Here is a 54,900-nt window from a genome sequence, read left to right on the forward strand (position 1 = left end):
ATAGGGAGTTATTCCGGCCTGACAAGAGGAAATTTAAAATAATTTTCCGACCGCGCATTTTTTCAGCAAAACAACTGTGAATGTGCCATAAAACAAGCAATTTGCTGTTTTTGCAACCGTAATCACACTTCCTGGTGGCATACTAAGGAGGAATAAAAAGAAAAAGGAAGATAAGTAATGCCTTTAAGCGCACAACAGTTAGCTGCACAGAAAAACCTTTCGTATGTTCTGGCTGAGAAGCTGGCGCAACGGATCTTAAAAGGTGAATATAAACCCGGCACCATTCTGCCTGGTGAAATTGAGCTGGGCGAGCAATTTGGAGTGAGTCGTACAGCGGTACGCGAAGCGGTCAAGACGTTAACAGCAAAAGGGATGGTTTTACCGCGCCCACGAATTGGTACCCGGGTCATGCCACAATCGAACTGGAATTTTCTTGATCAGGAATTGCTTACCTGGTGGATGACAGAAGAGAACTTTCATCAGGTCATCGATCACTTTCTGGTTATGCGTATCTGTCTGGAACCGCAAGCCTGCCTACTGGCAGCGACGGTAGGTAACGCAGAACAGAAAGCGCGGCTCAATACATTAATGGCCGAAATGGCGGCATTAAAAGAGAACTTTCGCCGGGAACGCTGGATTGAGGTCGATATGGCCTGGCATGAGCATATTTATGAAATGAGCGCCAATCCGTTTTTGACCTCATTCGCCTCGCTATTCCATTCGGTTTATCACACTTACTTCACATCAATAACCAGCGACACAGTGATAAAGCTGGATCTGCACCAGGCGATTGTCGATGCGATTATCCAAAGCGATGGCAACGCGGCATTTAAAGCTTGTCAAGCACTGCTACGCTCACCTGATAAGTGATAACCAGATAACAGGACATTGAGTGAGCGATAAAAAGAAGCGCAGTATGGCAGGTTTGCCGTGGATCGCAGCGATGGTCTTCTTTGATGTAGGCACTTGATGCCACTATTCTGAATACTGTCTTACCCGCAATCGCTCATAGCCTTAATCGTTCTCCTCTCGCGATGCAATCAGCCATCATCAGTTATACGCTGACGGTGGCGATATGCAGCAATGTTCATGCTTTTGAAAACAACCGATGGTAATAATCTGATCAAAAGACAGCGTAAATCTAAGCCGAACCGCGTTCCATCAGAATCGGAGTAAGTTGTAATCGTTGTTGCTGAAGGGTCGGCTGGGTTATTCGATGGATGAGTACATCAATCGCCAACTCCCCCAGTTCATCTTTCGGTTGATGGATAGTGGTGAGCGGTGGCGTCATAAAGCTTGCCAGTTCGATATCGTCATAGCCAATCACAGCCATATCCTGCGGAACCTGTAACTCTGCCTGATATAGCGCCTGGTAAACGCCAACTGCCATCGCGTCATTTCCGGTAAAGATGGCCTGAGGACGCAGCGGATGTGATAACAGTTGGCGCATGGCGTCAAACCCGCCGTTAAATTCAAAATCACCCGTGACTTCATAGCCATCAGGAATGTTGAGCCCCGCACGTTTCATCGCCGCCCGATAACCTTCCAACCGCAGGCGCGCCGGTGTTTTATCCAGCGGGCCAGTAATACAGGCGATACGAGTATGACCTTTGTCGATCAGATACTGCGTCGCTAAGTCTCCTCCCAGCAACGAGTTATCCTGAATGAGATCGCTGTCGCCATCAAACGGCGCCCAGTCCATCATCACTGTAGGCACTGTTGGATAACGTTGCATGATTTCACGCGAAGGCTGATGTGTTTCGGTGCACAGTAACAGCAAGCCATCAACGCGTTTTTGCATCAGCGTTTCCAGATTGCGATTCATCCGCTGCTCATCGCCTTCGGTATTGCAAAGAACAAGACTATAACCGCGCTCGAAGCAGCTGCGTTCAACGCCACGCACCAGTTCAGAATAGAAAGGATTGGTACTGGCAGTGATCAACATGCCAATAGTATGAGTTTGATTGAGCTTGAGGCTACGCGCCAGAGCTGATGGCGCGTAATTAAGTTCTTTAATCGCCGCTTCAACTTTGGCGGTAATCGCTTCACTGACGAAGCGATCTTTATTGATAACATGAGAAACTGTTGAGGTAGAAACGCCCGCCAGGCGGGCAACATCTTTCATTGTAGCCAAGCGTCACCTCTGCCTGTCTAAAAATACGTCGATCTCTTCACGCCACGGTACGGAAGGTTGTGCACCCTTACGCGTTACGGCAATCGCAGCGGCGGCATGGGCAAAACGAATCGCCTCTGGTAATGGTTTTTCTTCCAGTAATGCCGTAATCAACGCGCCGTTAAAAGTGTCTCCGGCAGCGATGGTATCGACAGCCTGTACCCGGAATCCAGGAACGCGCTGACCTTCACCATTTACACTCGCCCACACGCCACGACTTCCTAAAGTAACCAGTACGGTACGGATACCTTTTTCATGCAGTACCTGCGCCGCCTTCGCTGCATCTTCATCATTTTCAATACGAATACCGGTGAGCTTTTCTGCTTCCGTTTCGTTTGGTGTAATAATATCCACCAGCGCCAGCAGCTCATCAGGAAGTTCGCGAGCCGGAGCCGGGTTAAGCGCAACGATAGTTTTATTTTGATGGGCGATTTTCGCCGCTGCCATCACACTTTCGAGTGGTGATTCCAGCTGCATTAATAATGCCGACGCGTTGGCAATACGCTCACGTTGTGCTTCCACCAGCGCCGGGGAAAGGGCCGCATTAGCGCCAGCATGAATACCGATGACATTCTCACCTTCGCCATTAACAAAAATCAGCGCCACACCTGTTGATTCGCCTTTGATCACGCTGACCGGAGAAATATCGATGTTATCAGTGGCAAGCTGCTGGCGAACGCTCTCACCAATGCTGTCATCCCCCGTACAAGCAATAAACGCGATATTCGCACCGCTACGCCCTGCTGCCACCGCCTGATTCGCGCCTTTACCGCCGAATGCGACTTGGTAGTGGTTACCGGTTACGGTTTCACCTGGAGTAGGAAAAGATTGAAGATTAAGAATGTGGTCAGCATTAATGCTGCCAAGAACAACGAGGCTGCCTGCGTTTTGCATATTCGGGATGTCCATAAAATGCGCCACCGTGTTAGGGTGGCGCGTGCCCTGCTTTTCTTTATATTACACGTTCATCTGTCGATGACGCATTTATGTCACCATCAGGTCATACAACCTGATTAAAACTACTGCTTAACAACCAGTTTCAGATCAACCGGATACTTAGCCTGAACTTTCTCGCCTTTCAGTACTTTATCGGCGGTTTCGACGCCTTTCGCGCCAATCTGATCGGGTAGCTGAGCGATAGTCGCTGCTAGTTTGCCATCATTTACCGCTTTTTCGCCATCCGGTGTACCGTCAAATCCGACGACCATCACATCCGATTTACCGGCAGTTTGCAGTGCGCGCAGCGCGCCCAGCGCCATTTCATCATTCTGCGCGAATACAGCCTGAACATCCGGGTGAGCGGTCAACAGGTTCTGCATTACGTTCAAACCTTTGGTGCGGTCAAAATCTGCCGGCTGGCTGGCAAGAACATTAAACTTGTGAGCAGCAACGGCCTGCTGGAAGCCTTCGCCACGTTCACGGGCTGCGGATGTACCGGCAATGCCTTGCAGCTCGATAACTTTGGCACCTTCGCCCGCTTTCTTCGCGATGTAATCACCCGCAATTTTGCCGCCCAGTACGTTATCAGAAGCAATGTGGCTCACCACTTCACCTTTCGTTGCCTGGCGGTCAAGAGTGATAACCGGGATGTTCGCCTGGTTAGCCATCTTCACTGCATTACCCACGGCGTCAGAGTCGGTCGGGTTAATCAGCAAAATTTTGGTGCCGCGAACGGTTAAGTCCTGCACGTTAGCCAGCTCTTTCGCAGGGTTGTTCTGGGAGTCCAGCACCACCAGGTTATAGCCGAGTTTATCTGCCTCTTTCTGCGCGCCATCTTTCAACGATACAAAGAACGGGTTATTAAGCGTGGAAACCACCAGCGCGATGGTGTCTTTTGCCATCGCATTCGCACTGACGGTGGCGCTTAGCGCAACAGCGGAAACCAGGGTAGCCAGTTTTTTCATGTTCATATTCAAGATGTCCTGTAGTCGTTATTACTGCTTTTTGTTGTCTACCAGCACCGCCAGCAAAATCACCACCGCTTTGACGATCATCTGGTAATAGGAGGAAACACCTAACAAATTCAATCCATTATTAAGGAAGCCAAGAATTAATGCGCCGATCAACGTCCCAACAATGCGGCCTTTACCACCCGCCAGGCTCGTACCGCCCAGAACCACAGCAGCAATAGCATCCAGCTCATAGCCAGTCCCCGCCGTGGGTTGCGCGGAGGAGAGACGTGCCACTTCAATGATCCCGGCCAGCGATGCCAACAGACCACAAAGAGAATAGACAATGATTTTGATTTTATTGACGTTGATACCAGAAAGACGCGTTGCCGCTTCGTTACCGCCCAGCGCGTAGATGTAACGCCCCAAACGCGTGTGATGCAGCATGTACCAGGCCGCGAGGAAGACAATCCCCATGATCCAGACTGGCGTCGGTACACCCAAAGGACGGCCAATACCAAACCAACCGAACAGATCGGCGTTCTCAGTAAAGCCGGTATTTACCGGGCTACCATTGGTGTAAACCATGGTCACGCCGCGCAGTAAAAGCATCATAACCAGCGTAGCAATAAACGCCTGGACGCGACCTTTCGCGACAATTACCCCGGTTACCGCACCAATTGCGGCACCTAACGCGAGAGCGGCAACGACAGCCACCAGCGCATTGACTTCAATGCCGACGATAGATGCAGCAACTGCGCCGGTCAGCGCCAACAGAGAACCTACCGACAAGTCGATGCCCGACGTCAGGATCACCAGCGTCATCCCGACCGCCATAATGGCATTCACCGAGGTTTGCTGGAGAATATTGAATAAGTTATTGATAGTGAAAAAATTCGGACTTAACGTCGAGACAATCGCGATCAGCACCAGCAGAGCGATAAGCGATTTCTGCTCCATCAGCCACGCTTTCGTGAAATAACGGCGACCAGAGACAGTCTGGGTTGTCATTTTTTTACTCCTGATTCACGCGATTAAGCTTGCCCACAGCGGCAGCCATTAACACTTCCTGGGTGGCCTGCTCACGAGTAAATTCCCCGCTGAGATGCCCTTCATGCATGACGATGATGCGATCGCTCATGCCTAATACTTCTGGCATCTCCGATGACACCAGAATGATGCTCAAACCATCGGCTTTGAACTGGTTAATCAGTTGATAGATCTCTTTTTTCGCGCCGACATCTACGCCACGGGTAGGCTCATCAAGGATCAACACTTTGGGGCGTGTCATCAGACCGCGGGCAATCGCCACTTTTTGCTGATTGCCACCAGAAAGCAGACCAATTGCCTGTTCCATCGACGGCGTTTTCACATTAAACAGACGAATAAAATCACTCACTGCCTGCTGTTCATCGGCATGCTTCAAACTGCCACCAGTACGGCTGAAGTAGCGCAGCGCAGTCAGAGACATGTTCTCTTTTACTGACATGCCCAGCACCAGACCGTCGCGTTTACGGTCTTCAGAGATATACACAATGCCGTTTGCCAGGCCATCCTGCGGTGAACGGGTAACGACTTCATGCCCATCCAGGGTCACGTAACCGCTGGTGCGCGGCAGTGCGCCGTAGAGCACTTTCATCAGTTCGGTACGACCTGCGCCCATCAAACCAGAGACGCCAAGAATTTCACCTTTGCGTAAGGTAAAAGAGACATCGTTAACGCCAGGTCCGCAGAGATTATCGACTTTCAGGTGGATGTCTCCCGGCGCTTTGTCCAGGTGTGGATATTGATCTTCCAGCTTGCGACCCACCATCATCTCAATCAGCGAATTCTCGGTCAGTGATGCCACTTCGCGCTCAGCAATAAATTGCCCGTCACGAAAAACGGTAACGTCATCGCAAATCTCGAAGATTTCTTTCATGCGGTGGGAGATATAGACAATACCGCGGCCTTGCGATTTTAGTTCGCGGATGACGCGGAACAGGGATTCGGTTTCGGTATCGGTCAGCGCATCGGTCGGTTCATCCATAATGATAACTTTCGACTCAAAGCTCAGCACTTTGGCAATTTCAACCATCTGTTGGTCACCGATGGAAAGATCGCCCACCAGCTTGTCGCTTTTAAAGCGCAGGTTCAGTTTAGCCAGCAATTTATCCGCTTCGGCATACATGGTTTTCCAGTCAATTTTGCCAAAGAGATTAACAAACTCACGACCGAGGAAAATGTTTTCTGCAATGGTCAACTGCGGGATCAGGTTCAGCTCCTGGTGGATAATCCCAATCCCGGCTTCCTGGGAAGATTTCGGCCCGGTAAATGTCGTTTCTTTCCCCAACCATAAAAGCGTACCGGCATCGCGTGTATAGATACCAGTAAGCACTTTCATCATGGTGGATTTACCCGCGCCGTTTTCGCCCACCAGCGCCATCACGCGGCCCGGATAGACATTTAACGCAGCGCCCGAGAGGGCTTTTACGCCCGGGAAGGCTTTATCGATGCCTTTTAGCTGAAGTAATGCTTCCATGACGGCCTCAAAACGTCACGCCAGCACAGAGAATGATATTCGCATACGGAGAACATTCTCCGCTGCGAATTACCGCCTGACTTTCTGCGGTGTGTTGTTTGAATTTTTCATGCGTGGTGTAACGAATTTCAATGGTATTTCCCTGGTGTTTTTGCAGCAGCTCAAGGTGAGAGAGCAACGTTTCGTGGAGTTGTGGATTATGTTGTTTGATCTCTTCCGCGATAATGGCAGCCTCGACCTGCATTTCATTTGTGACGACGCCCAGCACCTGCATAAAAGAAGGTACCCCCTGGGTTAATGCCATATCGATACGCGTTGTACTTTTGGGAATGGGTAAACCTGCATCACACACCACCAGCGTATCGGTATGTCCCAGACGGGAGATCACCGATGAAATATCAGAATTAAGAACGGTGCCTTTTTTCATTTTTTCTCCATCAGCGAAACGTTTCGCTGACCCACAGTTTAATCCTGACTGAGTCAGGAAAACCATCGTGACGTTACGGAAATGTGATCAACCTCGAAACGTTTTACATGGTGATTAACCATGAAAACAAAAACGCCCCCTTGTGGAGAAAGGAGGCGTCTGGCGTTAGATTTCGACCTGAGTACCCAGTTCGATAACCCTGTTTGGCGGAATTTCAAACTGATCCGGTGCGCGCAGCGCATTACGTTGCAACAGCAAGTACAGCTTGCCGCGCAGACGCAAATACCACGGGCGTTTGCCGAGGATCAACGACTCATGCGACATAAAGAAGGAGGTTTCCATCATCCGGCAACTTAACCCTTCCAGACCACAACGGTGGAAGACTTCTTCCACATTTGGCGTTTCCCGCCAGCCGTAACTTGCCACCACGCGCCAGAAAGTGGGCGATAGTTGTTCAATCTGTACCCGCCGAACGTTATGGACATATGGCGCGTCTTCAGTACGCAGGGTTAACAGAATAACCCGCTCATGCAATACCTTGTTATGTTTTAGGTTATGCATCAGCGCAAAGGGAATAACATTGAGTACACGGGACATATACACTGCTGTTCCTGGCACGCGAACTGGCGGCGATTTCTCCAGCGAAGCAATCATCGCTTCCAGAGAGTTACCATGTTCATGCATCCGCCGCAGCAGACGGAAACGCTCGCTCTTCCAGGTGGTCATCACGATGAACATCACCGAACCGAGGCTCAGTGGCAACCAACCGCCGGAGAGCAGTTTATCGAGGTTAGCGGTGAACAATGGAATATCGACACAAAGGAAAGCAATCAGGATCAGCGCAACAAAATACTTATTCCAGTGCCAGTTCTGACGTGCCACGGTAGTCGAGAGAATAGACGTCAGTACCATCGTTCCTGTCACCGCAATCCCGTACGCCGCCGCGAGGTTGCTGGAGTGCTCAAAGCTGACAATCACAATCACGACCGCGACATAGAGCATCCAGTTCACAAACGGTATATAGATTTGCCCTGACTCCATTTCGGAGGTGTGAATAATGCGCATCGGCGACAAATATCCCAGACGAACCGCCTGACGCGTCAGTGAGAAAACGCCAGAAATAACCGCCTGGGAGGCAATTACCGTTGCCAGCGCGGCGATGATCAGCAGAGGGATCAATGCCCAGTCCGGTGCTAACAGAAAGAACGGGTTTTTAATCGCTTCCGGGTGCTTTAACAGTAGCGCCCCCTGGCCGAAATAGTTAAGAGTCAAAGAAGGCAATACAACGGTGAACCACGCCAGGCGAATAGGAAACTTACCAAAGTGTCCCATATCAGCATACAGCGCCTCGACACCCGTAATCGACAGCACCACCGCCCCTAATGCAATAAAAGAAACCGTTTTGTATTCAAGGAAGAAATGCACCGCCCACATCGGATTCAGCGCATGCAGCACTTCCGGGTTAGCAATAATGCTACGTAGCCCCAGTCCTGCCAGAATCAAAAACCAGGTCAGCATGATCGGCGCAAACAGCTTACCGACCATAGCAGTGCCATGTTTTTGAATCATAAAAAGTAAAGTAAGAACAATGATTGAAAGGGGAACTATCCAGGTATCCAGCTGCGGGGCGACGATTTCCAGCCCTTCAATCGCTGACATCACCGAAATAGCGGGGGTTATGACGACTTCACCATAGAAAAAGCTGCCGCCGATTAGCCCCATAATAACCAGAATAGAGGTCGTTCGCGCCGACGTATTACGCCCGGCAAGCGACATCAACGTAAGGATCCCCCCTTCACCGGCGTTATCTGCCCGCATTACGAAGGTGAGATATTTAATGGAAACCACAAAGATTAGCAGCCAGAAGATCAGCGATAGAAAGCCAAACACAGCATCGCGTTCAACGCCAAAACCAAACTGGCCGGACAAACATTCACGAAGCGTATATAACGGGCTGGTACCAATATCGCCGTAGACAACTCCAATCGCCGCGAGGGTAATCGCGGGCAACGATTGCTTATTATCAGTGCTCATAGACTAGTCTTTCGTTGAAATATGAAATGTGTGCTTAGTCCCTTGGCCCACAAAAAAGCGCACAGTATGCACGATTAACCGCAAAATCGTACACCTAAATGCGGCTACATTAACCTGGCTCAAAGAAAAATAGCCCTCCTTTGAGACTCTTTTAGCCACCAGCAAGAAACGTCTATACTCGCAATTTATGCAGAACTTTTTACGAAAGGACGCCACTTCATTATGGCTCACCCTCATTTATTAGCGGAAAGAATTTCCCGTCTGAGCAGTTCGCTGGAAAAGGGGCTTTATGAACGTAACCACGCCATCCGCTTGTGTTTGTTAGCGGCATTAAGTGGTGAAAGCGTGTTCCTCCTTGGCCCGCCAGGTATTGCCAAAAGTTTGATCGCCCGGCGCTTAAAATTCGCCTTTCAGAATGCCCGCGCGTTTGAATATCTGATGACCCGCTTCTCCACTCCGGAAGAAGTTTTTGGTCCCCTTTCTATTCAGGCGCTAAAAGATGAAGGGCGCTATGAACGTTTAACCAGCGGTTACCTGCCAGAAGCAGAAATTGTCTTTCTGGATGAGATCTGGAAAGCGGGCCCGGCAATTCTTAATACCTTGCTCACGGCCATTAACGAACGCCAGTTCCGCAACGGCGCACACGTAGAAAAAATCCCGATGCGTTTGCTGGTGGCGGCCTCCAACGAGCTGCCGGAAGCCGACAGCAGTCTGGAAGCGCTCTATGACCGCATGCTGATTCGTCTGTGGTTAGATAAAGTGCAGGATAAAGCGAATTTCCGTGCCATGCTGACCAGTCAACAGGATGAAAATGACAATCCGGTTCCGGCCTCCTTGCAGATCACAGATGAAGAATATGAACGCTGGCAGAAAGAGATTGATGAAATTACGCTGCCTGATCATGTATTTGAGCTGATTTTTATGCTGCGCCAGCAACTGGATAAATTACCGGATGCGCCTTATGTCTCCGATCGTCGCTGGAAAAAAGCGATCCGCTTATTGCAAGCCAGCGCCTTTTTTAGCGGTCGCAGTGCTGTTACCCCGGTTGATCTCATTTTGCTAAAAGATTGCCTGTGGTATGACGCCCAAAGCCTGAATTTAATTCAGCAACAAATTGATGTATTGATGACCGGTCATGCCTGGCAACAGCAAGGGATGTTGACCCGCCTGGGCGCGATTGTGCAACGTCACCTGCAACTTCAGCAGCAACAAAGCGATAAAACAGCCTTAACGGTAATTCGTCTGGGCGGCATTTTCAGCCGTCGTCAGCAGTATCAACTTCCTGTCAACGTTACGGCTTCCACTCTGACTCTGCTGCTGCAAAAACCGTTAAAACTGCATGATATGGAAGTGGTTCATATCTCCTTTGAGCGTAGCGCGCTGGAACAGTGGCTGAGCAAAGGTGGTGAGATTCACGGCAAGCTGAACGGTATCGGCTTTGCCCAGAAACTGAATCTGGAAGTTGATAGCGCCCAACATCTGGTTGTACGCGATGTAAGTTTACAAGGCAGTACGCTTGCACTCCCCGGTTCATCGCCTGAAGGTCTGCCAGGTGAAATAAAACAACAACTGGAAGAGCTTGAAAGCGACTGGCGTAAGCAACACATTTTATTCAGTGAACAGCAAAAATGTCTGTTTATCCCTGGCGACTGGTTAGGTCGCATTGAAGCCAGCCTACAGGATGTCGGCACCCAGATTCGCCAGGCACAACAATGCTAACGCTGGATACGCTTAATGTGATGCTGGCCGTCAGCGAAGAGGGTTTGATCGAAGATATGATCATCGCGCTGCTGGCCTCACCGCAGCTGGCGGCCTTCTTTGAAAAATTTCCACGCTTGAAGGCGGCAATCACTGATGATGTTTCCCGCTGGCGTGAGGCGCTGCGCAGTCGGCTGAAAGATACCAGAGTCCCACCGGAACTCACCGAAGAGGTGATGTGTTATCAACAAAGCCAGCTCCTCTCCACGCCACAATTTATTGTGCAGCTACCGCAGATCCTGGACTTACTGCATCGTCTGAACTCCCCGTGGGCTGAGCAAGCCCAACAGTTGGTTGATGCTAACAGCACGATCACTTCGGCATTACACACACTTTTTCTCCAGCGTTGGCGTTTAAGCCTGATCGTGCAAGCAACGACGTTAAATCAACAGCTATTAGAAGAAGAGTGCGAACAACTGTTGAGTGAAGTTCAGGAACGCATGACGCTGAGCGGGCAGCTTGAACCAGTTCTCGTAGATAACAACACCGCCGCTGGTCGCCTGTGGGATATGAGTGCCGGTCAGCTTAAACGCGGCGACTATCAGTTGATTGTGAAATATGGTGAATTTCTAAACGAACAGCCGAAACTAAAACGCCTGGCAGAACAGCTGGGGCGTTCCCGGGAAGCCAAATCAATACCGCACAACGATGCGCAGATGGAAACCTTTCGCACCATGGTGCGCGAACCGGCGACCGTTCCTGAGCAGGTTGATGGTCTGCAACAAAGCGATGATATTTTACGTCTCCTGCCGCCAGAACTGGCGACGCTGGGAATAACGGAACTGGAATATGAGTTTTACCGTCGGCTGGTGGAAAAACAGTTGCTCACCTATCGTCTGCACGGTGAGTCGTGGAGTGAAAAAGTTATCGAACGTCCAGTGATACATAAAGATTACGACGAACAGCCGCGCGGGCCGTTTATAGTCTGCGTGGATACTTCCGGCTCAATGGGCGGCTTTAATGAACAGTGTGCGAAAGCGTTCTGCCTGGCATTGATGCGCATTGCCCTCGCAGAAAACCGGCGCTGCTTTATTATGTTATTTTCCACTGAGATCGTCCGTTATGAGCTTTCAGGTCCACAAGGCATCGAACAAGCGATCCGTTTTTTAAGCCAGCAGTTTCGTGGCGGCACCGATCTTGCCAGTTGTTTTCGCGCCATTATGGAGCGCTTGCAAAGCCGGGAATGGTTTGATGCCGATACGGTGGTGATTTCTGACTTTATCGCCCAGCGCTTGCCAGACGACGTGACGAGTAAAGTGAAAGAGTTGCAGCGGGTACATCAGCATCGCTTTCATGCCGTGGCGATGTCTGCACATGGCAAACCCGGCATCATGCGCATTTTCGATCATATCTGGCGCTTTGATACCGGGATGCGAAGCCGCCTGCTCAGACGCTGGCGGCGATAAATTTTTACAGCAGAGAAGGGACACTCTCGCGAACAGCTGCCGGCCATACACCACACTGAACCTGGCCGATATGTGGCAGTTGCAGCAGCAGCATGGTCAAACGAGACTGGCCGATACCACCGCCGATGGTCTGCGGCATTTCACCGCGCAGCAGCGCCTGATGCCACTCCAGCTGCAGGCGATCTTCGTCACCGGTCAGCGCCAGCTGATGCTTCAGCGTGTCGGCATCCACACGGATCCCCATGGAAGAAAGTTCAAACGCATCCTCCAGTACCGGGTTCCACACCAGAATATCGCCGTTCAGCCCCGCATGGCCCAGCTCTGACGGGGTGCTCCAGTCATCATAATCCGGTGCGCGCACGTCGTGGCGGTGACCATCACTCAACTTGCCGCCAATCCCGACGAGGAATACCGCGCCAAGATCTTTCGCAATCGCCCGCTCACGCCCTTTGGCATCAAGATCCGGATAACGAGACAGTAATTCCTGGCTGTGTACGAAGTGGATCTGATCCGGCAGGAACGGTGCCAGGCCAAACTCTTCGCTAACCGCAGCTTCGGTTGCTTTAATTCCCGCCCAGATCGCCTCTACCGTGCTTTTCAGAGTCGAGAATTGACGCTCGCCGTCGCCCATTACGCGTTCCCAGTCCCACTGGTCAACATAGACCGAGTGCAACGGGGAAAGACGGTCTTCATCGGGGCGAAGGGCTTTCATGTGCGTGTACAGCCCTTCGCCCGCGCTGAAGTCGTGTTGCCCTAAGGTCTGACGTTTCCACTTCGCCAGTGAATGAACCACTTCGAACTGGGCATCAGGCAGAGCTTTCACTTTTACCTGCACCGCTTTTTCACAGCCCGACAAGTTATCCTGCGTGCCATCTCCCACACGGCTAAGAATCGGCGCCTGGACTTCGATCAGCCCCAGACGTTCTTCCAGTTGACGAGAAAAGTGAGATTTCACGAAGCTAATTTGACGTTGTTTGGCAATGTAAGCGGTTTTCATTTTTTATACTCCTGCGTCCTGTTGCTTATGATTAAGCAACAAAAACAGACACACATGCAATAATCATTCAATAAAAAGCCTTTCGCACTTTTGATTCATTAAAAAAGAAGGCTAAAATAGAGTGAATCATCAATTTACATAAGAAAATCCTATGGAAAATTATCTGATCGACAATCTGGACCGCGGCATCCTGGAAGCATTAATGGGCAATGCGCGCACTGCTTACGCCGAACTGGCGAAACAATTTGGTGTCAGTCCGGGGACGATTCATGTTCGTGTAGAGAAAATGAAGCAGGCGGGAATCATTACCGGGGCGCGCATCGACGTCAGCCCGAAACAGCTCGGTTATGACGTAGGCTGCTTTATCGGCATTATATTGAAGAGCGCCAAAGACTATCCTTCCGCGCTGGCAAAGCTGGAAAGTCTTGATGAAGTCACCGAGGCCTACTACACCACCGGCCACTACAGCATCTTTATCAAAGTGATGTGCCGTTCGATCGACGCCCTCCAGCATGTACTTATCAACAAGATCCAAACAATTGATGAAATTCAGTCCACCGAGACACTGATCGTCCTGCAAAACCCGATCATGCGTACCATCAAGCCATGAGCGGCTTTTTTAATCCCATACTTTTCCACAGGTAGATCCCAGCGCGTTCACAGCGTACAATACGCCACTCTCAATAACGGTGGCGATTTATGGCAGATATCACTCTTATCAGCGGCAGCACCCTCGGCGGTGCCGAATATGTAGCAGAACACCTAGCAGAAAAGCTGGAAGAGGCGGGTTTTACCACCGAAACGCTACACGGTCCGCTGTTGGAAGATTTATCTGCCTCCGGGATCTGGCTGGTTATCAGTTCCACCCATGGTGCCGGAGACATTCCGGACAACCTTTCTCCTTTCTATGAAGCATTGCAGGAACAGAAGCCCGATCTTTCTGCGGTCCGCTTTGGCGCAATCGGTATTGGCAGTCGTGAATACGACACCTTTTGTGGGGCTATCGATAAACTCGAGACAGAACTCAAAAATTCCGGTGCAAAACAGACAGGCGAAACACTGAAGATCAATATCCTTGCTCACGACATTCCGGAAGATCCGGCAGAAGAATGGCTGGGATCGTGGATTAATTTACTCAAATAAGTATACAGATCGTGCGATCTGCTGTGGATAACTCTGGTAGGAAGCTTGGATCAACCGGTAGTTATCCAAAGAACAACCGTTGTTCAGTTTTTGAGTTGTGCATAACCCTTCATTCTGATCCCAGCTTATACGGCCCAGGATCACCGATCATTCACAGCTAATGATCCTTGCCAGGTTGTTGATCTTAAAAGCCGGATCTTTGTTATCCACAGGGAAGCACGATCCTAATAAGAGATCACAATAGAACAGATCTCTAAATAAATAGATCTTCTTTTTAATACCCAGGATCCCAGGTCTTTCTCAAGCCGACAAAGTTGAGTAGAATCCACGGCCCGGGCTTCAATCCATTTTCATACCGCGTTATGCGAGGCAATCACCATGTTTTATCCGGATCCTTTTGACGTCATCATCATTGGCGGGGGTCATGCAGGCACCGAAGCCGCGATGGCCGCGGCGCGTATGGGTCAACAGACTCTGCTTTTGACACACAATATCGACACGTTAGGGCAGATGAGCTGCAACCCAGCGATCGGCGGTATTGGGAAGGGACATCTGGTAAAAGAAGTGGATGCACTCGGCGGTCTGATGGCAAAAGCGATCGATCAGGCGGGTATCCAGTTTAGGATACTAAACGCAAGCAAGGGACCGGCAGTTCGTGCTACACGAGCTCAGGCAGATCGTGTGCTCTACCGTCAGGCGGTACGCATGGCGCTGGAGAACCAACCGAACCTGATGATCTTCCAGCAGGCGGTCGAAGATCTTATTGTCGAAAACGATCGTGTGGTCGGTGCGGTCACCCAAATGGGACTGAAGTTCCGTGCCAAAGCCGTCGTGCTCACCGTTGGGACGTTCCTGGACGGTAAAATTCATATCGGTCTGGATAATTACAGCGGTGGCCGTGCTGGTGATCCACCGTCCATTCCGCTTTCTCGCCGTTTGCGTGAACTGCCGCTGCGCGTTGGTCGTCTGAAAACCGGGACACCGCCGCGTATTGATGCGCGTACTATCGACTTCAGCGTGCTGGCGCAACAGCATGGCGATAACCCAATGCCGGTATTCTCGTTTATGGGCAATGCGGCCCAGCATCCACAGCAGGTGCCGTGTTATATCACCCATACCAACGAGAAAACCCATGATGTAATCCGCAGTAACCTCGATCGAAGCCCAATGTACGCAGGGGTGATCGAAGGTGTCGGCCCACGCTACTGCCCGTCGATCGAAGACAAAGTCATGCGCTTCGCCGACAGAAATCAGCATCAGATCTTCCTTGAACCGGAAGGGCTGACCTCTAACGAAATTTATCCGAACGGTATCTCTACCAGCCTGCCGTTCGATGTGCAGATGCAAATCGTTCGCTCCATGCAGGGGATGGAGAACGCGAAGATCGTGCGTCCGGGTTATGCCATTGAGTATGACTTCTTCGATCCACGCGACCTGAAACCGACACTGGAGAGCAAGTTTATCCAGGGGCTGTTCTTTGCTGGTCAGATTAACGGCACTACCGGTTACGAAGAAGCTGCTGCGCAAGGTTTGCTGGCCGGTCTTAACGCCGCTCGCCTGTCTGCTGACAAAGAAGGTTGGGCTCCTGCGCGTTCTCAGGCGTATCTCGGCGTACTGGTCGATGACCTGTGCACTTTAGGAACCAAAGAACCGTATCGTATGTTTACCTCGCGCGCAGAATATCGTCTGATGCTGCGCGAAGATAACGCGGATCTGCGTTTGACCGAAATCGGTCGGGAACTGGGCCTGGTGGATGACGAACGTTGGGCTCGCTTTAACGAGAAGCTTGAGAACATCGAACGAGAGCGTCAGCGTCTGAAATCGACCTGGGTAACCCCGTCGGCAGACGCCGCAGCCGAAGTGAATGCTCACCTGACTGCGCCGCTTTCCCGTGAGGCCAGTGGTGAAGATCTGCTGCGCCGTCCGGAAATGACTTATGAAAAATTAACCGCGCTGACGCCGTTTGCTCCTGCATTGACAGACGAACAGGCGGCAGAACAGGTTGAGATTCAGGTTAAATACGAAGGTTATATCGCGCGCCAGCAAGATGAGATCGAAAAGCAGCAGCGTAACGAGAATACCCTGCTACCAGCGACGCTGGATTATCGCCAGGTATCCGGTCTTTCTAACGAAGTGATCGCTAAACTTAACGATCACAAACCGGCCTCTATTGGTCAGGCTTCGCGTATTTCTGGCGTCACGCCTGCGGCCATCTCCATTCTGCTGGTGTGGCTGAAAAAACAGGGTATGCTGCGTCGTAGCGCATAACGCATTAAAAATGCCTGGTAAGCACCCGCTTACCGGGCAACGCATCAAGAACAGGTAATTACCGTGCTCAACAGACTCTCCTCACTGCTGAAAGATGCAGGAATTTCGCTTACCGATCACCAGAAAAACCAGCTTATTGCCTATGTGAATATGCTGCATAAATGGAACAAAGCGTACAACCTGACTTCGGTCCGCGATCCTAATGAGATGCTGGTACGCCATATTCTCGATAGCATTGTCGTGGCACCGTATCTGCAAGGTGAACGGTTTATTGATGTCGGCACCGGACCAGGACTGCCTGGTATTCCACTCTCTATCGTGCGTCCTGAAGCCCATTTCACACTGCTGGATAGCCTTGGTAAACGCGTGCGTTTCCTCCGTCAGGTGCAACATGAACTAAAACTGGAAAACATTGAGCCGGTACAGAGCAGGGTAGAAGAGTTTCCGTCAGAGCCGCCGTTTGATGGCGTAATTAGCCGCGCTTTTGCCTCTCTGAACGATATGGTGAGCTGGTGCCACCATCTTCCTGGTGAGCAAGGCCGTTTCTACGCGCTGAAAGGCCAAATGCCGGAAGATGAAATCGCTTTGTTGCCCGAAGAATATCAGGTCGAATCAGTGGTTAAACTTCAGGTTCCTGCCCTGAATGGCGAACGTCATCTGGTGGTGATTAAAGCAAATAAAATTTAATTTTTATCAAAAAAATCATAAAAAATTGACCGGTTAGACTGTTAACAACACTCCGGTTCTCTATTGATATAACTGGTTACATTTAACGCCACGTTCACTCTTTTGCATCAACAAAGTAACGTGGCTTTTTTTGGTAAGCAGAAAATAAGTCATTAGTGAAAATATCAGGCTGCTAAAAATCGGCGCTAAGAACTATAATTGACTGTTAAAACATTATTAAAAATGTCAACGGGTGGTTTTTGCTGTGTAAATGTCATTTATTGAAACAGTATCTGTTTTTAGACTGAAATATCATAAACTTGCAAAGGCATCATTTGCCACGTAAATAAATATGCTGTGCGCGAACATGCTCAATATGTGATCTGAAGCACGCTTTATCGCCAGTGTTTACGCGCTATTTACAGTTTTTCATGATCGAACAGAGGTTGCAGAAAAGTCGCAATTGTATGCACTGGAAAAATATTTAAACATTTATTCACCTTTTGGCTACTTATTGTTTGAAATCACGGGGGCGCACCGTATAATTTGACCGCTTTTTGATGCTTGACTCTAAGCCTTAAAGAAAGTTTTATACGACACGCGACATACCTCGAAGGGAGCAGGAGTGAAAAACGTGATGTCTGTGTCGCTCGTGAGTCAAAACGTTGCCCGGAAGCTTCTGCTCGTTCAGTTACTGGTGGTGATAGCAAGTGGATTGCTGTTCAGCCTCAAAGACCCCTTCTGGGGCGTCTCTGCAATAAGTGGGGGCCTGGCAGTCTTTCTGCCTAACGTTTTGTTTATGATATTTGCCTGGCGTCACCAGGCGCATACACCAGCGAAAGGCCGGGTGGCCTGGACATTCGCATTTGGCGAAGCTTTCAAAGTTCTGGCGATGTTGGTGTTACTGGTGGTGGCGTTGGCGGTTTTAAAGGCGGTATTCTTGCCGCTGATCGTTACGTGGGTTTTGGTGCTGGTGGTTCAGATACTGGCACCGGCTGTAATTAACAACAAAGGGTAAAAGGCATCATGGCTTCAGAAAATATGACGCCGCAGGATTACATAGGACACCACCTGAATAACCTTCAGTTGGACCTGCGTACATTCTCGCTGGTGGATCCACAAAACCCCCCAGCCACCTTCTGGACAATCAATATTGACTCCATGTTCTTCTCGGTGGTGCTGGGTCTGTTGTTCCTGGTTTTATTCCGTAGCGTAGCCAAAAAGGCGACCAGCGGCGTGCCAGGTAAGTTTCAGACCGCGATTGAGCTGGTGATCGGCTTTGTTAATGGTAGCGTGAAAGACATGTACCATGGCAAAAGCAAGCTGATTGCTCCGCTGGCCCTGACGATCTTCGTTTGGGTATTCCTGATGAACCTGATGGATTTACTGCCTATCGACCTGCTGCCGTACATTGCTGAACATGTACTGGGTCTGCCCGCACTGCGTGTAGTTCCGTCTGCGGATGTGAACGTAACGCTGTCTATGGCACTGGGCGTATTTATCCTGATTCTGTTCTACAGCATCAAAATGAAAGGCATCGGCGGCTTCACGAAAGAGTTGACGCTGCAGCCGTTCAATCACTGGGCGTTCATTCCTGTCAACTTAATCCTTGAAGGGGTAAGCCTGCTGTCCAAACCCGTTTCACTCGGTTTGCGACTGTTCGGTAACATGTATGCCGGTGAGCTGATTTTCATTCTGATTGCTGGTCTGTTGCCGTGGTGGTCACAGTGGATCCTGAATGTGCCGTGGGCCATTTTCCACATCCTGATCATTACGCTGCAAGCCTTCATCTTCATGGTTCTGACGATCGTCTATCTGTCGATGGCGTCTGAAGAACATTAATTTACCAACACTACTACGTTTTAACTGAAACAAACTGGAGACTGTCATGGAAAACCTGAATATGGATCTGCTGTACATGGCTGCCGCTGTGATGATGGGTCTGGCGGCAATCGGTGCTGCGATCGGTATCGGCATCCTCGGGGGTAAATTCCTGGAAGGCGCAGCGCGTCAACCTGATCTGATTCCTCTGCTGCGTACTCAGTTCTTTATCGTTATGGGTCTGGTGGATGCTATCCCTATGATCGCTGTAGGTCTGGGTCTGTACGTGATGTTCGCTGTCGCGTAGTAAGCGTTGCTTTTATTTAAAGAGCAATATCAGAACGTTAACTAAATAGAGGCATTGTGCTGTGAATCTTAACGCAACAATCCTCGGCCAGGCCATCGCGTTTGTCCTGTTCGTTCTGTTCTGCATGAAGTACGTATGGCCGCCATTAATGGCAGCCATCGAAAAACGTCAAAAAGAAATTGCTGACGGCCTTGCTTCCGCAGAACGAGCACATAAGGACCTTGACCTTGCAAAGGCCAGCGCGACCGACCAGCTGAAAAAAGCGAAAGCGGAAGCCCAGGTAATCATCGAGCAGGCGAACAAACGCCGCTCGCAGATTCTGGACGAAGCGAAAGCTGAGGCAGAACAGGAACGTACTAAAATCGTGGCCCAGGCGCAGGCAGAAATTGAAGCCGAGCGTAAACGTGCCCGTGAAGAGCTGCGTAAGCAAGTTGCTATCCTGGCTGTTGCTGGCGCCGAGAAGATCATCGAACGTTCCGTGGATGAAGCTGCTAACAGCGACATCGTGGATAAACTTGTCGCTGAACTGTAAGGAGGGAGGGGCTGATGTCTGAATTTATTACGGTAGCTCGCCCCTACGCCAAAGCAGCTTTTGACTTTGCCGTCGAACACCAAAGTGTAGAACGCTGGCAGGACATGCTGGCGTTTGCCGCCGAGGTAACCAAAAACGAACAAATGGCAGAGCTTCTCTCTGGCGCGCTGGCGCCAGAAACGCTCGCCGAGTCGTTTATCGCAGTTTGTGGTGAGCAACTGGACGAAAACGGTCAGAACCTGATTCGGGTAATGGCTGAAAATGGTCGTCTTAACGCGCTCCCGGATGTTCTGGAGCAGTTTATTCATCTGCGTGCCGTGAGTGAGGCTACCGCTGAGGTAGACGTCATTTCCGCTGCCGCACTGAGTGAACAACAGCTCACGAAAATTTCTGCTGCGATGGAAAAACGTCTGTCACGCAAAGTTAAGCTGAATTGCAAAATCGATAAGTCTGTAATGGCAGGCGTTATCATCCGAGCGGGTGATATGGTCATTGATGGCAGCGTACGCGGTCGTCTTGAGCGCCTTGCAGACGTCTTGCAGTCTTAAGGGGACTGGAGCATGCAACTGAATTCCACCGAAATCAGCGAACTGATCAAGCAGCGCATTGCTCAGTTCAATGTTGTGAGTGAAGCTCACAACGAAGGTACTATTGTTTCTGTAAGTGATGGTGTTATCCGCATCCACGGCCTGGCCGATTGTATGCAGGGTGAGATGATCTCCCTGCCGGGTAACCGTTACGCTATCGCACTGAACCTCGAGCGCGACTCTGTAGGTGCGGTTGTTATGGGTCCGTACGCTGACCTTGCCGAAGGCATGAAAGTTAAGTGTACGGGGCGTATCCTGGAAGTTCCGGTTGGCCGTGGCCTGCTGGGCCGTGTGGTTAACACTCTGGGTGCACCCATCGACGGTAAAGGTCCGCTGGATCACGACGGCTTCTCTGCTGTAGAAGCAATCGCTCCGGGCGTTATCGAACGTCAGTCCGTAGATCAGCCGGTACAGACCGGTTATAAAGCCGTTGACTCCATGATCCCAATCGGTCGTGGTCAGCGTGAATTGATCATCGGTGACCGTCAGACTGGTAAAACCGCACTGGCAATCGACGCCATCATTAACCAGCGCGATTCCGGTATCAAATGTATCTATGTCGCTATCGGCCAGAAAGCGTCCACCATTTCTAACGTGGTACGTAAACTGGAAGAGCACGGCGCACTGGCTAACACCATCGTTGTGGTAGCAACCGCGTCTGAATCTGCTGCACTGCAATACCTGGCGCCTTATGCCGGTTGCGCAATGGGCGAATACTTCCGTGACCGCGGTGAAGATGCGCTGATCATTTACGATGACCTGTCTAAACAGGCTGTTGCTTACCGTCAGATCTCCCTGCTGCTCCGTCGTCCACCAGGACGTGAAGCATTCCCGGGCGACGTATTCTACCTCCACTCTCGTCTGCTGGAGCGTGCGGCGCGTGTTAACGCCGAATACGTTGAAGCCTTCACCAAAGGTGAAGTGAAAGGGAAAACCGGTTCACTGACCGCGCTGCCGATTATCGAAACTCAGGCGGGCGACGTTTCCGCGTTCGTTCCGACCAACGTAATCTCCATTACCGATGGTCAGATCTTCCTGGAAACCAACCTGTTCAACGCCGGTATTCGTCCTGCGGTTAACCCCGGTATTTCCGTATCCCGTGTGGGTGGTGCAGCACAGACCAAGATCATGAAAAAACTGTCCGGTGGTATCCGTACCGCGCTGGCACAGTATCGTGAACTGGCAGCGTTCTCTCAGTTTGCATCCGACCTTGACGATGCAACACGTAAGCAGCTTGACCACGGTCAGAAAGTGACCGAACTGCTGAAACAGAAACAGTATGCGCCGATGTCTGTCGCGCAGCAGTCTCTGGTTCTGTTCGCAGCTGAACGTGGTTACCTGGCGGATGTTGAACTGTCGAAAATCGGCAGCTTCGAAGCCGCTCTGCTGGCTTACGTCGACCGTGATCACGCTCCGTTGATGCAAGAGATCAACCAGACCGGTGGCTACAACGACGAAATCGAAGGCAAGCTGAAAGGCATCCTCGATTCCTTCAAAGCAACCCAATCCTGGTAACGTCTGGCGGCTTGCCTTAGGGCAGGCCGCAAGGCATTGAGGAGAAGCTCATGGCCGGCGCAAAAGAGATACGTAGTAAGATCGCAAGCGTCCAGAACACGCAAAAGATCACTAAAGCGATGGAGATGGTCGCCGCTTCCAAAATGCGTAAATCGCAGGATCGCATGGCGGCCAGCCGTCCTTATGCAGAAACCATGCGCAAAGTGATTGGTCACCTTGCACACGGTAATCTGGAATATAAGCACCCATACCTGGAAGACCGCGACGTTAAACGCGTAGGCTACCTGGTGGTGTCGACCGACCGTGGTTTGTGCGGTGGTTTGAACATTAACCTGTTCAAAAAACTGCTGGCGGAAATGAAGACATGGACCGACAAAGGCGTTCAATGCGACCTCGCAATGATCGGCTCGAAAGGCGTGTCGTTCTTCAACTCCGTGGGCGGCAATGTTGTTGCCCAGGTTTCCGGCATGGGGGATAACCCTTCCCTGTCCGAACTGATCGGTCCGGTAAAAGTGATGTTGCAGGCCTACGACGAAGGCCGTCTGGACAAGCTTTACATTGTCAGCAACAAATTTATTAACACCATGTCTCAGGTTCCGACCATCAGCCAGCTGCTGCCGTTACCGGCATCAGATGATGATGATCTGAAACATAAATCCTGGGATTACCTGTACGAACCCGATCCGAAGGCGTTGCTGGATACCCTGCTGCGTCGTTATGTCGAATCTCAGGTTTATCAGGGCGTGGTTGAAAACCTGGCCAGCGAGCAGGCCGCCCGTATGGTGGCGATGAAAGCCGCGACCGACAATGGCGGCAGCCTGATTAAAGAGCTGCAGTTGGTATACAACAAAGCTCGTCAGGCCAGCATTACTCAGGAACTCACCGAGATCGTCTCGGGGGCCGCCGCGGTTTAAACAGGTTATTTCGTAGAGGATTTAAGATGGCTACTGGAAAGATTGTCCAGGTAATCGGCGCCGTAGTTGACGTCGAATTCCCTCAGGATGCCGTACCGCGCGTGTACGATGCTCTTGAGGTGCAAAATGGTAATGAGCGTCTGGTGCTGGAAGTTCAGCAGCAGCTCGGCGGCGGTATCGTGCGTACCATCGCAATGGGTTCCTCCGACGGTCTGCGTCGTGGTCTGGATGTAAAAGACCTCGAACACCCGATCGAAGTCCCGGTAGGTAAAGCGACTCTGGGCCGTATCATGAACGTACTGGGTGAACCGGTCGACATGAAAGGCGAGATCGGTGAAGAAGAGCGTTGGGCGATTCACCGCGCAGCACCTTCCTACGAAGAGCTGTCAAACTCTCAGGAACTGCTGGAAACCGGTATCAAAGTTATCGACCTGATGTGTCCGTTCGCTAAGGGCGGTAAAGTCGGTCTGTTCGGTGGTGCGGGTGTAGGTAAAACCGTAAACATGATGGAGCTTATTCGTAACATCGCGATCGAGCACTCCGGTTACTCTGTGTTTGCGGGCGTAGGTGAACGTACTCGTGAGGGTAACGACTTCTACCACGAAATGACCGACTCCAACGTTATCGACAAAGTATCCCTGGTGTATGGCCAGATGAACGAGCCGCCGGGAAACCGTCTGCGCGTTGCTCTGACCGGCCTGACCATGGCTGAGAAGTTCCGTGATGAAGGTCGTGACGTACTGCTGTTCGTTGACAACATCTATCGTTACACCCTGGCCGGTACGGAAGTATCCGCACTGCTGGGCCGTATGCCTTCAGCGGTAGGTTACCAGCCGACGCTGGCAGAAGAGATGGGCGTTCTGCAGGAACGTATCACCTCCACCAAAACCGGTTCTATCACCTCCGTACAGGCAGTATACGTACCTGCGGATGACTTGACTGACCCGTCTCCGGCAACCACCTTTGCGCACCTTGACGCAACGGTCGTACTGAGCCGTCAGATCGCGTCTCTGGGTATCTACCCGGCTGTTGACCCGCTGGACTCCACCAGCCGTCAGCTGGACCCGCTGGTGGTTGGTCAGGAACACTACGACACCGCGCGTGGCGTTCAGTCCATCCTGCAACGTTATCAGGAACTGAAAGACATCATCGCCATCCTGGGTATGGATGAACTGTCTGAAGAAGACAAACTGGTGGTAGCGCGTGCTCGTAAGATCCAGCGCTTCCTGTCCCAGCCGTTCTTCGTGGCAGAAGTATTCACCGGTTCTCCGGGCAAATACGTCTCCCTGAAAGACACCATCCGTGGCTTTAAAGGCATCATGGACGGCGAATACGATCACCTGCCGGAGCAGGCGTTCTACATGGTCGGTTCCATCGAAGAAGCTGTGGAAAAAGCCAAAAAACTTTAACGCCTTAATCGGAGGGTGATATGGCAATGACTTACCACCTGGACGTCGTCAGCGCAGAGCAACAAATGTTCTCTGGTCTGGTCGAAAAAATCCAGGTAACGGGTAGCGAAGGTGAACTGGGGATTTTCCCTGGCCACGCACCGCTGCTCACCGCCATTAAGCCTGGTATGATTCGCATCGTGAAACAGCACGGTCACGAAGAGTTTATCTATCTGTCTGGCGGCATTCTTGAAGTGCAGCCTGGCAACGTGACCGTTCTGGCCGACACCGCAATTCGCGGCCAGGATCTCGACGAAGCGCGAGCCATGGAAGCGAAACGTAAGGCTGAAGAGCACATTAGCAGCTCTCACGGCGACGTAGATTACGCTCAGGCGTCTGCGGAACTGGCCAAAGCGATCGCGCAGCTGCGCGTTATCGAGTTGACTAAAAAAGCGATGTAACACCGGCTTGAAAAGCACAAAAGCCAGTCTGGAAACAGGCTGGCTTTTTTTTGCTTTACGCCCCTATATTCATCTGACTTGCCTGCCATAAGACGCGTTCTGACATGTTCTGCGCATTTTCAGTATTCACATAGAGCCTACTGATATAAAACTGCACTGTTTTCCCGTTTATTCATTGATCGAAATAAGAGCAAAAACATCCACCTGACGCTTAAATGAAGGTACTGCCTTAATTTTTGGCAGACAAAAGGCGCGACAATGGTCGAAAATGGCGCTTTCGTCAGCGAGGATAATCCGTTATTGAACAATTTATCCTCTGTCCATTTCACGATGAAAAAAATGTAGTTTTTTCAAGGTGAAGCAGTTTAAATTCGTTCTCAAATTACAGTCAGGACGCGTATGTTGAATAATGCTATGAGCGTAGTGATCCTTGCCGCAGGCAAAGGCACGCGCATGTATTCCGATCTTCCGAAAGTGCTGCATACCCTTGCCGGGAAAGCGATGGTTCAGCATGTCATTGATGCTGCGAATGAATTAGGCGCAGCGCACGTTCACCTGGTGTATGGTCACGGCGGCGATCTGCTAAAACAGACGCTGAAAGACGACAACCTGAACTGGGTGCTTCAGGCAGAGCAGCTGGGTACGGGTCATGCGATGCAGCAGGCTGCACCTTTCTTTGCCGATGATGAAGACATTTTAATGCTCTACGGCGACGTGCCGCTGATCTCTGTCGAAACACTCCAGCGCCTGCGTGATGCTAAACCGCAGGGGGGCATTGGTCTGCTGACGGTGAAACTGGATGACCCAACCGGTTATGGACGTATTACTCGTGAAAACGGCAAAGTTACCGGCATTGTTGAGCATAAAGATGCCACCGACGAGCAGCGTCAGATTCAGGAAATCAACACCGGCATTCTGATCGCCAACGGCGCAGATATGAAACGCTGGCTGGCTAAACTGACCAACAATAATGCGCAGGGCGAATACTACATCACCGACATTATTGCACTGGCGTATCAGGAAGGGCGTGAAATTGTCGCCGTTCATCCGCAACGTTTAAGCGAAGTAGAAGGCGTGAATAACCGCCTGCAACTCTCGCGTCTGGAGCGCGTTTACCAGTCCGAACAGGCTGAAAAACTGCTGTTAGCGGGCGTTATGCTGCGCGATCCGGCGCGTTTTGATCTGCGCGGTACTCTGATTCACGGGCGCGATGTTGAAATTGATACTAACGTTATCATCGAGGGTGATGTCACTCTTGGTCATCGCGTGAAAATCGGTACCGGTTGCGTGATTAAAAACAGCGTGATTGGCGATGATTGCGAAATCAGTCCGTATACCGTCGTGGAAGACGCAAATCTGGCGGCGGCCTGTACCATTGGCCCGTTTGCCCGTCTGCGTCCTGGTGCTGAGTTGCTGGAAGGTGCACACGTCGGTAACTTCGTTGAGATGAAAAAAGCGCGTCTGGGTAAAGGCTCGAAAGCCGGTCATCTGACTTACCTGGGCGATGCGGAAATTGGCGATAACGTTAACATCGGCGCAGGAACCATTACCTGCAACTACGATGGTGCGAATAAATTTAAGACCATTATCGGCGACGATGTGTTTGTTGGTTCCGACACTCAGCTGGTGGCCCCGGTAACAGTAGGCAAAGGCGCAACCATTGCTGCGGGTACAACTGTGACGCGTAACGTCGGCGAAAACGCCCTGGCGATCAGCCGTGTGCCGCAGACTCAAAAAGAAGGCTGGCGTCGTCCGGTAAAGAAAAAGTAATTCTGGCTGGATAATCCGGTCATATGGGATGAGGAGATAACATAGTCTCCCGCCCACAAGCAGTAACTATAAAAATAACCCCACTCTCTACAAGGCTCGGGGCGCCCGAAAAAACGGGCATACAGGTTGACCGACAACGATATCAATCGGAATCAAAAACTATGTGTGGAATTGTTGGCGCGATCGCGCAACGTGATGTAGCAGAAATCCTTCTTGAAGGTTTACGTCGTCTGGAATACCGCGGATATGACTCTGCGGGTCTGGCCGTTGTTGATGCAGAAGGTCATATGACCCGCCTGCGTCGCCTCGGTAAAGTCCAGATGCTGGCTCAGGCAGCGGAAGAACATCCTCTGCATGGCGGCACCGGTATTGCTCACACTCGCTGGGCAACCCACGGTGAACCTTCAGAAGCTAACGCGCATCCACATGTTTCTGAACACATTGTGGTGGTGCATAACGGCATCATCGAAAACCATGAACCGCTGCGCGAAGAGTTAAAAGCGCGTGGCTATACCTTCGTTTCTGAAACCGACACCGAAGTGATTGCACATCTGGTGAACTGGGAGCTGAAACAGGGCGGCACCCTGCGTGAGGCTGTTCTGCGTGCTATCCCACAGCTGCGTGGTGCGTACGGTACAGTGATCATGGACTCCCGCCACCCGGATACCTTGCTGGCGGCACGTTCTGGTAGCCCGCTGGTGATTGGCCTGGGTATGGGCGAAAACTTTATCGCTTCTGACCAGCTGGCGCTGTTGCCAGTGACTCGTCGCTTTATCTTCCTTGAAGAGGGCGATATTGCGGAAATCACCCGCCGCTCGGTAAACATCTTCGATAAAACTGGCGCGGAAGTAAAACGTCAGGATATCGAATCCAATCTGCAATATGACGCGGGCGATAAAGGTATTTACCGCCACTACATGCAGAAAGAGATCTACGAACAACCAAACGCGATCAAAAACACCCTTACCGGGCGCATCAGCCACGGTCAGGTAGATTTGAGCGAGCTGGGACCGAACGCTGACGAATTGCTGTCGAAGGTTGAGCATATTCAGATCCTCGCCTGTGGTACTTCTTATAACTCCGGTATGGTTTCCCGCTACTGGTTTGAATCGCTGGCAGGTATTCCGTGCGACGTTGAAATCGCCTCTGAATTCCGCTATCGCAAATCTGCCGTGCGCCGTAACAGCCTGATGATCACCTTGTCACAGTCTGGCGAAACCGCGGATACCCTGGCGGGCCTGCGTCTGTCGAAAGAGCTGGGTTACCTTGGTTCGCTGGCAATCTGTAACGTACCTGGCTCTTCGCTGGTGCGTGAATCCGATCTGGCGCTGATGACCAACGCCGGGACGGAAATTGGCGTGGCGTCCACTAAAGCATTCACCACCCAGTTAACTGTGCTGTTGATGCTGGTGGCGAAGCTGTCTCGCCTGAAAGGTCTGGATGCCTCCATTGAACATGACATCGTGCATGGTCTGCAGGCGTTGCCGAGCCGTATTGAGCAGATGCTGTCTCAGGACAAACGCATTGAAGCTCTGGCCGAAGATTTCTCTGACAAACATCACGCGCTGTTCCTGGGGCGTGGCGATCAGTACCCAATCGCGCTGGAAGGCGCATTGAAGCTGAAAGAGATCTCTTACATTCACGCTGAAGCCTACGCTGCGGGCGAACTGAAACACGGCCCGCTGGCGCTGATTGATGCCGATATGCCGGTTATCGTCGTTGCGCCGAACAACGAACTATTGGAAAAACTGAAATCCAACATTGAAGAAGTTCGCGCGCGTGGCGGTCAATTGTACGTCTTCGCCGATCAGGATGCTGGTTTTGTGGGGAGCGATAACATGCACATCATCGAGATGCCGCATGTGGAAGAGGTTATTGCACCGATCTTCTACACCGTTCCGCTGCAACTGCTGGCTTACCACGTCGCGCTTATCAAAGGCACTGACGTTGACCAGCCGCGTAACTTGGCAAAATCGGTTACGGTTGAGTAATACACACCTGCCCTGCTTTCGCAGGGCATTTTTCTATCTCCTCATTCACCGTCTCATCTTCAGCTATTTTTAAACTGTCACAGAAAGAAAATGTTTCTGCCTGGCTATTGTCACTTTCACTTCTAACATATTGATTTTTCAACAAGCGAAAAGAGTTTTCTTTCGTGTCATAAAACTGTCATAAACCTTACATATAACTGTCACCTGTTTGTCCTATTTTGCTTCTCGTAGCCAACAAACAATGCTTTATGAATCCTCCCAGGAGACATTATGAAAGTTATGCGTACCACCGTCGCAACTGTTGTCGCCGCGACCTTATCGATGAGTGCTTTCTCTGTGTTTGCAGAAGCAAGTCTGACAGGTGCAGGTGCAACCTTCCCTGCGCCGGTGTATGCCAAATGGGCTGACACTTACCAGAAAGAAACCGGTAATAAAGTTAACTACCAGGGGATCGGTTCTTCCGGTGGCGTAAAACAGATTATCGCGAATACCGTTGATTTTGGTGCCTCTGACGCGCCGCTGTCTGACGAAAAACTGGCTCAGGAAGGTTTGTTCCAGTTCCCGACCGTGATTGGCGGCGTGGTGCTGGCGGTTAACATTCCGGGGCTGAAGTCTGGCGAGCTGGTGCTGGATGGTAAAACCCTCGGCGACATCTACCTGGGCAAAATTAAAAAGTGGGATGATGAAGCCATTGCCAAATTGAATCCGGGTCTGAAACTGCCGTCACAGAACATTGCTGTAGTGCGCCGCGCCGATGGTTCCGGTACCTCCTTCGTCTTCACCAGCTACCTGGCGAAAGTGAACGAAGAGTGGAAAAACAACGTTGGTACTGGCTCTACCGTGAAATGGCCGATCGGTCTGGGCGGTAAAGGTAACGACGGTATCGCCGCATTCGTTCAGCGTCTGCCGGGGGCAATTGGTTACGTTGAATATGCTTACGCTAAGCAGAACAACCTGGCGTACACCAAACTGATCTCCGCTGATGGTAAACCGGTTAGTCCGACCGAAGAAAACTTCGCTAATGCAGCAAAAGGCGCAGACTGGAGCAAAACATTCGCTCAGGATCTGACCAACCAGAAAGGCGAAGATGCGTGGCCTATTACCTCTACCACGTTCATTCTGGTTCACAAAGATCAGAAGAAACCAGAACAAGGTACAGAAGTGCTGAAGTTCTTCGACTGGGCATACAAAACCGGGGCTAAACAGGCGAACGACCTGGATTATGCCAGCCTGCCGGATAGCGTTGTAGAACAGGTTCGCGCAGCGTGGAAGACCAATATTAAAGACAGCAGCGGTAAGCCGCTGTACTAATAGAATATCTTTGACGAATTGGCGGATGGCGCTACGCTTATCCGCCCTATGGTTTCTACCGTAGGTCCTGAGTGTAGGCCGGATAAGCGCAGCGCCATCCGGCATGGGCAACTTAGTAAATGCGTTTAACTTAAAGAGTGATTTATGGCTGCAACTAAGCCTGCTTTTAACCCACCGGGTAAAAAGGGCGACATAATTTTCAGCGTGCTGGTAAAACTGGCGGCGCTGATTGTGCTATTGATGTTGGGTGGCATTATTGTCTCTCTGATCATCTCCTCCTGGCCGAGCATTCAGAAATTTGGTCTGGCTTTTCTGTGGACCAAAGAGTGGGATGCACCGAACGATATCTACGGGGCGCTGGTGCTGATCTACGGTACGTTGGTGACTTCGTTTATCGCGCTGCTGATTGCCGTCCCGGTGAGTTTCGGTATCGCACTCTTCCTGACTGAGCTTGCGCCTGGCTGGCTGAAACGCCCGCTGGGTATCGCCATTGAGTTGCTGGCAGCCATTCCAAGTATCGTTTACGGCATGTGGGGCCTGTTTATCTTCGCGCCGCTGTTCGCCGTTTACTTCCAGGAGCCGGTTGGCAATATCATGTCGAATATCCCGATTGTCGGCGCGCTGTTCTCCGGCCCGGCCTTTGGTATCGGTATCCTCGCGGCAGGCGTGATCCTCGCCATCATGATTATTCCGTACATTGCGGCGGTAATGCGCGATGTGTTCGAGCAAACCCCGGTGATGATGAAAGAGTCGGCCTACGGTATCGGCTGCACCACCTGGGAAGTTATCTGGCGTATCGTTCTTCCGTTCACCAAAAATGGGGTAATCGGCGGCATTATGCTGGGGCTGGGGCGTGCGCTCGGTGAAACCATGGCGGTGACCTTTATCATCGGTAACACCTACCAGCTCGACAGCGCCTCACTGTACATGCCGGGCAACAGTATCACTTCTGCGCTGGCGAACGAATTTGCCGAAGCGGAATCCGGTCTGCACGTTGCTGCACTGATGGAACTCGGCCTGATCCTGTTTGTGATTACCTTCATCGTCCTCGCCGCATCGAAGTTTATGATCATGCGCCTGGCTAAGAATGAGGGGGCACGTTAATGGCTATGGTTGAAATGCAAACCACTGCGGCGCTGGCAGAATCCCGCCGTAAAATGCAGGCGCGTCGCCGTCTCAAAAACCGTATTGCGCTGACGCTCTCGATGGCGACGATGGCTTTCGGTCTGTTCTGGCTGATCTGGATTTTAATGTCCACCATCACTCGCGGTATCAACGGTATGTCGCTGGCGCTGTTCACCGAAATGACGCCGCCGCCAAATACGGAAGGCGGTGGTCTGGCGAACGCCCTGGCGGGGAGCGGCCTGTTAATTTTGTGGGCCACGGTATTCGGTACGCCGCTGGGCATTATGGCGGGGATTTATCTGGCTGAATATGGTCGTAAATCCTGGCTGGCAGAAGTGATTCGCTTCATTAACGACATACTGCTCTCCGCGCCGTCGATTGTGGTGGGACTGTTTGTTTACACCATCGTGGTGGCGCAGATGGAGCACTTCTCCGGTTGGGCGGGTGTAATTGCGCTGGCGCTGTTGCAGGTGCCGATTGTTATCCGTACCACCGAGAACATGCTGAAACTGGTGCCGGACAGCCTGCGTGAAGCGGCTTATGCACTGGGTACGCCGAAGTGGAAGATGATTTCCTCAATTACGCTGAAAGCGTCAGTATCAGGAATCATGACCGGTATCCTACTGGCGATTGCCCGTATTGCCGGTGAAACCGCGCCGCTGCTGTTTACCGCGCTCTCCAACCAGTTCTGGAGTACGGACATGATGCAGCCGATCGCTAACCTGCCGGTGACGATCTTTAAGTTTGCGATGAGCCCATTTGCGGAATGGCAGCAACTGGCCTGGGCTGGGGTGTTGATTATTACCCTGTGCGTCCTGCTGCTGAACATTCTGGCGCGCGTTGTTTTTGCGAAGAATAAACACGGTTAACACTTTGCCGGATGTGGCGTGAGCGCCTTATCCGGCCTACGGTTGAACACATTTGTAGGCCTGATAAGCGTAGCGCCATCAGGCACAATTTTACAGCGTGGCAAATGCGGCGCTGGATGAGGAAAAGATTGCAATGAGTATGGTTGAAACTGCCCCGAGTAAAATTCAGGTTCGTAATTTGAACTTCTACTACGGCAAATTCCATGCCCTGAAAAACATCAACCTGGATATCGCCAAAAACCAGGTTACGGCGTTTATCGGGCCGTCCGGCTGCGGTAAATCGACGCTGCTGCGTACCTTCAACAAAATGTTTGAACTGTACCCGGAACAGCGCGCAGAAGGTGAAATTCTTCTCGATGGCGATAACATCCTGACTAACTCTCAGGATATCGCCCTGCTGCGTGCGAAAGTGGGCATGGTGTTCCAGAAACCAACGCCGTTCCCGATGTCGATTTACGACAACATCGCCTTTGGTGTGCGCCTGTTTGAAAAGCTTTCGCGCACCGACATGGACGAGCGCGTGCAGTGGGCGTTGACCAAGGCCGCATTATGGAACGAAACCAAAGATAAATTGCACCAGAGCGGTTACTCTCTCTCTGGTGGTCAGCAACAGCGTCTATGCATTGCGCGTGGTATCGCCATTCGCCCGGAAGTGCTGCTGCTCGACGAACCGTGTTCGGCGCTCGACCCTATATCCACCGGGCGCATTGAAGAACTTATCACCGAACTGAAGCAGGATTACACCGTGGTGATCGTTACCCACAACATGCAGCAGGCTGCGCGTTGTTCCGACCACACGGCGTTTATGTACCTGGGCGAATTGATTGAGTTCAGCAACACGGACGATCTGTTCACCAAGCCAGCGAAGAAACAAACAGAAGACTACATCACCGGTCGTTACGGTTGATTCAGGAGTGCGTTATGGACAGTCTCAATCTTAATAAACATATTTCCGGCCAGTTCAACGCTGAACTGGAAAGCATCCGCACGCAGGTGATGACCATGGGCGGCATGGTGGAGCAGCAGCTAACTGATGCTATAACTGCGATGCACAACCAGGACAGCGATCTGGCGAAGCGGGTGATCGAAGGCGATAAGAACGTCAATATGATGGAAGTGGCGATCGATGAAGCCTGCGTGCGCATTATCGCCAAACGTCAGCCGACGGCGAGCGACCTGCGTCTGGTGATGGTGATCAGCAAAACCATTGCCGAGCTGGAACGTATTGGCGATGTGGCAGACAAAATCTGTCGTACTGCGCTGGAGAAATTCTCCCAGCAGCATCAACCGTTGCTGGTGAGTCTGGAGTCACTGGGCCGTCACACCATCCAGATGCTGCACGACGTGTTGGACGCGTTCGCGCGTATGGATATTGACGAAGCGGTGCGTATTTATCGGGAAGATAAAAAAGTTGATCAGGAGTACGAAGGCATTGTACGCCAACTGATGACGTACATGATGGAAGATTCGCGCACCATTCCTAGCGTCCTCACCGCGCTGTTCTGCGCACGTTCTATCGAGCGTATCGGCGACCGCTGCCAGAATATTTGTGAGTTTATCTTCTACTACGTGAAAGGTCAGGATTTCCGTCACGTCGGTGGTGATGAACTGGATAAATTATTGGCGGGGAAAGATAGCGATAAATAATTCATCAAATGAATCCCAATAACTTAATTATTGGGATTCATTATATATAACTTTATAAATTCCTAAAAGTTACATAAAGTTAATAACTGCGAGCATGGTCATACTTTTATAAATAGCGCATTGCTATTTTCTCTGCACGCAACTAAATTAATTTTCGAAATCGGATGTTTGTTATAAAAACCATTAATAAATGACTGGATTGTTACTGCATTCGCAGGCAAAACCTGACATAACCAGAGAATACTGGTGACGTCGGTTTTTTTTGTTTATAAAAAAGGTCCTTGCTATGAACATGCAAATCACCAAAATCCTCAACAATAATGTTGTGGTGGTTATTGATGATCAACAGCGGGAAAAAGTCGTCATGGGGCGCGGAATTGGCTTTCAAAAACGTGCTGGCGAAAGAATTAACTCAACTGGAATAGAAAAAGAGTATGCCTTGAGCAGCCATGAACTGAACGGGCGATTAAGCGAGCTTTTAAGTCATATTCCTCTTGAGGTGATGGCAACCTGTGATCGTATTATCTCTCTGGCACAGGAACGTCTGGGAAAGTTTCAGGACAGTATTTATATCTCGCTGACAGATCATTGTCAGTTTGCGATTAAACGCTTTCAGCAAAACGTGTTGCTGCCTAACCCGCTGCTGTGGGATATCCAGCGGCTTTACCCGAAAGAGTTTCAGCTAGGGGAAGAAGCGTTAACCATTATTGATAAACGGTTGGGTGTGAAGTTACCGAAAGATGAAGTGGGCTTTATTGCCATGCATCTGGTCAGTGCCCAAATGAGCGGAAATATGGAGGATGTTGCAGGTGTCACGCAATTAATGCGCGAAATGCTGCAATTAATAAAATTTCAGTTCAGCCTTAATTACCAGGAAGAAAGTTTGAGTTATCAGCGACTGGTTACGCATCTGAAATTTTTATCCTGGCGTATTCTTGAACATGCATCGATTAACGATAGTGATGAATCATTACAACAAGCAGTAAAACAAAATTATCCACAGGCATGGCAATGTGCGGAACGGATCGCCATTTTTATTGGTTTGCAGTATCAACGTAAAATCTCACCCGCTGAGATTATGTTTCTCGCTATAAATATAGAGCGCGTGCGCAAAGAACACTGAAACATTATTACTGAGTAAAGGATTGTTACCGCACTAAGCGGGCAAAACCTGAAAAAAATAGCTTGATTCACGTCAGGCCGTTTTTTTCAGGTTTTTTTTTGGAGTTTTGCCGCAAAGCGGTAGAGGGCAAGTTATGACGGAGTTAGCCAGAAAAATAGTCGCAGGAGTCGGGGGCGCAGATAACATTGTGAGTCTGATGCATTGCGCGACGCGATTACGTTTTAAGTTAAAGGATGAAAGCAAAGCGCAAGCTGAGGTACTGAAAAAGACCCCCGGTATTATTATGGTGGTGGAAAGCGGTGGTCAGTTTCAGGTGGTCATAGGTAACCATGTGGCCGATGTCTTCCTGGCGGTTAACAGTGTGGCAGGCCTGGGCGAAAAAGCGCAACAGGCACCGGAAAATGATGAGAAAGGTAATCTGCTAAACCGCTTTGTTTATGTTATTTCAGGTATTTTTACGCCTCTGATCGGTTTGATGGCGGCAACCGGGATCCTGAAAGGTATGCTGGCTCTGGCACTCACTTTTCAGTGGACGAGCGAGCAAAGTGGTACTTATTTAATTTTATTCAGCGCCAGTGATGCCTTGTTTTGGTTCTTCCCGATAATCCTGGGCTACACCGCGGGGAAACGCTTCGGCGGTAATCCATTTACTGCCATGGTGATTGGTGGAGCGTTAGTGCATCCATTAATTCTGACTGCCTTTGAAAACGGGCAAAAAGCAGATGCGCTGGGGCTGGATTTCCTGGGTATTCCGGTCACATTGTTGAATTACTCGTCATCGGTCATTCCGATTATTTTTTCTGCCTGGTTGTGCAGCATTCTGGAACGCCGACTTAATGCGTGGTTACCGTCAGCAATCAAAAATTTCTTCACACCATTGCTAAGTCTGATGGTTATCACACCCGTCACCTTTCTGCTGGTGGGGCCGCTATCAACCTGGATAAGTGAACTGATTGCCGCCGGTTATCTCTGGCTTTATCAGGCGGTTCCTGCATTTGCAGGCGCGGTAATGGGCGGCTTCTGGCAAATCTTTGTCATGTTCGGGCTGCACTGGGGCCTGGTGCCGTTGTGTATCAATAACTTCACCGTGCTGGGCTACGACACCATGGTTCCGCTGTTAATGCCCGCCATTATGGCGCAGGTCGGGGCGGCGCTCGGCGTTTTCCTCTGCGAACGCGATGCGCAGAAAAAAGTGGTAGCCGGATCGGCGGCATTGACGGGCCTGTTTGGTATCACCGAACCGGCAGTATATGGCGTCAACCTGCCGCGTAAGTACCCCTTCGTTATCGCCTGTGTTAGTGGATCATTGGGGGCCACCATCATTGGCTACGCGCAAACGAAAGTCTACTCCTTTGGTTTGCCGAGTATTTTCACCTTCATGCAAACCATCCCGTCAACGGGGATTGATTTCACCGTCTGGGCCAGCGTTATTGGCGGTGTCGTTGCCATTGGTTGCGCATTTGTCGGCACGGTGATGTTTCATTTCATTACCGCTAAACGTCAGCCAGCGCAAGTAGCCCCGCAAGAGCAAGCGTCAGAGGTTATTACACCTGAGCAGGGCGGTATCAGTTCACCGATGACAGGAGAGATTGTGCCGCTCATTGACGTCGCTGATACCACGTTTGCCAGCGGCCTGTTGGGTAAAGGTGTTGCCATTCTGCCCTCGGTTGGTGAAGTGCGCTCTCCGGTGGCGGGTCGAATTGCTTCGTTGTTCGCCACATTACACGCCATCGGCATTGAGTCAGATGATGGCGTGGAGATCCTGATTCATATCGGTATCGACACCGTAAAACTGGACGGCAAATTCTTTTCCGCTCACGTCAACGTGGGTGACAAGGTCAATACCGGCGATCGGCTGATTTCTTTTGATATCCCTGCTATTCGCGAAGCCGGATTTGATCTGACGACGCCGGTGTTAATCAGTAATAGCGATGATTTTACGGACGTATTACCCCACGGCACGGCGCAGATAAGTGCTGGTGAGCCACTGTTATCTATCATTCGCTAACGATAAAAGGAGTTAATTATGAAAGCATTTCCAGAAACATTTCTTTGGGGTGGCGCAACAGCCGCCAATCAGGTGGAAGGCGCCTGGCAGGAAGATGGCAAAGGGATCACGACCTCAGATCTACAGCCTCATGGCGTAATGGGAAAAATGGAACCGCGCATTCTGGGGAAAGAGAATATCAAAGATGTCGCCATCGATTTTTATCATCGTTACCCGGAAGATATCGCGTTATTTGCCGAGATGGGCTTCACCTGTTTGCGTATTTCCATAGCCTGGGCGCGAATTTTTCCTCAGGGCGACGAAGTTGAACCGAATGAAGCAGGTTTAGCGTTTTACGATCGGCTGTTTGATGAAATGGCGCAGGCGGGGATCAAGCCACTGGTGACGTTATCCCATTACGAAATACCATATGGACTGGTGAAAAACTACGGCGGCTGGGCTAATCGGGCGGTCATCGATCACTTTGAGCATTACGCCCGTACGGTCTTTACCCGCTATCAACATAAAGTGGCGTTATGGCTGACGTTTAATGAAATCAATATGTCGTTACACGCGCCATTCACGGGCGTGGGGCTGGCAGAAGAGAGTGGTGAGGCAGACGTTTATCAGGCGATCCACCATCAACTGGTTGCCAGTGCGCGGGCGGTTAAAGCCTGTCATAGCCTGATCCCCGAAGCGAAAATCGGCAATATGCTTCTCGGTGGGCTGGTTTACCCGCTTACTTGCCATCCACAGGATATGTTGCAGGCCATAGAAGAGAACCGACGCTGGATGTTCTTTGGTGATGTTCAGGCGCGTGGTCAGTATCCCGGCTATATGCAGCGTTTCTTCCGCGACCACAATATCACCATTGAGATGACTGAAAGTGACGCAGAAGATTTAAAACATACCGTAGATTTCATCTCTTTTAGTTATTACATGACCGGTTGTGTTTCCCACGATGAAAGCATTAATAAAAATGCGCAGGGCAACATACTGAATATGATCCCCAATCCGCATCTGAAAAGTTCAGAGTGGGGATGGCAAATTGATCCTGTTGGATTACGGGTTCTGTTAAATACGCTTTGGGATCGTTATCAAAAACCGTTATTTATTGTCGAGAACGGATTAGGCGCAAAAGACAGCGTTGAAGCGGATGGTTCGATACAGGACGATTATCGAATTGCCTATTTAAACGATCACCTGGTACAGGTAAATGAAGCGATTGCCGATGGTGTGGATATTATGGGGTACACCAGTTGGGGACCAATTGATTTAGTCAGTGCATCTCATTCACAAATGTCTAAGCGCTACGGCTTTATTTATGTGGATCGTGATGATAATGGCGAAGGAAGCCTCACAAGAACGCGCAAGAAAAGCTTCGGATGGTATGCAGAAGTGATCAAAACGCGGGGACTGTCATTAAAAAATAACCAATAAAGCACCTTAATTATCATCGCATTCAGAACAGTCTGGATGCGATGTGTTAATTCTTTCTTTGCACCATGAAGGGATATTATGTTTAGACGAAATCTTATTACCTCTGCTATTTTATTAATGGCGCCTTTAGCCTTTTCCGCACAATCATTAGCTGAATCATTAACGGTGGAACAACGCCTTGAGTTATTAGAAAAAGCGTTAAGAGAAACGCAAAGCGAACTCAAAAAATATAAAGATGAAGAGAAGAAAAAGTATACGCCAGCGACGGCGAATCGTAGCGTAAGTACGAATGATCAAGGGTATGCCGCCAATCCGTTCCCAACCAGTAGTGCCGCAAAACCTGATGCTGTACTGGTTAAAAACGAAGAGAAAAATGCCAGTGAGACAGGCTCAATTTATTCTTCCATGACTTTGAAAGATTTCAGTAAGTTTGTGAAAGATGAAATTGGCTTTAGTTACAACGGCTACTATCGTTCTGGTTGGGGTACAGCCTCTCATGGTTCACCTAAATCATGGGCGATTGGTTCTTTGGGCCGCTTTGGTAACGAATACTCCGGCTGGTTTGATTTGCAGTTAAAACAACGTGTCTACAACGAAAACGGCAAACGAGTTGATGCCATCGTGATGATGGATGGTAACGTTGGTCAGCAGTACTCTTCCGGCTGGTTTGGCGATAACGCCGGTGGCGAGAACTATATGCAGTTCTCCGATATGTACGTTACCACCAAAGGTTTCCTGCCTTTTGCGCCAGAGGCTGATTTCTGGGTGGGTAAACATGGTGCGCCCAAAATTGAAATCCAGATGCTTGACTGGAAAACGCAGCGTACCGATGCTGCCGCAGGTGTAGGTCTGGAAAACTGGAAAGTCGGTCCGGGTAAAATTGATGTCGCGCTGGTTCGCGAAGATGTCGATGATTACGATCGCAGCCTGCAAAACAAACAGCAGATTAATACCAATACCATTGATTTACGCTATAAAGATATCCCGCTATGGGATAAAGCGACTTTAATGGTGAACGGTCGTTATGTCTCGGCAAACGAAAGCGCATCGGAAAAAGATAATCAGGATAATAACGGGTATTATGACTGGAAAGATACCTGGATGTTTGGCACATCTTTAACGCAGAAATTTGATAAAGGTGGTTTCAACGAATTCTCCTTCCTGGTTGCAAATAACTCTATCGCCAGTAACTTTGGCCGTTATGCTGGCGCAAGTCCATTTACCACCTTTAACGGTCGTTATTATGGTGATCACTCCGGTGGAACAGCCGTTCGTCTGACTTCGCAGGGCGAAGCCTATATCGGCGATCATTTCATTGTAGCTAACGCCATTGTTTACTACTTCGGTAACGATATTTATAGCTACGAAACGGGAGCGCACTCTGATTTCGAATCTATTCGTGCAGTTGTTCGCCCGGCCTATATTTGGGACCAATATAACCAGACAGGTGTTGAACTGGGCTATTTCACTCAGCAAAACAAAGATGCGAATAGTAATAAATATAATGAATCTGGTTATAAAACCACACTCTTCCATACCTTTAAAGTCAATACCAGTATGTTGACCTCGCGCCCGGAAATTCGTTTCTACGCCACGTATATCAAAGCCCTGGAAAACGAACTGGATGGCTTCACCTTTGAAGACAATAAAGACGACCAGTTTGCTGTTGGTGCCCAGGCTGAAATCTGGTGGTAATGGAATTTAATGAAAGGAATATTATGATGAATATAAAAATTGCTGCTTTAACGCTGGCTATTGCCAGCGGTATTTCTGCTCAGTGGGCCATAGCCGCGGATATGCCAGCCAGCCCGGCGCCTACTATCCCGGTGAAACAATATGTAACTCAGGTCAATACCGATAACAGCGTGACCTTTCGCTACTTTGCCCCTGGGGCAAAAAATGTCTCCGTAGTGGTTGGCGTTCCGGTTCCGGACAACATTCACCCGATGGCCAAAGACGAAGCGGGAGTCTGGTCGTGGCGCACGCCTGTCCTGAAAGGCAACCTGTACGAGTATTTTTTCAATGTTGATGGTGTACGCAGCATTGATACAGGCACGGCAATGACTAAACCTCAGCGCCAGGTTAACTCCAGTATGATTCTGGTGCCAGGCAGTTATCTGGATACGCGTTCTGTTGCGCATGGTGATTTGATCGCCATAACTTACCACTCCAACGCATTGCAATCCGAACGTCAGATGTATGTCTGGACCCCGCCAGGATACACCGGCATGGGCGAGCCTTTGCCAGTGCTCTATTTCTATCACGGTTTTGGTGATACCGGACGTTCAGCTATCGATCAGGGGCGTATCCCGCAAATCATGGATAACCTGCTGGCTGAAGGGAAAATTAAACCGATGCTGGTGGTGATCCCGGATACAGAAACCAATGCGAAGGGCATTATTCCCGAAGATTTCGTTCCTCAGGAAAGACGTAAAGTTTTTTATCCGCTGAATGCTAAGGCGGCAGATCGCGAACTGATGAACGATATTATCCCGCTGATTAACAAGCGTTTTAATGTCCGTAAAGACGCCGATGGTCGCGCACTGGCCGGGCTTTCACAAGGTGGATATCAGGCGCTGGTATCGGGAATGAATCATCTGGAAAGCTTTGGCTGGCTGGCCACATTCAGTGGTGTTACCACAACAACCGTACCGGATGAAGGTGTCGCGGCCCGGCTGAACGAACCGGCAGCTATCAACCAGCAACTACGTAATTTTACTGTGGTTGTGGGGGATAAAGATGTCGTAACCGGCAAGGATATCGCCGGGCTGAAAACTGAGCTTGAACAGAAAAACATTAAGTTTGATTACCAGGAATATCCGGGTCTGAACCATGAAATGGATGTCTGGCGACCAGCTTATGCAGCCTTTGTACAGAAATTATTTAAATAAGATAAGGCTTTAAGATGAAATTAATCATCACTGAAGACTATCAGGAAATGAGCTGTGTAGCTGCACATCATCTGCTTGGTTATATGTCGAAGACGCGTCGCGTTAACCTGGCAATTACCGCCGGTAGCACGCCCAAAGGCATGTACGAATATCTCACCACTTTGGTTAAAGGTAAGCCCTGGTACGATAACTGCTATTTCTACAATTTCGATGAAATTCCATTTCGTGGCAAAGAGGGGGAAGGCGTAACGATTACCAATTTGCGTAATCTGTTTTTTACCCCTGCGGGGATCAAAGAAGAGAATATCCAGAAACTCACTATTGATAACTACCGCGAGCATGATCAGAAACTGGCGCGTGAAGGCGGGCTGGATTTGGTGGTGCTGGGATTAGGTGCAGATGGTCATTTTTGTGGCAATCTGCCAAATACGACCCATTTCCATGAGCAAACCGTGGAGTTCCCGATCCAGGGAGAGATGGTTGATATTGTGGCGCATGGTGAGTTGGGCGGTGACTTTTCGTTAGTGCCTGACAGCTACGTGACGATGGGGCCGAGAAGTATTATGGCGGCGAAAAATTTGCTGATAATTGTCAGCGGTGCGGGTAAAGCGCAGGCACTGAAAAATGTTCTGCAAGGTCCGGTTACCGAAGATGTTCCTGCTTCCGTGTTGCAGCTGCATCCTTCGCTGATGGTAATCGCTGATAAAGCCGCTGCCGCAGAATTAGCTTAAAACATAAGGCCGGATGTGTGAATTACGCTCCGGCCTGTTCTCATTATTTAAATAACTACGAAAAATCGCCCCACAGTCTCAGCTTGCCGCAGTGGAGACAGCGGAACAGATAGCCCTGACAATCGCCGCCGTTTCGCAGGCATTTCGCCAGATCTGGGAAGCGCACACCGAAATTCTCGCAGTCTTCTTCGATATTGGCGAATTCATCGAGGCGATCTTTTATCTCATCCCAGCCCACATAGCCGATAAAAGCACAGAAATCGCCACAATGTGCAAGCCAGAATTCCTGCTGCCATCCATGATAACCTGGCGTGCGTTCAACCAACTCTTTCAGCATTTCGTCAGGATATGTGTTTTTAATACCTGCAAACTCGCCCTCTTCATCATACTCAAATTCAACGCCTTCGATGCTGGCATCATCCTGAAAACTACCTGCAAACTTTTCTGCCGCAGAACCGTCCGCAATGCACCACGGACAGAGATATTCAGCTTCACCTCCGCAGTAAAATGGGCTGGAGTAATAAATTGATGTTTCCTGTTCACAGCAATCGCACTCTACGGTTTTATCCTGCTCAAATGCGCCCGTTTCCAGCGGTTGTGGATGATATTTGAATATGGGTAACGGTCTGATATTTTGAGTCATAGAAACATCCTGTCTGCTTTTGAGTAGCTTAAAGATAAAACATCCCGCTTAGCGTAAAGAGTCTGTTTCAGGACATTAAATACCTAAATCCTGGTAGACGCGTGATGAATTACCCGACGTGAAACAGACATATCAAACTCCCTTTACTTACCTTTGCGTGCCAATTTAAGTGGAGTAAGTGAAGGGAGTGTGAATAACTATGCCGTAATATCCCAACCACGCGCCTTCCACAGTTCCGGTAATTGCGAAAGATGGGTAAAGGTGGTGACTTTCGGGTGAACGATCGGTTTATTGTGCGGGTCCGCGCAGAAGTAAAACACTTCCATTCCGGCATCTATCCCTGACTGCGCCCCGGCGCTGGAGTCATCGACCAGAATGCAGTTTTCAACGTTCACATTCATCGCTTTTGCCGCATGGAACATTAACGCCGGGTCGGGCTTCCAACGCTGAATGTCGTAACCGCTGAACAGTTTTTCCGGGAAGTAGTGCAGCATATTCAGCTTACCCAGCGAATGCTGCATTTTGTTCACCGGGCCATTAGAGACAACGCACATCGGCACCTTAACGCTTGCCAGCAATTCCTTTGCTCCTGCGATAACCTCAAGTTCGGTATCAAACAGACGCGCCACTTCTGCGCGGTAAATGTGCTCGGCATCGGCCTGGACCATCGTCACGCCTTGTTCTTTACTGATGATATCGATGATTTCGTAGAGTTTTACGCCTTTAAAACGGGTAAAAATCTCTTCAAGGTCAACGTGAATGCCAAATTCCCGGAACATCGTGACATAGGCGCGAGAGCAAATGACCTCGCTATCGACCAGCGTACCGTCGCAGTCGAAAAATACCGCTTCTATCTGGGACATGTCTTTCCTTTATCGTTAGTTTAACGTTTTCGTTATGCCAATTCGTATGACGCAATCGTTGCCGTATAAGCAAATGCAATGAAAAAAAGTTATCTTCAGCCGTCCATATTGTCTCATTTTGGTATACGATAGCGACGAATTTTCCCTCCTTGTTCGGAAATAGATAATGAGTCAACAACATACACCCCAGGCTTCTGGCCAGGGGATGCTGGAACGCGTGTTTAAACTGCGCGAACATGGCACGACGGCACGGACCGAAGTGATCGCCGGTTTTACCACCTTCCTGACGATGGTTTACATCGTTTTTGTTAACCCGCAAATTCTTGGTGTTGCTGGCATGGACACCAGCGCCGTCTTCGTGACCACCTGTCTGATTGCCGCATTTGGCAGTATTCTGATGGGACTGTTTGCTAATCTTCCTGTTGCGCTGGCACCGGCGATGGGGCTGAACGCATTCTTCGCTTTTGTCGTTGTACAGGCGATGGGCTTACCGTGGCAGGTCGGAATGGGCGCAATCTTCTGGGGCGCGATTGGTCTGCTGTTACTGACGATTTTCCGCGTTCGCTACTGGATGATTGCCAACATTCCGGTGAGCCTGCGTGTGGGCATTACCAGCGGTATTGGTCTGTTCATTGGCATGATGGGGCTGAAAAACGCGGGAGTGATTGTTGCGAATCCAGAAACCCTGGTAAGCATCGGTAATCTGACTTCTCACAGCGTGCTGCTGGGGATCCTCGGCTTCTTCATCATTGCCATTCTGGCTTCGCGCAACATTCACGCGGCGGTGCTGGTTTCTATTGTTGTGACGACGCTGCTGGGCTGGATGCTGGGGGATGTGCACTACAACGGCATCGTTTCTGCGCCGCCGAGCGTAATGACAGTCGTGGGTCATGTAGATTTAGCCGGGTCGTTTAACCTCGGGCTGGCAGGGGTGATTTTCTCTTTCATGCTGGTTAATCTGTTTGACTCCTCCGGTACGCTGATTGGCGTGACCGATAAAGCCGGTCTGGCAGATGAGAAAGGTAAATTCCCGCGCATGAAGCAGGCGCTGTATGTCGACAGTATCTCTTCCGTGACCGGTTCGTTTATCGGTACTTCTTCTGTTACGGCGTATATTGAGTCCTCTTCCGGCGTTTCCGTTGGTGGTCGTACCGGTCTGACGGCAGTCGTTGTCGGTCTGCTGTTCCTGCTGGTTATCTTCCTGTCGCCGCTGGCGGGAATGGTGCCTGGCTACGCTGCAGCAGGTGCGTTGATCTACGTTGGTGTGCTGATGACCTCAAGCCTGTCACGCGTGAACTGGCAGGATCTTACTGAATCCGTTCCGGCGTTTATTACCGCTGTGATGATGCCGTTCAGCTTCTCGATTACCGAAGGTATCGCGCTGGGCTTTATCTCTTATTGCGTGATGAAAATCGGTACCGGACGTTTGCGCGACCTTAGCCCGTGCGTAATCATCGTTGCGCTGCTGTTTATCCTGAAGATTGTCTTTATCGACGCACATTAATGCGTTTCTCTTCAGCCTCGCTTTCGGGGCTGAAGAGCGAGTGCTTCCCACCGCCTGTATTTTAATAATTGAAATTTTTGTTAATAAAATGAAATGCATCCTGTCGCTATTTTTTTGATATATCAAAAAAAGCTAAGGGAAATGCCGGAGATATTTCAATTTATATCTACTCCTTTTGGGTTACTGTTTTTGGGTCACTGAAAAAGGAGTTTTGAAATGAAAAAGACAGTCATTGCGACACTTTGTCTCTCTCTGTTTTGTCCTGCTATCGCCTGGTCGGCCAGCAGTCTCACCCTTGATGGTCATTCACTGACTCTTGATGATGCGTGGGCTGTTGCAACGGGGCAAAAACAGGTCGACATATCGCCAACGGCGATGGATCGCGTGGAAAAAGCCAACAAGCTACTGATGATTGCCGCCGGTAAAGGTGTGCCGGTTTACGGCCTGACGGTCGGCGTGGGGCTGAATAAAGACAAATCGTTGTTCGATGCGCACGGTAAGCTGACACCGGAAGTTATTCAGGCGTCACGCGAATTTAATATCAACGCATTACACGCACATGCTGCGGGAATCGGTCCGGATATGCCGGATGAACTGGTGCGCATGGCCATGGTGATTCGCCTGAACACCATGTTAACGGGCAACACCGGCGCACAGCCGCAGGTAGCGAAACTTTACCAGCAGCTACTGAACAAAAATATTACTCCTGTGGTGCCTTCGCGTGGTTCCGTCGGTGAGGCCGATATTACCCTGGCATCTCATATTGGCGATGTGATGATTGGCGAATGGCGCGTGCGCGTTAATGGCAATGTGATGCCGTCAGCCAAAGCTTTAAAAGAAGCCGGGATCCAGAAGCTGGAGCCGCTTGGTAAAGATGCGCTCTCTATTCTCTCTACAAATGCGATATCAGCCGCGTATTCTGCGAAGGCATTGCTGGAAGCCAGACAAATTATCAACATCACTCCGGCGGTGTTTGGTTTGTCACTGGAAGGCCTCAACGGCAACGTGGCGCCGTTCCTTGAGCAAAGCCTGAGCGTTCGCCCGTTCCCTGGGATTCAGGATACGGCCAGCTCGCTGCGTAACTCGCTGAAAGGGTCTTATCTCTGGCAGCACCAGGAGGGGCGTGCATTACAGGACCCGCTCTCGTTTCGCACCACGGTATTTGTGCTGAACGAAGCGCGTCGTGAATGGAACGAAGCGTACCAGATGCTGAAAATTCAGATGAACAGCTCGGACGATAACCCGGCAGTGATTGTGAATGCGCCGCGCACGCAGGCCGAAAACAGCCAGGTTGAGCAATATTTTGTTAGCTCCACAGATGCCAATGGCGAAACCATCAGCGGAGCGATTTTCCCAACCTCTAACTTTGAACCGCTGCCGCTGGCGCTGACAATTCAGGATCTGTCGGTGGCTATGGGGCATCTGGCGCATAACAGCGTGCAGCGTACACTGCATCTTTCTGATGACCATTTCACTGGTCTGAGCCGCTTCCTGGCCTCAGATACCAACCAGAAAGGCCACGCGTTTGGTGCTATCCAGAAACCGCAGGTTGAGATGCTGGCGGATATTCGCGATCTGGTAAATCCGGTTTCTCTCGACGGCCAACCGATGGCTGGCACCATTGAAGACACCTACACCAACAACCTGCGAGTCTCTAAGCGCCTGAGCCAAATCGCCGAAAATATGCGCAATATCTACGGCCTGGAGCTGCTGCATGCAAGCCAGGCTATCGATCTGCGCAAACAGAAAACGCCAGACCTGCAACTGGGTTACATGACCGGCAAACTCTACGACGCCTACCGTGCGAAAGTCCCGTTCGTTTCTCAGGACCGTATTTTTAGCGACAACATTGCCGATTCCTCCACGCTGGTGGCTTCGTTTCCAGCAGGTTCGCTGGTAAGCATGAAGACCGGGGGGCAGTAACACCGATGAAAAAATCCGTTAATACGTCACGGCGCGCCTTTTTGACGAAAGGGACAGTGCTGGCGACGGGGGGCGCTCTTGCGGCGCTGGCGGGGACGGCAGGGGCGCAGGAAATCTGCGCCCCGATTCCGGGACTTCGCTACCATAAAATTTACGATGTCATTGTTGTGGGAAGCGGCTTTGCCGGGCTTGCAGCCGCGCTAGAAGCGGTGCAGGCCGGACGCAGCGTACTGGTGATCGACAAAATGCCCGTCTTTGGTGGTAATTCGGCGATCAACGGCGGCGCAGTTGCCGTAGCCGGTTCACCCCTGCAGCAGAAAGCCGGGATCAATGACTCTTCTGAACTGATGTACAAAGATATGTTAAAGGCAGGGCGCGGCCTGAACGACAAGGAGCAGTTAAAAATCCTCGTTGAGAACACCACCTCTGCCTATGAATTTACCCTGAAGCATGGCGTGAAATACAAACCATTTGTTCAGCATTTTGGCGGTCACTCGGTTCCCCGCACGCTACAGACCGTCGAAAGCTCCGGCGCCGGGATCACTCGCCCGCTAAAAGACTCCGCGGCCCGCATGGGCGTGGTTTTCCGCTCCCGCTGCAAAATGGAATCCTTCATCCAGAATGCGCAAGGGCGCGTGATTGGTCTGACCGTGCGCGACGATTATCGTTTTCCCGATGAGCAAAGCGGGCAGATCCGCCACTACGGCGCGCGCTATGGCGTGGTGATGTGCTCCGGCGGTTTCTCCAATGATGTGCGTTTTCGCAAATTGCAAAATCCGGGACTCGACGAGAGGGTAGATTCCACAAACCATCCCGGAGCCACTGCCGAATGTCTGGTACAGATGATGCGCATTGGTGCGAACCCCATCCAGCTTGATCTCATTCAGCTTGGCCCGTGGTCATCGCCCGACGAACGTGGTTTTGGCTATGTCTCGCAATTTAACACCATAGCCGGTTTTCCCAACGGCATTATGGTGAATCCGCGTACCGGACACCGTTTCACCAATGAACTCGCCGATCGCAAAGAGCGTGAAGAGGGGATCCTCGCTCAGGTTGATGAAAAGGGCGATCCGCTTTATCCCATCTGCTTTACCAACCTGGAAGGGGCTAAGCTTGCGCAGAGTCTCGCTCATGCCCTGCATTATGGTGTGGCTTGGCAGTTCGACACCTTGGAGCAACTGGCGGCGCACTTTGGCATACCTTACGCCACCTTGCAGGAAGAGGTGGACGCTTACAACGCGGCAGTAGAACGTAAAGGCGGCGATCGAATGAATAAAGACGTAAGCCGGGCGATTTCGCTGGCGAAAGGGCCGTATGTTGCCGTGCGCGTCTGGCCGAAGGTGCATTACGTTATGGGCGGGGTGCAAATCAGTATGCGCGCCGAAGTGCTGAACGCCGCGGATGGTCAGCCTATTGTTGGGTTATATGCTGCTGGTGAAGCCACGGCGGGGTCTCACGGCGGTAGCCGCCTGGGAAGCTGTGCGGTGGCAGACTGCCTGGTGTTTGGGCGTGTGGCTGGCAGTAGTGTCGCAGCGGCAAGTCCGGTCGATGAGTCATCTTTCCTGGGAGGCGCTTAACATGGCGAAATTTTTCCTGGGCCTGTTGCTGTTGATGACAAGCAGCTTGTCTGTTGCTGCCGTTAATCCGCAGGAGGAAGCTGCCTTTACGCAAAAGCTTAATTCGATGACCACCAAGCCGTATCACCACTCGCTGGAGGCTACCGGGCGGGATACGTCGTGCCAGCTCTGCCACGGCACCAGCAAACCTGTTGCCGCGCCGGATGATAAATCCTGCTTAAGCTGTCACGGTACGCGCGATCAGATTGCCGCACTCACGCAGCCTGATCCGAAAGATAAGGACGCCGAGCCAAACCCGCATGATTCCATGCACTATGGCAAAGATGTACCTTGTACCGCTTGTCACAACGAGCACAAACCTTCGGTTATCTACTGCAATAGTTGCCATCTCTTTAAATATCCGGATATGAAGCCATGAGGGATGTAATGCGCGGATTATTCAAAAGAGGGCTGTTTTATCTGGTGCTGGGATTGTCTCCCGTAGCCGGACACGCGGCGGCGGTGGCGACGGAACAACTGAATCAACCGTGTCAGGCTTGCCATGCGGATAGCGATATTCAGGGGATCTCTACCAATAAAATCCAGGCAGATTTGTTTGTCGCTCCTGATAGCTTTCAGGAAAGCGTGCATGGTGCTGTGCCTTGTGTTGCCTGCCACCAGAGCAAACCGGAAAGTGAAGGTTTTGCCGTTACACCTCATCAGTTAGCGCCCGTCGATGCTAATCGCTGTGAAAGCTGTCATGGCGTGGCGATGCGCGACACGGTTCATGCCGTGCAGCAAAGCGTGCACAAAGAGAAAATAACCCAGGGGCAGTTTACCTGTACTTCTTGTCACAACGCGCACACCATGCAAAAAGGTGAAATCAATCACCCGAGCGAGCAACAGATCGCCGACGATAATCTGCAGTGCACCAACTGCCACTCGCGGGCGGGTGTTTATTCACAGTTGTCTGGGGGGAAAGCGTCTAAAGATCAGGATATGGCCCATAGTGCGCTGCCGTATGCGCCTCAGCATATGAGTGCGTTGCGCTGTATTGATTGCCACGCCGATACTAAAGACGCCACTCTGCACCGTATTTTGCCTGCGGAGAAAGCGGTCTCCTGCGAGCAGTGTCATGGTGATAGCGCCCTGCTGGCTAATCGGTTGAAAAACAGCTCACCCGATGAAAATGCCTCAGCGGGCAGCCTGTTGGGCAAAGGACTGTTTGATGACCAGGCCATCCGGGAAAAGCTGGCGAAAGTTTCTGTGCCTCCACCGCCCGTGCGTCAGGTTGATGGCGCCCTGTTTACCGACAGTTACATGATCGGTAATAACGGTAGTGGGCGAATGGATTACTACGTTGCTTATGGCTTATGTGGGCTGGTGGTACTACTGCTTGCACATGGCCTCGGACGGATGGCTATGCGCCGGCGGGCAAAGGGAACAAGCATAGAGAAACATTATCTCTACACGCTACCGGTTCGCTGCTGGCACTGGCTGAATGCACTCTGCTTTGTAGTGCTGATCGTAAGTGGTTTTGCTGTGCATTGGGTTCGCTCTGGCTTCTCGCTGTGGGTCGATGTTCATAATGCGGCAGGTATTGCACTTGGCGTTATCTGGTTGGGCTTCCTTGTGGTGGCGATGTGCGGGAACGGTCATCATTATCGGGTTCGCTGGCAGGGTATAGCCGGTCGGGTTCTCCGTCAAACGCGTTATTATCTGTATGGTATTTTCCGTGGAGAGCCTCATCCGGAACACGCTACAGAAGCGGCGAAGTTTAATATCCTGCAGCAAATGGGATATATCGCGGTGATGTTCCTCTGCCTGCCGTTACTGTTGATTACCGGGCTGTTGATGATGTATCCGGGCTATACGCCAGAGTTCATCTTCTCACTGCCGGGTAAACAGGTGGTTGCGTATCTCCATTATGCGCTTGCCGTAGTGATGGTGGCGTTTATGGCAGTGCACCTTTATCTGTGCAGTACCGGCGATACTCCTGGTGCGTTGATTAAAGGCATGTTTGATGGTTTCCATCGTACCCGCAAGACAAAGTAACTAAAGCTGTCCCCTCACTCAGGCTGAGTGAGGGGATTGAGTCTGATGACAAACGCAAAATTGCCTGATGCGCTACGCTTATCAGGCCTACGAATTCCTGCAGTTTATTGAATTTGCGTGGTTTTATAGGGTGGATAAAGCATTCACGCCGCATCCGGCATGAACAAAACGCACTTTGCCAGCAATCTATATCCCCTGGATTTTTACGCTTTTGCTTTCACCACAATTCCCAGCTTTTTAATTTTGCTGTACAGCGTATTGCTGTTAACGCCAAGCAGCTCTGCGGCACCGCCTTTGCCAGAAATTTTACCTCCGCACTGGCGTAATGCCCGCTGAATATGCTGTCGTATGGCCTCATCAAGCGGGGCGAGGGCCTCGGGTTTGGCCTCGTCGGCCAGAAGAACCGTTAATTCCTGATGTGTCCCGCGAAACCAGGCGTTTTCCAGTACCGCAATGAGCTCAGTAATATTGCCGGGCCATGAGTACTCCCATAACAGGCGAAGGGAATCTTCCCCCAGTCCTGGTAGGGAACTTTGCTGATGTTGTTTAGCCAGGCGACCAAGATAATGGGTTAACAGCAGAGGAATATCGTCGTAGCGATAGCGTAGCGGTGGCAGGGTAATCACCTGGCAGAAAACATTGGCATAGCGTTGACTGACAATGTACTGCGGTACACATATTTCGTTCATCGGGAAATGGTAAGGCTCGGTCTGAATAGCGATGACCTGCATCTGGCAATATTCGCGGTAGTTGCCGCTAAGGCCGAGTAAAAATGTTTGCCAGCTTTCGGGTATTTTGTTGAAATCGTGAATCAGCAACGACCCCTGGTGTAAAGACAAGAAAGGAATGATGCCTGGCGGTTGGTTGAAATATAGTGTTGTGCTGTGAATGTATTTCCCTTTTTGCATAATAACCAGTTGCTGTGCTACGGGATCAATAATTCCATGACATCCGTTATCGTTTAATCGCTGCTGCTGTAATGCATTGGCAAACGTTCTTTTACCCACACCTTCTTCGCCCAACAGTAATATAGGGGTCACACTGTTTGCCAGTTTATGTAATGAACAATACAACTGATATAAATTGGCGTCAGAGGAATAAGTTACAAAATTTTCTTCTTCTTCAATACCGGGCAATGTGAGTGTGGGTGAGGGATTGTCAGGCAATAAAATATTATGTCGCGACAGGGCTATAAACGCTAACAGGGAGAGTTCTCCACGTACGGACTCGAAGAGTTGGACATGCTGGTGGGTAAATGTGTTGGCATCATGACTAAACACACCAAAAGCACCTAGGCGTGAGCCATCCAGATTCATCCGCATCAATATCAGCGACTTGATATTACGAAAGCAGGTATTTACCACATATTCCGTTAACGGGCACTGATTTAGATTATCAATCAGTTGAGTTGAAAAATTCTCTTCATAGTCGAACTGCCGGGCGATGTTTTCTGGAATAGGAATGATGTTCCATTTCGGGCGTGCCGTTTTATGTGTTGCCAGTGCCAGAAACTGAATACAGCGAATATCACTGCGGTAGTAGTTGAAGAAAATACCATCGCAGACAATAGACTCTCGTATCGCTTGCAAACAAGCGGACATCGATTTTTCCAGTTGGGTACTGCTACATAAAGCTTTTCTTAGTTGTAATAATGCCCGGTCCATAACATATCCATAATGTAGACGCGATGCCAGTTAAAACCAGAACTTGTTTATTGATGTTATTATGGAAAACGCTCTGGATGGCACTACTATGCCATATCCAATGTGGAGAACAAACCAATAATAGTTGAATCTGGCTAATGCATTCTTTAATAAAATAAACCAGACATGTTAAGTATATCTGGTTTATTTAACGTGATTTAACGGAGTCAGTTCCGAACCCGCTGAATAAACTCACCAAATGCGGTCAATTGTCCTGTCAGGTGGTCCAGCGTACCCTGATCAATAACTTCTCCGGTTTGCGGATCAACTTTATTCTGAATCACGCCGCCCATAAATTCCGGCTTGTTCATCACCATCGCATCGAGGAAAACCAGAATCTGGCGCAGGTGATACTGACAGCGCGCGCCGCCAATCACCCCCATTGAGCTGGTCTGAATCAACACGGGTTTACCAGCCAGCGGTTGATCCGGCAGGCGGGAAAGCCAGTCGATGGCATTTTTCAGCCCGCCTGGTACCGAGTAGTTATATTCCGGCGTGACGATTACCACACCGTCAGCCTGACGGATCTGTTCTGCCAGAGCTTCAACCGTTGCAGGAAAACCTTCCTCCTGCTGTACGTCAGCGTCATACAGGGGAATGTCGGCAATGGAAGGTAACGCATTGACTTCCATGCTCGCTGGAGCAATTTTTGGTAGGGTACGTGCAACCATGCCATTAAATGAGCCTTTGCGCAGGCTCCCCAGTAACGTAACCACCTTCAATTTTTCAGACATGATGACTCCTGTGGTTGTCTATCAATTTGGCGAAAAAGACTTCACGGTAGAGAGTTGGGCAAAACGCATCATCCGGCTGGTAGGATTGTTGGCGCGGCTGTGAACATCCGGCAGGCTTTTCCAGCCGTGTTTGCCATCTAACTCCCAGACACTGAGCTTTTCAATCGTGGGCGTGACCGCCACGGACCACACCAGCACGTCTTCCGCGTCGCATAACGCTTCTACATGATTTACATGAGCACATTTCAGGCGTCCGGCAATGGGCAGCAGCTGCAGATCGCGCGGATCGTCATTCAAAACATCACCGGTTAGTTTTAGCACGCTTCGGCGCAGCGTGATGAGCTGCGCTCGTGCTTCGTTAGGATCGTTTTGTTTACTGATCCATAGCGATTCATTGCTGGAAAAGGTGTGGTTATCGGGCGCTTGTGGGCTATGAAACCCACGCGTTGCGCGCTGCAGCTCCATATCGAGGCCACATTCACCTTCGGTTGTTAACGCCACACCAACCATATTCCCGGCATAGGAAATAGAAAACGAGGGCAAATTTTTATCCCTGAAAACCGGTTTACCTTCCGGTAGGGTGACGATTTCCGGCAATTCGCCAATGCCATACAGCATGAACATCAGTTCTGCGAGTAAACCTCTGGACGCCAGGAAACGGCTTTGACGATGAGGGGGTCTGTTTCTGGCTTCTTGATGACACTGAGAGGGGAGACGAACAGAAATCAGATGTTCTTCCGTTAAAACCCCTCGGGCAAAGTGAGTCGCCATTTTTCGCTCCATGCTTAATGGTCCATTATGAATACAAGAGTAATCATGTACTGGAATGATGGACAGACTAAAGCGGCTAAAAGTTCGATTCAGACAAGTTTATTACAACTTTTTTACATTTTATTGTGAGATAGGGTCACGTTCATCCGCTTCGCCGCTTTGGTCACGCTGCGCTCCTGCATCAGCAGTTGCAGACAGAGCAGTAAATTGAGATCAAGTGTGGTGATGGATTTCTTCATGAGCGGCAACGGGGCGTCCAGGCGCGACGAGCATAATCAGCAACAGGCTCACTATGCTACAGGCAATCAGAATCCCGATCAGCATATTCCATGCGCCGATACCAACCATTGCCGCCAGCCAAATCCACAGTGACGAACCGCAAACCTGTGCGATGCCTAATGTCGAGCTGGCTACACCTGCGCGTAATGAAAATGGCCCTAACGCCTGACTCATCGCCACGCCAAAACCTACCGAGAAACCGGCGCAAATCAGCGTGATGCCAAACAAAGAAATCGCGTGGGAAGGTGAAACGGCAAGGGTGATCCCCGCCGCCAGGAATAACACCTGCGAGGTGATCATCAACGTACGTGGCTTAAAAATCCCCAGCGCAAATGGTGTGGAAAATGAAACGGTCATGCTGACGCCAGCGGTCAACGCCATAATGGTGGCGTATTCTCCGCGCTCAAAGCCCATGATTTCCATCAGCAATACCGGCGATGTATTGACGAAAGTGAGGATCACCGAAACGCTGAGGGTGGTGATAACAACACGGCTGAGGAAAAACCGATTAAGCAGCGACTCGCTATTTTCCTGGGGGGTGTCCGAAGGTACGGGGGCCGCAGGGCGCGTTTCTTTTAAAATAAACAAAGACAACATCAGTACCGCGATGCCCATCATTGCCATCGCCCAGAACAGACTTTGCCATGGGAATTTAAGCATAATCAGGTGTCCGAGCACCGGCGCTAACACCGGAATGATGCAGGTAATGCCGTTGAGTAGCGACAACACCTTTGCCCGACGTTGATCGTCCAGCGTGTCGCGTAAAATGGCGAAAGCCACCACATAACAGCACCCTGCGCCCAATCCCTGTAGAAAGCGCCCTGCAAGAAATAACGTGCTGGTTTCAGCCAGTGAACAGAACACTGAGGCGATAATAAATAGCGCCGCGCCGGGTATGGCGACCGGCTTTCTCCCTGAACGATCGGCCACTTTACCGGCAAATAACATCGCAGCTGCCATGCCCGCCAGATAAACGGAGAACGCAATATGTAACTGCGCTTCGCTGGCATTGAGATCGGCGGCGATGCGCGGTAAACCAACGAGGTACATATCAATCCCGGCGGGATAAAGTAAAACCAGAGCAAAACTACAAATCAAAAAGCGGGACATGGGCTCAAGGTAAGCGGCTCGTCAGAACCGTATTGATATTTACTGAGAGCTCAGATCAACTTTCCAG

General features: G+C 50.6%; 47 protein-coding genes and 3 pseudogenes. 35 read left to right on the top strand and 15 right to left on the bottom strand.

What is annotated here, in order from left to right:
- Window positions 1–177 precede the first annotated feature (177 nt).
- Both A7090_RS02765 and A7090_RS02770 read left to right on the top strand, forming a co-directional pair.
- Complete coding sequence (locus A7090_RS02765) at window positions 178–870, top strand: FadR/GntR family transcriptional regulator (protein ID WP_105272940.1); 693 nt, start codon at window positions 178–180, stop codon at window positions 868–870.
- A gap of 22 nt (window positions 871–892) precedes the next feature.
- Window positions 893–1,112 (top strand): annotated as a pseudogene (locus A7090_RS02770) (MFS transporter); the annotation flags it as partial.
- Window positions 1,113–1,141: 29 nt separating this feature from the next.
- On the opposite strand, the gene rbsR reads toward A7090_RS02770, so the two are convergent.
- From rbsR to kup, 7 genes are all read right to left on the bottom strand, one after another.
- Window positions 1,142–2,134 carry a ribose operon transcriptional repressor RbsR gene (gene rbsR / locus A7090_RS02775; protein ID WP_105272941.1) on the bottom strand — a complete coding sequence of 331 codons (993 nt, stop codon included), beginning with the start codon at window positions 2,132–2,134 and terminating at the stop codon, window positions 1,142–1,144.
- Window positions 2,135–2,137: 3 nt separating this feature from the next.
- Window positions 2,138–3,067 (bottom strand): ribokinase, encoded by a 930-nt coding sequence (rbsK, locus tag A7090_RS02780; protein ID WP_105272975.1) that lies wholly within the window; start codon window positions 3,065–3,067, stop codon window positions 2,138–2,140.
- Window positions 3,068–3,192: 125 nt separating this feature from the next.
- Window positions 3,193–4,083, bottom strand: a complete 891-nt coding sequence (gene rbsB, locus A7090_RS02785; protein WP_001056273.1) for a ribose ABC transporter substrate-binding protein RbsB — start codon at window positions 4,081–4,083, stop codon at window positions 3,193–3,195.
- 24 nt (window positions 4,084–4,107) lie between these two features.
- A complete protein-coding gene (gene rbsC, locus A7090_RS02790; RefSeq protein WP_095139086.1) occupies window positions 4,108–5,073 on the bottom strand; it encodes a ribose ABC transporter permease in 966 nt (321 codons plus the stop codon).
- A gap of 4 nt (window positions 5,074–5,077) precedes the next feature.
- Window positions 5,078–6,583 (bottom strand): ribose ABC transporter ATP-binding protein RbsA, encoded by a 1,506-nt coding sequence (rbsA, locus tag A7090_RS02795; RefSeq protein WP_105272942.1) that lies wholly within the window; start codon window positions 6,581–6,583, stop codon window positions 5,078–5,080.
- Between the two features lie 7 nt (window positions 6,584–6,590).
- Window positions 6,591–7,010 carry a D-ribose pyranase gene (gene rbsD / locus A7090_RS02800; RefSeq protein ID WP_105272943.1) on the bottom strand — a complete coding sequence of 140 codons (420 nt, stop codon included), beginning with the start codon at window positions 7,008–7,010 and terminating at the stop codon, window positions 6,591–6,593.
- Window positions 7,011–7,175: 165 nt separating this feature from the next.
- Window positions 7,176–9,044, bottom strand: a complete 1,869-nt coding sequence (gene kup, locus A7090_RS02805; RefSeq protein ID WP_105272944.1) for a low affinity potassium transporter Kup — start codon at window positions 9,042–9,044, stop codon at window positions 7,176–7,178.
- A gap of 222 nt (window positions 9,045–9,266) precedes the next feature.
- Between kup and ravA the strand changes: the two genes are divergently transcribed.
- Both ravA and viaA read left to right on the top strand, forming a co-directional pair.
- Entirely contained in the window at window positions 9,267–10,763 is a 1,497-nt protein-coding gene (gene ravA, locus A7090_RS02810) for an ATPase RavA (RefSeq protein ID WP_105272945.1), read from the top strand.
- A complete protein-coding gene (viaA, locus tag A7090_RS02815) occupies window positions 10,757–12,208 on the top strand; it encodes an ATPase RavA stimulator ViaA (protein WP_105272946.1) in 1,452 nt (483 codons plus the stop codon). The genes ravA and viaA overlap by 7 nt, the downstream gene beginning before the upstream one ends.
- Window positions 12,209–12,212: 4 nt before the next feature.
- Here viaA and asnA read toward each other — a convergent pair whose 3' ends face one another.
- Window positions 12,213–13,205: an aspartate--ammonia ligase gene (gene asnA, locus A7090_RS02820; protein WP_000845107.1), complete on the bottom strand. Its 993-nt coding sequence runs from the start codon at window positions 13,203–13,205 to the stop codon at window positions 12,213–12,215.
- Window positions 13,206–13,356: 151 nt separating this feature from the next.
- Here asnA and asnC point away from each other — a divergent pair, with 151 nt between their 5' ends.
- The 26 genes and pseudogenes from asnC (at window position 13,357) to A7090_RS02955 (ending at window position 41,692) form a co-directional block, all read left to right on the top strand.
- A complete protein-coding gene (asnC, locus tag A7090_RS02825) occupies window positions 13,357–13,815 on the top strand; it encodes a transcriptional regulator AsnC (protein ID WP_000432970.1) in 459 nt (152 codons plus the stop codon).
- 89 nt (window positions 13,816–13,904) lie between these two features.
- Complete coding sequence (gene mioC, locus A7090_RS02830; protein ID WP_105272947.1) at window positions 13,905–14,348, top strand: FMN-binding protein MioC; 444 nt, start codon at window positions 13,905–13,907, stop codon at window positions 14,346–14,348.
- A 378-nt stretch (window positions 14,349–14,726) separates the two neighbouring features.
- Window positions 14,727–16,616 (top strand): tRNA uridine-5-carboxymethylaminomethyl(34) synthesis enzyme MnmG, encoded by a 1,890-nt coding sequence (gene mnmG, locus A7090_RS02840; protein WP_105272948.1) that lies wholly within the window; start codon window positions 14,727–14,729, stop codon window positions 16,614–16,616.
- Between the two features lie 63 nt (window positions 16,617–16,679).
- Window positions 16,680–17,303 carry a 16S rRNA (guanine(527)-N(7))-methyltransferase RsmG gene (rsmG, locus tag A7090_RS02845; protein WP_105272949.1) on the top strand — a complete coding sequence of 208 codons (624 nt, stop codon included), beginning with the start codon at window positions 16,680–16,682 and terminating at the stop codon, window positions 17,301–17,303.
- A 616-nt stretch (window positions 17,304–17,919) separates the two neighbouring features.
- Complete coding sequence (gene atpI, locus A7090_RS02850; protein ID WP_069197227.1) at window positions 17,920–18,300, top strand: F0F1 ATP synthase subunit I; 381 nt, start codon at window positions 17,920–17,922, stop codon at window positions 18,298–18,300.
- A gap of 8 nt (window positions 18,301–18,308) precedes the next feature.
- Window positions 18,309–19,124, top strand: a complete 816-nt coding sequence (gene atpB / locus A7090_RS02855; protein WP_000135625.1) for a F0F1 ATP synthase subunit A — start codon at window positions 18,309–18,311, stop codon at window positions 19,122–19,124.
- A 46-nt stretch (window positions 19,125–19,170) separates the two neighbouring features.
- Window positions 19,171–19,410 (top strand): F0F1 ATP synthase subunit C, encoded by a 240-nt coding sequence (gene atpE, locus A7090_RS02860; protein WP_000429386.1) that lies wholly within the window; start codon window positions 19,171–19,173, stop codon window positions 19,408–19,410.
- 61 nt (window positions 19,411–19,471) lie between these two features.
- A complete protein-coding gene (gene atpF / locus A7090_RS02865; protein ID WP_001052219.1) occupies window positions 19,472–19,942 on the top strand; it encodes a F0F1 ATP synthase subunit B in 471 nt (156 codons plus the stop codon).
- Between the two features lie 14 nt (window positions 19,943–19,956).
- Window positions 19,957–20,490, top strand: a complete 534-nt coding sequence (gene atpH / locus A7090_RS02870) for a F0F1 ATP synthase subunit delta (protein WP_105272950.1) — start codon at window positions 19,957–19,959, stop codon at window positions 20,488–20,490.
- A gap of 12 nt (window positions 20,491–20,502) precedes the next feature.
- On the top strand, window positions 20,503–22,044 hold the full coding sequence (gene atpA / locus A7090_RS02875) for a F0F1 ATP synthase subunit alpha (protein ID WP_001176745.1): 1,542 nt from the start codon (window positions 20,503–20,505) through the stop codon (window positions 22,042–22,044).
- Between the two features lie 50 nt (window positions 22,045–22,094).
- Window positions 22,095–22,958 carry a F0F1 ATP synthase subunit gamma gene (gene atpG / locus A7090_RS02880; protein ID WP_105272951.1) on the top strand — a complete coding sequence of 288 codons (864 nt, stop codon included), beginning with the start codon at window positions 22,095–22,097 and terminating at the stop codon, window positions 22,956–22,958.
- A 26-nt stretch (window positions 22,959–22,984) separates the two neighbouring features.
- A complete protein-coding gene (gene atpD / locus A7090_RS02885; RefSeq protein ID WP_105272952.1) occupies window positions 22,985–24,367 on the top strand; it encodes a F0F1 ATP synthase subunit beta in 1,383 nt (460 codons plus the stop codon).
- Window positions 24,368–24,387: 20 nt separating this feature from the next.
- Window positions 24,388–24,807 (top strand): F0F1 ATP synthase subunit epsilon, encoded by a 420-nt coding sequence (locus A7090_RS02890; RefSeq protein ID WP_105272953.1) that lies wholly within the window; start codon window positions 24,388–24,390, stop codon window positions 24,805–24,807.
- A 399-nt stretch (window positions 24,808–25,206) separates the two neighbouring features.
- Complete coding sequence (gene glmU, locus A7090_RS02895; RefSeq protein WP_105272954.1) at window positions 25,207–26,577, top strand: bifunctional UDP-N-acetylglucosamine diphosphorylase/glucosamine-1-phosphate N-acetyltransferase GlmU; 1,371 nt, start codon at window positions 25,207–25,209, stop codon at window positions 26,575–26,577.
- 161 nt (window positions 26,578–26,738) lie between these two features.
- Entirely contained in the window at window positions 26,739–28,568 is a 1,830-nt protein-coding gene (glmS, locus tag A7090_RS02900) for a glutamine--fructose-6-phosphate transaminase (isomerizing) (protein ID WP_000334083.1), read from the top strand.
- A gap of 270 nt (window positions 28,569–28,838) precedes the next feature.
- The gene (pstS, locus tag A7090_RS02905) at window positions 28,839–29,879 is read left to right on the top strand and encodes a phosphate ABC transporter substrate-binding protein PstS (RefSeq protein ID WP_000867151.1); all 1,041 of its coding nucleotides are present in this window, start codon (window positions 28,839–28,841) and stop codon (window positions 29,877–29,879) included.
- 144 nt (window positions 29,880–30,023) lie between these two features.
- Window positions 30,024–30,983: a phosphate ABC transporter permease PstC gene (pstC, locus tag A7090_RS02910; protein WP_105272955.1), complete on the top strand. Its 960-nt coding sequence runs from the start codon at window positions 30,024–30,026 to the stop codon at window positions 30,981–30,983.
- Window positions 30,983–31,873, top strand: a complete 891-nt coding sequence (gene pstA / locus A7090_RS02915; RefSeq protein ID WP_105272956.1) for a phosphate ABC transporter permease PstA — start codon at window positions 30,983–30,985, stop codon at window positions 31,871–31,873. Before pstC ends, pstA begins: the two co-directional genes overlap by 1 nt.
- 133 nt (window positions 31,874–32,006) lie before the next feature.
- Window positions 32,007–32,780: a phosphate ABC transporter ATP-binding protein PstB gene (gene pstB, locus A7090_RS02920; protein WP_074562576.1), complete on the top strand. Its 774-nt coding sequence runs from the start codon at window positions 32,007–32,009 to the stop codon at window positions 32,778–32,780.
- 14 nt (window positions 32,781–32,794) lie between these two features.
- Window positions 32,795–33,520 carry a phosphate signaling complex protein PhoU gene (phoU, locus tag A7090_RS02925; RefSeq protein ID WP_105272957.1) on the top strand — a complete coding sequence of 242 codons (726 nt, stop codon included), beginning with the start codon at window positions 32,795–32,797 and terminating at the stop codon, window positions 33,518–33,520.
- 286 nt (window positions 33,521–33,806) lie between these two features.
- A complete protein-coding gene (gene bglG / locus A7090_RS02930; RefSeq protein ID WP_105272958.1) occupies window positions 33,807–34,643 on the top strand; it encodes a transcriptional antiterminator BglG in 837 nt (278 codons plus the stop codon).
- Between the two features lie 133 nt (window positions 34,644–34,776).
- Complete coding sequence (bglF, locus tag A7090_RS02935; RefSeq protein WP_105272959.1) at window positions 34,777–36,651, top strand: PTS beta-glucoside transporter subunit IIABC; 1,875 nt, start codon at window positions 34,777–34,779, stop codon at window positions 36,649–36,651.
- Window positions 36,652–36,669: 18 nt separating this feature from the next.
- Window positions 36,670–38,080 (top strand): annotated as a pseudogene (bglB, locus tag A7090_RS02940) (6-phospho-beta-glucosidase BglB).
- A gap of 68 nt (window positions 38,081–38,148) precedes the next feature.
- Window positions 38,149–39,765 (top strand): carbohydrate-specific porin BglH, encoded by a 1,617-nt coding sequence (gene bglH / locus A7090_RS02945; protein WP_105272961.1) that lies wholly within the window; start codon window positions 38,149–38,151, stop codon window positions 39,763–39,765.
- Window positions 39,766–39,791: 26 nt separating this feature from the next.
- Window positions 39,792–40,961, top strand: coding sequence for an alpha/beta hydrolase-fold protein (locus A7090_RS02950; RefSeq protein WP_105272962.1), 1,170 nt, complete (start codon window positions 39,792–39,794; stop codon window positions 40,959–40,961).
- 14 nt (window positions 40,962–40,975) lie between these two features.
- On the top strand, window positions 40,976–41,692 hold the full coding sequence (locus A7090_RS02955) for a glucosamine-6-phosphate deaminase (RefSeq protein ID WP_105272963.1): 717 nt from the start codon (window positions 40,976–40,978) through the stop codon (window positions 41,690–41,692).
- A 55-nt stretch (window positions 41,693–41,747) separates the two neighbouring features.
- On the opposite strand, the gene cbrC is transcribed toward A7090_RS02955, so the two are convergent.
- Both cbrC and yieH read right to left on the bottom strand, forming a co-directional pair.
- Complete coding sequence (gene cbrC / locus A7090_RS02960) at window positions 41,748–42,335, bottom strand: PF03691 family colicin E2 tolerance protein CbrC (RefSeq protein ID WP_105272964.1); 588 nt, start codon at window positions 42,333–42,335, stop codon at window positions 41,748–41,750.
- Window positions 42,336–42,532: 197 nt separating this feature from the next.
- Window positions 42,533–43,198 carry a 6-phosphogluconate phosphatase gene (yieH, locus tag A7090_RS02965; protein ID WP_105272965.1) on the bottom strand — a complete coding sequence of 222 codons (666 nt, stop codon included), beginning with the start codon at window positions 43,196–43,198 and terminating at the stop codon, window positions 42,533–42,535.
- A 166-nt stretch (window positions 43,199–43,364) separates the two neighbouring features.
- On the opposite strand from yieH, the gene adeP reads away from it, so the two are divergent.
- The 5 genes from adeP to phsC all read left to right on the top strand — a co-directional run bounded on the left by adeP (window position 43,365) and on the right by phsC (window position 50,236).
- A complete protein-coding gene (adeP, locus tag A7090_RS02970; protein ID WP_105272966.1) occupies window positions 43,365–44,702 on the top strand; it encodes an adenine permease AdeP in 1,338 nt (445 codons plus the stop codon).
- Between the two features lie 216 nt (window positions 44,703–44,918).
- Window positions 44,919–46,625 carry an HAL/PAL/TAL family ammonia-lyase gene (locus tag A7090_RS02975; RefSeq protein WP_105272967.1) on the top strand — a complete coding sequence of 569 codons (1,707 nt, stop codon included), beginning with the start codon at window positions 44,919–44,921 and terminating at the stop codon, window positions 46,623–46,625.
- 41 nt (window positions 46,626–46,666) lie between these two features.
- The gene (locus tag A7090_RS02980) at window positions 46,667–48,202 is read left to right on the top strand and encodes a flavocytochrome c (protein WP_240246238.1); all 1,536 of its coding nucleotides are present in this window, start codon (window positions 46,667–46,669) and stop codon (window positions 48,200–48,202) included.
- 1 nt (window position 48,203) lies between these two features.
- Window positions 48,204–48,620 carry a cytochrome c3 family protein gene (locus A7090_RS02985; protein ID WP_105272969.1) on the top strand — a complete coding sequence of 139 codons (417 nt, stop codon included), beginning with the start codon at window positions 48,204–48,206 and terminating at the stop codon, window positions 48,618–48,620.
- Between the two features lie 8 nt (window positions 48,621–48,628).
- Window positions 48,629–50,236, top strand: a complete 1,608-nt coding sequence (gene phsC / locus A7090_RS02990) for a thiosulfate reductase cytochrome B subunit (protein WP_105272970.1) — start codon at window positions 48,629–48,631, stop codon at window positions 50,234–50,236.
- A 203-nt stretch (window positions 50,237–50,439) separates the two neighbouring features.
- On the opposite strand, the gene A7090_RS02995 is transcribed toward phsC, so the two are convergent.
- The 5 genes and pseudogenes from A7090_RS02995 to mdtL form a co-directional block, all read right to left on the bottom strand.
- The gene (locus tag A7090_RS02995) at window positions 50,440–51,837 is read right to left on the bottom strand and encodes a helix-turn-helix domain-containing protein (RefSeq protein WP_105272971.1); all 1,398 of its coding nucleotides are present in this window, start codon (window positions 51,835–51,837) and stop codon (window positions 50,440–50,442) included.
- Between the two features lie 269 nt (window positions 51,838–52,106).
- Window positions 52,107–52,673: a class I chromate reductase YieF gene (gene yieF / locus A7090_RS03000; RefSeq protein ID WP_105272972.1), complete on the bottom strand. Its 567-nt coding sequence runs from the start codon at window positions 52,671–52,673 to the stop codon at window positions 52,107–52,109.
- A 21-nt stretch (window positions 52,674–52,694) separates the two neighbouring features.
- Entirely contained in the window at window positions 52,695–53,444 is a 750-nt protein-coding gene (locus A7090_RS03005; RefSeq protein WP_105272973.1) for a 4'-phosphopantetheinyl transferase family protein, read from the bottom strand.
- A gap of 128 nt (window positions 53,445–53,572) precedes the next feature.
- A pseudogene (locus A7090_RS26100) lies at window positions 53,573–53,683 on the bottom strand (HTH-type transcriptional regulator YidZ); the annotation flags it as partial.
- Window positions 53,658–54,833 carry a multidrug efflux MFS transporter MdtL gene (mdtL, locus tag A7090_RS03010; protein WP_105272974.1) on the bottom strand — a complete coding sequence of 392 codons (1,176 nt, stop codon included), beginning with the start codon at window positions 54,831–54,833 and terminating at the stop codon, window positions 53,658–53,660. The gene mdtL and the pseudogene A7090_RS26100, both read right to left, overlap by 26 nt.
- Window positions 54,834–54,900: the final 67 nt, after the last annotated feature.

The organism is Escherichia sp. MOD1-EC7003 (assembly GCF_002965065.1).
Lineage (GTDB): Bacteria > Pseudomonadota > Gammaproteobacteria > Enterobacterales > Enterobacteriaceae > Escherichia.

Excerpts from the sequence above, each read along its gene's own strand:
- atpI (WP_069197227.1), top strand. The coding sequence starts at position 17,920 with ATGTCTGTGTCGCTCGTGAGTCAAAACGTTGCCCGGAAGCTTCTGCTC.
- atpE (WP_000429386.1), top strand. The coding sequence starts at position 19,171 with ATGGAAAACCTGAATATGGATCTGCTGTACATGGCTGCCGCTGTGATG.
- pstA (WP_105272956.1), top strand. The coding sequence starts at position 30,983 with ATGGCTATGGTTGAAATGCAAACCACTGCGGCGCTGGCAGAATCCCGC.
- atpB (WP_000135625.1), top strand. The coding sequence starts at position 18,309 with ATGGCTTCAGAAAATATGACGCCGCAGGATTACATAGGACACCACCTG.
- rbsB (WP_001056273.1), bottom strand. The coding sequence starts at position 4,083 with ATGAACATGAAAAAACTGGCTACCCTGGTTTCCGCTGTTGCGCTAAGC.
- atpD (WP_105272952.1), top strand. The coding sequence starts at position 22,985 with ATGGCTACTGGAAAGATTGTCCAGGTAATCGGCGCCGTAGTTGACGTC.
- phoU (WP_105272957.1), top strand. The coding sequence starts at position 32,795 with ATGGACAGTCTCAATCTTAATAAACATATTTCCGGCCAGTTCAACGCT.
- A7090_RS03005 (WP_105272973.1), bottom strand. The coding sequence starts at position 53,444 with ATGGCGACTCACTTTGCCCGAGGGGTTTTAACGGAAGAACATCTGATT.
- A7090_RS02995 (WP_105272971.1), bottom strand. The coding sequence starts at position 51,837 with ATGTCCGCTTGTTTGCAAGCGATACGAGAGTCTATTGTCTGCGATGGT.
- yieH (WP_105272965.1), bottom strand. The coding sequence starts at position 43,198 with ATGTCCCAGATAGAAGCGGTATTTTTCGACTGCGACGGTACGCTGGTC.
- asnC (WP_000432970.1), top strand. The coding sequence starts at position 13,357 with ATGGAAAATTATCTGATCGACAATCTGGACCGCGGCATCCTGGAAGCA.
- atpG (WP_105272951.1), top strand. The coding sequence starts at position 22,095 with ATGGCCGGCGCAAAAGAGATACGTAGTAAGATCGCAAGCGTCCAGAAC.
- A7090_RS02950 (WP_105272962.1), top strand. The coding sequence starts at position 39,792 with ATGAATATAAAAATTGCTGCTTTAACGCTGGCTATTGCCAGCGGTATT.
- yieF (WP_105272972.1), bottom strand. The coding sequence starts at position 52,673 with ATGTCTGAAAAATTGAAGGTGGTTACGTTACTGGGGAGCCTGCGCAAA.
- kup (WP_105272944.1), bottom strand. The coding sequence starts at position 9,044 with ATGAGCACTGATAATAAGCAATCGTTGCCCGCGATTACCCTCGCGGCG.
- bglG (WP_105272958.1), top strand. The coding sequence starts at position 33,807 with ATGAACATGCAAATCACCAAAATCCTCAACAATAATGTTGTGGTGGTT.
- glmS (WP_000334083.1), top strand. The coding sequence starts at position 26,739 with ATGTGTGGAATTGTTGGCGCGATCGCGCAACGTGATGTAGCAGAAATC.
- glmU (WP_105272954.1), top strand. The coding sequence starts at position 25,207 with ATGTTGAATAATGCTATGAGCGTAGTGATCCTTGCCGCAGGCAAAGGC.
- rbsC (WP_095139086.1), bottom strand. The coding sequence starts at position 5,073 with ATGACAACCCAGACTGTCTCTGGTCGCCGTTATTTCACGAAAGCGTGG.
- mnmG (WP_105272948.1), top strand. The coding sequence starts at position 14,727 with ATGTTTTATCCGGATCCTTTTGACGTCATCATCATTGGCGGGGGTCAT.
- A7090_RS02765 (WP_105272940.1), top strand. The coding sequence starts at position 178 with ATGCCTTTAAGCGCACAACAGTTAGCTGCACAGAAAAACCTTTCGTAT.
- cbrC (WP_105272964.1), bottom strand. The coding sequence starts at position 42,335 with ATGACTCAAAATATCAGACCGTTACCCATATTCAAATATCATCCACAA.
- pstB (WP_074562576.1), top strand. The coding sequence starts at position 32,007 with ATGAGTATGGTTGAAACTGCCCCGAGTAAAATTCAGGTTCGTAATTTG.
- pstC (WP_105272955.1), top strand. The coding sequence starts at position 30,024 with ATGGCTGCAACTAAGCCTGCTTTTAACCCACCGGGTAAAAAGGGCGAC.
- ravA (WP_105272945.1), top strand. The coding sequence starts at position 9,267 with ATGGCTCACCCTCATTTATTAGCGGAAAGAATTTCCCGTCTGAGCAGT.
- rbsK (WP_105272975.1), bottom strand. The coding sequence starts at position 3,067 with ATGCAAAACGCAGGCAGCCTCGTTGTTCTTGGCAGCATTAATGCTGAC.
- rbsD (WP_105272943.1), bottom strand. The coding sequence starts at position 7,010 with ATGAAAAAAGGCACCGTTCTTAATTCTGATATTTCATCGGTGATCTCC.
- mioC (WP_105272947.1), top strand. The coding sequence starts at position 13,905 with ATGGCAGATATCACTCTTATCAGCGGCAGCACCCTCGGCGGTGCCGAA.
- A7090_RS02975 (WP_105272967.1), top strand. The coding sequence starts at position 44,919 with ATGAAAAAGACAGTCATTGCGACACTTTGTCTCTCTCTGTTTTGTCCT.
- viaA (WP_105272946.1), top strand. The coding sequence starts at position 10,757 with ATGCTAACGCTGGATACGCTTAATGTGATGCTGGCCGTCAGCGAAGAG.
- rbsA (WP_105272942.1), bottom strand. The coding sequence starts at position 6,583 with ATGGAAGCATTACTTCAGCTAAAAGGCATCGATAAAGCCTTCCCGGGC.
- A7090_RS02985 (WP_105272969.1), top strand. The coding sequence starts at position 48,204 with ATGGCGAAATTTTTCCTGGGCCTGTTGCTGTTGATGACAAGCAGCTTG.
- bglH (WP_105272961.1), top strand. The coding sequence starts at position 38,149 with ATGTTTAGACGAAATCTTATTACCTCTGCTATTTTATTAATGGCGCCT.
- adeP (WP_105272966.1), top strand. The coding sequence starts at position 43,365 with ATGAGTCAACAACATACACCCCAGGCTTCTGGCCAGGGGATGCTGGAA.
- bglF (WP_105272959.1), top strand. The coding sequence starts at position 34,777 with ATGACGGAGTTAGCCAGAAAAATAGTCGCAGGAGTCGGGGGCGCAGAT.
- A7090_RS02955 (WP_105272963.1), top strand. The coding sequence starts at position 40,976 with ATGAAATTAATCATCACTGAAGACTATCAGGAAATGAGCTGTGTAGCT.
- mdtL (WP_105272974.1), bottom strand. The coding sequence starts at position 54,833 with ATGTCCCGCTTTTTGATTTGTAGTTTTGCTCTGGTTTTACTTTATCCC.
- pstS (WP_000867151.1), top strand. The coding sequence starts at position 28,839 with ATGAAAGTTATGCGTACCACCGTCGCAACTGTTGTCGCCGCGACCTTA.
- atpA (WP_001176745.1), top strand. The coding sequence starts at position 20,503 with ATGCAACTGAATTCCACCGAAATCAGCGAACTGATCAAGCAGCGCATT.
- asnA (WP_000845107.1), bottom strand. The coding sequence starts at position 13,205 with ATGAAAACCGCTTACATTGCCAAACAACGTCAAATTAGCTTCGTGAAA.
- atpH (WP_105272950.1), top strand. The coding sequence starts at position 19,957 with ATGTCTGAATTTATTACGGTAGCTCGCCCCTACGCCAAAGCAGCTTTT.
- phsC (WP_105272970.1), top strand. The coding sequence starts at position 48,629 with ATGCGCGGATTATTCAAAAGAGGGCTGTTTTATCTGGTGCTGGGATTG.
- A7090_RS02890 (WP_105272953.1), top strand. The coding sequence starts at position 24,388 with ATGGCAATGACTTACCACCTGGACGTCGTCAGCGCAGAGCAACAAATG.